The 57,671-nt window shown below is 60.2% G+C and carries 52 protein-coding genes (2 of these 52 running past the window's edge); 14 read left to right on the forward strand and 38 right to left on the reverse strand.

Translation table 11 applies throughout. The annotated features are described in order from the left end of the window. From LUN51_RS09050 to LUN51_RS09060, 3 genes are all read left to right on the forward strand, one after another. Positions 1-647 carry the 3' portion of an agmatine deiminase family protein gene (locus LUN51_RS09050; RefSeq protein ID WP_277811004.1) on the forward strand. The gene continues 451 nt to the left of window position 1, outside the view, so only the last 647 of its 1,098 coding nucleotides appear in the window; its start codon lies off the left edge, out of view; the stop codon is at positions 645-647. A gap of 4 nt (positions 648-651) precedes the next feature. Next, positions 652-1,551: a carbon-nitrogen hydrolase gene (locus LUN51_RS09055; protein ID WP_277811005.1), complete on the forward strand. Its 900-nt coding sequence runs from the start codon at positions 652-654 to the stop codon at positions 1,549-1,551. A 139-nt stretch (positions 1,552-1,690) separates the two neighbouring features. Beyond that, positions 1,691-2,551, forward strand: coding sequence for a DNA replication terminus site-binding protein (locus LUN51_RS09060; protein WP_277811006.1), 861 nt, complete (start codon positions 1,691-1,693; stop codon positions 2,549-2,551). A gap of 5 nt (positions 2,552-2,556) precedes the next feature. On the opposite strand, the gene LUN51_RS09065 is transcribed toward LUN51_RS09060, so the two are convergent. The 11 genes from LUN51_RS09065 to LUN51_RS09115 all read right to left on the reverse strand — a co-directional run bounded on the left by LUN51_RS09065 (position 2,557) and on the right by LUN51_RS09115 (position 13,547). After that, positions 2,557-2,841, reverse strand: coding sequence for a YrhK family protein (locus LUN51_RS09065; RefSeq protein WP_277811007.1), 285 nt, complete (start codon positions 2,839-2,841; stop codon positions 2,557-2,559). 122 nt (positions 2,842-2,963) lie between these two features. After that, complete coding sequence (sthA, locus tag LUN51_RS09070; protein WP_277811008.1) at positions 2,964-4,382, reverse strand: Si-specific NAD(P)(+) transhydrogenase; 1,419 nt, start codon at positions 4,380-4,382, stop codon at positions 2,964-2,966. A gap of 174 nt (positions 4,383-4,556) precedes the next feature. Beyond that, a complete protein-coding gene (gene nqrM / locus LUN51_RS09075) occupies positions 4,557-4,814 on the reverse strand; it encodes a (Na+)-NQR maturation NqrM (RefSeq protein WP_277811009.1) in 258 nt (85 codons plus the stop codon). Further along, positions 4,811-5,866: an FAD:protein FMN transferase gene (locus LUN51_RS09080; RefSeq protein WP_277811010.1), complete on the reverse strand. Its 1,056-nt coding sequence runs from the start codon at positions 5,864-5,866 to the stop codon at positions 4,811-4,813. Before LUN51_RS09080 ends, nqrM begins: the two co-directional genes overlap by 4 nt. After that, entirely contained in the window at positions 5,863-7,095 is a 1,233-nt protein-coding gene (gene nqrF / locus LUN51_RS09085) for an NADH:ubiquinone reductase (Na(+)-transporting) subunit F (RefSeq protein ID WP_040243699.1), read from the reverse strand. The genes LUN51_RS09080 and nqrF overlap by 4 nt, the downstream gene beginning before the upstream one ends. A 22-nt stretch (positions 7,096-7,117) precedes the next feature. Continuing rightward, positions 7,118-7,738 carry an NADH:ubiquinone reductase (Na(+)-transporting) subunit E gene (gene nqrE / locus LUN51_RS09090; RefSeq protein ID WP_040243701.1) on the reverse strand — a complete coding sequence of 207 codons (621 nt, stop codon included), beginning with the start codon at positions 7,736-7,738 and terminating at the stop codon, positions 7,118-7,120. After that, entirely contained in the window at positions 7,738-8,412 is a 675-nt protein-coding gene (locus tag LUN51_RS09095) for an NADH:ubiquinone reductase (Na(+)-transporting) subunit D (protein WP_040243703.1), read from the reverse strand. Before LUN51_RS09095 ends, nqrE begins: the two co-directional genes overlap by 1 nt. 2 nt (positions 8,413-8,414) lie before the next feature. Then, positions 8,415-9,191 carry a Na(+)-translocating NADH-quinone reductase subunit C gene (locus tag LUN51_RS09100; RefSeq protein ID WP_277811049.1) on the reverse strand — a complete coding sequence of 259 codons (777 nt, stop codon included), beginning with the start codon at positions 9,189-9,191 and terminating at the stop codon, positions 8,415-8,417. Further along, positions 9,188-10,423: an NADH:ubiquinone reductase (Na(+)-transporting) subunit B gene (locus LUN51_RS09105; RefSeq protein ID WP_277811011.1), complete on the reverse strand. Its 1,236-nt coding sequence runs from the start codon at positions 10,421-10,423 to the stop codon at positions 9,188-9,190. Before LUN51_RS09105 ends, LUN51_RS09100 begins: the two co-directional genes overlap by 4 nt. Before the next feature lie 2 nt (positions 10,424-10,425). After that, positions 10,426-11,775 carry a Na(+)-translocating NADH-quinone reductase subunit A gene (locus LUN51_RS09110; RefSeq protein ID WP_277811012.1) on the reverse strand — a complete coding sequence of 450 codons (1,350 nt, stop codon included), beginning with the start codon at positions 11,773-11,775 and terminating at the stop codon, positions 10,426-10,428. A 317-nt stretch (positions 11,776-12,092) separates the two neighbouring features. Continuing rightward, positions 12,093-13,547 (reverse strand): glyceraldehyde-3-phosphate dehydrogenase, encoded by a 1,455-nt coding sequence (locus LUN51_RS09115; protein ID WP_277811013.1) that lies wholly within the window; start codon positions 13,545-13,547, stop codon positions 12,093-12,095. A gap of 273 nt (positions 13,548-13,820) precedes the next feature. Here LUN51_RS09115 and mfd point away from each other — a divergent pair, with 273 nt between their 5' ends. Further along, complete coding sequence (gene mfd / locus LUN51_RS09120) at positions 13,821-17,270, forward strand: transcription-repair coupling factor (protein WP_277811014.1); 3,450 nt, start codon at positions 13,821-13,823, stop codon at positions 17,268-17,270. Positions 17,271-17,429: 159 nt separating this feature from the next. Beyond that, positions 17,430-18,551 carry a L,D-transpeptidase family protein gene (locus LUN51_RS09125; protein ID WP_277811015.1) on the forward strand — a complete coding sequence of 374 codons (1,122 nt, stop codon included), beginning with the start codon at positions 17,430-17,432 and terminating at the stop codon, positions 18,549-18,551. Here LUN51_RS09125 and LUN51_RS09130 read toward each other — a convergent pair. The 6 genes from LUN51_RS09130 to topA form a co-directional block, all read right to left on the reverse strand. After that, positions 18,521-19,162 carry a L,D-transpeptidase family protein gene (locus tag LUN51_RS09130; RefSeq protein WP_277811016.1) on the reverse strand — a complete coding sequence of 214 codons (642 nt, stop codon included), beginning with the start codon at positions 19,160-19,162 and terminating at the stop codon, positions 18,521-18,523. The two genes, LUN51_RS09125 and LUN51_RS09130, sit on opposite strands and share 31 nt — an antisense overlap. A 153-nt stretch (positions 19,163-19,315) precedes the next feature. Further along, entirely contained in the window at positions 19,316-19,579 is a 264-nt protein-coding gene (locus LUN51_RS09135; protein WP_097023233.1) for an Lpp/OprI family alanine-zipper lipoprotein, read from the reverse strand. Positions 19,580-19,958: 379 nt separating this feature from the next. Further along, positions 19,959-21,071: a cobalamin-independent methionine synthase II family protein gene (locus tag LUN51_RS09140; RefSeq protein ID WP_277811017.1), complete on the reverse strand. Its 1,113-nt coding sequence runs from the start codon at positions 21,069-21,071 to the stop codon at positions 19,959-19,961. Positions 21,072-21,260: 189 nt separating this feature from the next. Beyond that, positions 21,261-21,500 (reverse strand): hypothetical protein, encoded by a 240-nt coding sequence (locus tag LUN51_RS09145; RefSeq protein ID WP_277811018.1) that lies wholly within the window; start codon positions 21,498-21,500, stop codon positions 21,261-21,263. 98 nt (positions 21,501-21,598) lie between these two features. After that, positions 21,599-22,060: a DUF6586 family protein gene (locus LUN51_RS09150; RefSeq protein ID WP_277811019.1), complete on the reverse strand. Its 462-nt coding sequence runs from the start codon at positions 22,058-22,060 to the stop codon at positions 21,599-21,601. Beyond that, positions 22,057-24,690 carry a type I DNA topoisomerase gene (gene topA, locus LUN51_RS09155; RefSeq protein WP_277811020.1) on the reverse strand — a complete coding sequence of 878 codons (2,634 nt, stop codon included), beginning with the start codon at positions 24,688-24,690 and terminating at the stop codon, positions 22,057-22,059. The genes LUN51_RS09150 and topA overlap by 4 nt, the downstream gene beginning before the upstream one ends. A gap of 434 nt (positions 24,691-25,124) precedes the next feature. Here topA and pyk point away from each other — a divergent pair, with 434 nt between their 5' ends. Continuing rightward, a complete protein-coding gene (gene pyk / locus LUN51_RS09160) occupies positions 25,125-26,594 on the forward strand; it encodes a pyruvate kinase (protein ID WP_246939098.1) in 1,470 nt (489 codons plus the stop codon). A 160-nt stretch (positions 26,595-26,754) separates the two neighbouring features. Beyond that, positions 26,755-28,965, forward strand: a complete 2,211-nt coding sequence (locus tag LUN51_RS09165) for a DUF3141 domain-containing protein (RefSeq protein ID WP_277811021.1) — start codon at positions 26,755-26,757, stop codon at positions 28,963-28,965. A 12-nt stretch (positions 28,966-28,977) separates the two neighbouring features. Here the strand turns inward: LUN51_RS09165 and oadA are convergent, their stop codons facing one another. Together oadA and LUN51_RS09175 are read right to left on the reverse strand one after the other, a co-directional pair. After that, positions 28,978-30,792: a sodium-extruding oxaloacetate decarboxylase subunit alpha gene (gene oadA / locus LUN51_RS09170; protein ID WP_277811022.1), complete on the reverse strand. Its 1,815-nt coding sequence runs from the start codon at positions 30,790-30,792 to the stop codon at positions 28,978-28,980. A gap of 13 nt (positions 30,793-30,805) precedes the next feature. After that, positions 30,806-32,221 (reverse strand): acetyl-CoA carboxylase biotin carboxylase subunit, encoded by a 1,416-nt coding sequence (locus tag LUN51_RS09175; protein ID WP_277811023.1) that lies wholly within the window; start codon positions 32,219-32,221, stop codon positions 30,806-30,808. 176 nt (positions 32,222-32,397) lie between these two features. Between LUN51_RS09175 and LUN51_RS09180 the strand changes: the two genes are divergently transcribed. The 3 genes from LUN51_RS09180 to lipA all read left to right on the forward strand — a co-directional run bounded on the left by LUN51_RS09180 (position 32,398) and on the right by lipA (position 35,804). After that, a complete protein-coding gene (locus LUN51_RS09180; RefSeq protein ID WP_097023224.1) occupies positions 32,398-33,372 on the forward strand; it encodes a LysR family transcriptional regulator in 975 nt (324 codons plus the stop codon). Positions 33,373-33,460: 88 nt separating this feature from the next. Then, a complete protein-coding gene (locus LUN51_RS09185) occupies positions 33,461-34,483 on the forward strand; it encodes a zinc-binding alcohol dehydrogenase family protein (RefSeq protein WP_277811024.1) in 1,023 nt (340 codons plus the stop codon). Between the two features lie 268 nt (positions 34,484-34,751). Beyond that, entirely contained in the window at positions 34,752-35,804 is a 1,053-nt protein-coding gene (lipA, locus tag LUN51_RS09190) for a lipoyl synthase (protein ID WP_277811025.1), read from the forward strand. 121 nt (positions 35,805-35,925) lie between these two features. Here lipA and lipB read toward each other — a convergent pair whose 3' ends face one another. The 11 genes from lipB to LUN51_RS09245 form a co-directional block, all read right to left on the reverse strand. Then, positions 35,926-36,582, reverse strand: a complete 657-nt coding sequence (gene lipB, locus LUN51_RS09195) for a lipoyl(octanoyl) transferase LipB (RefSeq protein ID WP_277811026.1) — start codon at positions 36,580-36,582, stop codon at positions 35,926-35,928. 6 nt (positions 36,583-36,588) lie between these two features. Further along, the gene (locus tag LUN51_RS09200; RefSeq protein ID WP_040243741.1) at positions 36,589-36,885 is read right to left on the reverse strand and encodes an HP0495 family protein; all 297 of its coding nucleotides are present in this window, start codon (positions 36,883-36,885) and stop codon (positions 36,589-36,591) included. Between the two features lie 117 nt (positions 36,886-37,002). After that, on the reverse strand, positions 37,003-38,205 hold the full coding sequence (locus LUN51_RS09205; RefSeq protein WP_277811027.1) for a D-alanyl-D-alanine carboxypeptidase family protein: 1,203 nt from the start codon (positions 38,203-38,205) through the stop codon (positions 37,003-37,005). Between the two features lie 24 nt (positions 38,206-38,229). Further along, a complete protein-coding gene (locus tag LUN51_RS09210; protein ID WP_277811028.1) occupies positions 38,230-39,147 on the reverse strand; it encodes a septal ring lytic transglycosylase RlpA family protein in 918 nt (305 codons plus the stop codon). Then, positions 39,144-40,175 carry a lytic murein transglycosylase B gene (mltB, locus tag LUN51_RS09215; protein ID WP_277811029.1) on the reverse strand — a complete coding sequence of 344 codons (1,032 nt, stop codon included), beginning with the start codon at positions 40,173-40,175 and terminating at the stop codon, positions 39,144-39,146. Before mltB ends, LUN51_RS09210 begins: the two co-directional genes overlap by 4 nt. A 58-nt stretch (positions 40,176-40,233) precedes the next feature. Beyond that, the gene (gene rodA, locus LUN51_RS09220; protein ID WP_277811050.1) at positions 40,234-41,331 is read right to left on the reverse strand and encodes a rod shape-determining protein RodA; all 1,098 of its coding nucleotides are present in this window, start codon (positions 41,329-41,331) and stop codon (positions 40,234-40,236) included. A gap of 34 nt (positions 41,332-41,365) precedes the next feature. After that, positions 41,366-43,267 (reverse strand): penicillin-binding protein 2, encoded by a 1,902-nt coding sequence (mrdA, locus tag LUN51_RS09225; protein WP_277811030.1) that lies wholly within the window; start codon positions 43,265-43,267, stop codon positions 41,366-41,368. 63 nt (positions 43,268-43,330) lie between these two features. After that, the gene (gene rlmH / locus LUN51_RS09230) at positions 43,331-43,798 is read right to left on the reverse strand and encodes a 23S rRNA (pseudouridine(1915)-N(3))-methyltransferase RlmH (RefSeq protein ID WP_277811031.1); all 468 of its coding nucleotides are present in this window, start codon (positions 43,796-43,798) and stop codon (positions 43,331-43,333) included. After that, positions 43,795-44,166, reverse strand: a complete 372-nt coding sequence (rsfS, locus tag LUN51_RS09235) for a ribosome silencing factor (protein WP_277811032.1) — start codon at positions 44,164-44,166, stop codon at positions 43,795-43,797. Before rsfS ends, rlmH begins: the two co-directional genes overlap by 4 nt. 140 nt (positions 44,167-44,306) lie before the next feature. Then, the gene (nadD, locus tag LUN51_RS09240) at positions 44,307-44,963 is read right to left on the reverse strand and encodes a nicotinate-nucleotide adenylyltransferase (RefSeq protein WP_277811033.1); all 657 of its coding nucleotides are present in this window, start codon (positions 44,961-44,963) and stop codon (positions 44,307-44,309) included. Further along, positions 44,950-46,236, reverse strand: a complete 1,287-nt coding sequence (locus tag LUN51_RS09245) for a glutamate-5-semialdehyde dehydrogenase (RefSeq protein WP_347276508.1) — start codon at positions 46,234-46,236, stop codon at positions 44,950-44,952. The genes nadD and LUN51_RS09245 overlap by 14 nt, the downstream gene beginning before the upstream one ends. Positions 46,237-46,362: 126 nt before the next feature. Here LUN51_RS09245 and LUN51_RS09250 point away from each other — a divergent pair, with 126 nt between their 5' ends. From LUN51_RS09250 to LUN51_RS09260, 3 genes are read left to right on the forward strand one after another with little or no spacing between them, the layout of a single operon-like run. Continuing rightward, positions 46,363-47,232, forward strand: coding sequence for a hypothetical protein (locus LUN51_RS09250; protein WP_277811035.1), 870 nt, complete (start codon positions 46,363-46,365; stop codon positions 47,230-47,232). After that, the gene (locus LUN51_RS09255; protein WP_075367864.1) at positions 47,225-48,160 is read left to right on the forward strand and encodes a diguanylate cyclase domain-containing protein; all 936 of its coding nucleotides are present in this window, start codon (positions 47,225-47,227) and stop codon (positions 48,158-48,160) included. The genes LUN51_RS09250 and LUN51_RS09255 overlap by 8 nt, the downstream gene beginning before the upstream one ends. A 2-nt stretch (positions 48,161-48,162) precedes the next feature. Then, positions 48,163-49,566, forward strand: a complete 1,404-nt coding sequence (locus LUN51_RS09260) for a bifunctional DedA family/phosphatase PAP2 family protein (RefSeq protein WP_347276509.1) — start codon at positions 48,163-48,165, stop codon at positions 49,564-49,566. A gap of 25 nt (positions 49,567-49,591) precedes the next feature. Here LUN51_RS09260 and LUN51_RS09265 read toward each other — a convergent pair whose 3' ends face one another. The 3 genes from LUN51_RS09265 to mpl are packed head-to-tail and all read right to left on the reverse strand — an operon-like array spanning position 49,592 to position 52,198. Next, entirely contained in the window at positions 49,592-50,215 is a 624-nt protein-coding gene (locus LUN51_RS09265; RefSeq protein WP_175575824.1) for a LysE family translocator, read from the reverse strand. Continuing rightward, on the reverse strand, positions 50,212-50,838 hold the full coding sequence (locus tag LUN51_RS09270) for a flavin prenyltransferase UbiX (RefSeq protein WP_075367862.1): 627 nt from the start codon (positions 50,836-50,838) through the stop codon (positions 50,212-50,214). The genes LUN51_RS09265 and LUN51_RS09270 overlap by 4 nt, the downstream gene beginning before the upstream one ends. Further along, positions 50,828-52,198, reverse strand: coding sequence for a UDP-N-acetylmuramate:L-alanyl-gamma-D-glutamyl-meso-diaminopimelate ligase (gene mpl / locus LUN51_RS09275; protein WP_277811037.1), 1,371 nt, complete (start codon positions 52,196-52,198; stop codon positions 50,828-50,830). Before mpl ends, LUN51_RS09270 begins: the two co-directional genes overlap by 11 nt. A gap of 142 nt (positions 52,199-52,340) precedes the next feature. Between mpl and LUN51_RS09280 the strand changes: the two genes are divergently transcribed. After that, positions 52,341-53,600 (forward strand): 6-phosphofructokinase, encoded by a 1,260-nt coding sequence (locus LUN51_RS09280; RefSeq protein WP_277811038.1) that lies wholly within the window; start codon positions 52,341-52,343, stop codon positions 53,598-53,600. Positions 53,601-53,734: 134 nt separating this feature from the next. On the opposite strand, the gene LUN51_RS09285 is transcribed toward LUN51_RS09280, so the two are convergent. The 5 genes from LUN51_RS09285 to hemA form a co-directional block, all read right to left on the reverse strand. Then, on the reverse strand, positions 53,735-54,490 hold the full coding sequence (locus tag LUN51_RS09285) for a HesA/MoeB/ThiF family protein (RefSeq protein WP_277811051.1): 756 nt from the start codon (positions 54,488-54,490) through the stop codon (positions 53,735-53,737). Positions 54,491-54,547: 57 nt separating this feature from the next. Then, complete coding sequence (locus LUN51_RS09290) at positions 54,548-55,045, reverse strand: Lrp/AsnC ligand binding domain-containing protein (RefSeq protein WP_040243754.1); 498 nt, start codon at positions 55,043-55,045, stop codon at positions 54,548-54,550. Positions 55,046-55,220: 175 nt separating this feature from the next. Further along, a complete protein-coding gene (gene prmC, locus LUN51_RS09295; protein WP_277811039.1) occupies positions 55,221-56,057 on the reverse strand; it encodes a peptide chain release factor N(5)-glutamine methyltransferase in 837 nt (278 codons plus the stop codon). Then, positions 56,057-57,142 (reverse strand): peptide chain release factor 1, encoded by a 1,086-nt coding sequence (gene prfA, locus LUN51_RS09300; RefSeq protein ID WP_277811040.1) that lies wholly within the window; start codon positions 57,140-57,142, stop codon positions 56,057-56,059. The genes prmC and prfA overlap by 1 nt, the downstream gene beginning before the upstream one ends. Continuing rightward, positions 57,139-57,671, reverse strand: the 3' end of a protein-coding gene (hemA, locus tag LUN51_RS09305; protein WP_277811041.1) for a glutamyl-tRNA reductase. Its footprint extends 742 nt past the window's final position; the window shows 533 of its 1,275 coding nt (coding positions 743-1,275); its start codon lies beyond the right edge, outside the window; its stop codon occupies positions 57,139-57,141. Before hemA ends, prfA begins: the two co-directional genes overlap by 4 nt.

The raw sequence follows: 57,671 nt of genomic DNA on the forward strand, positions 1-57,671 counted from the left end.
TCGACGGCGATGGTGACGGCACGTTACTACTCACCGAAGCATGCCTGCTCAATCCCAACCGCAACCCACACCTGACGCGTGAAAACATCGAATCCGCATTGCGCGACGATATGGGCATCGAGCGTTGCCTATGGCTGACGCAGGGCTATCTCGAAGGTGACGATACCGATAGCCACATCGACACTCTGGCCCGGTTTTGCGATTCCGAGACCATCGCGTATGTGCGCTGCGAGGACCCTGACGACCCTCATTTCACCGCGTTGGCGCAGATGGAAAGCGAACTCAAGGCCTTTCAGCGCGCCGATGGCGGGCCTTACCGTCTTATTCCCCTGCCCTTGCCCCGCGCATGCTATGACCCCGATGATGGCCACCGCCTGCCCGCTACCTATGCCAACTTTCTGATCATCAACGGTGCGGTTCTCGTGCCCACCTATGCCGATGGCGCCGATGGCGTGGCCCTGACGGCACTGGCCAGCGCGTTCCCCGGACGCGATATCATTCCCATCGACTGTCGTACCGTGATCCGCCAACATGGCAGCCTCCACTGTCTGACCATGCAGCTGCCACGCGGCGCTTTCTTCACCGCGTCCACCGACAGGACCAATGACAGCAGTGCCAACGATCGCAGTGCCAATGACAAGGAGTGACGCCATGTCCTCGACGCTCAAGGTAGGACTCGTTCAGCAACAAGCCTGGCCCGACAAGGCCCGTAGCCTGCAGGAAAGCGACGCTGGCATTCGTGAACTGGCAGGGAAAGGCGCCGAGTTGATTCTGCTCCAGGAACTACATGCCACGCATTACTTCTGCCAGACGGAAGACGACCGCCTGTTCGATCTCGCCGAACCGCTAGACGGTCCTAGTTCCCAGCATCTGGCCGCTCTCGCCGCCGAACTCGATATCGTACTCGTCGGCTCGCTTTTCGAGCGCCGTGCCGCCGGGCTCTATCACAACACGGCCGTGGTCTTCGATCGTCAGCGCGGTCGTGTCGGCCACTATCGCAAGATGCATATACCCGACGACCCGGGCTTTTACGAAAAATTCTATTTCACGCCCGGCGATGCCGAAGAGGACGCCGGATTCGAGCCTATCGAGACATCTGTCGGCCGACTCGGCGTCTTGGTTTGTTGGGACCAGTGGTATCCAGAAGCTGCACGCTTGATGGCCTTGGCCGGCGCCGACCTGCTGCTCTACCCCACCGCCATCGGCTGGCACCCGCCCGACGACGATCCCGAGAAGCAACGGCAAAAGGACGCCTGGACGTTGATTCAGCGCTCGCACGGGGTGGCCAATGGTCTGCCAGTGGTGGTCGCCAATCGCGTGGGCCATGAAGCCGACCCATCGAATGTAACATCGGGCATCGACTTCTGGGGCGGTAGTTTCATTTGCGGCCCACAGGGCGAGATATTGGCCCAGGCCGGCGATGACACGACACATCTACTGGTCGAACTCGACATGACACGTAGCGAACGAGTGCGGCGGGCCTGGCCCTATCTGCGTGACCGACGCGTCGATGCTTACGCCGATCTCACCAAGCGTTACCGTGATCGTTGAGTGGCGGGCCGCACTGGCCCGCCATCCATGGACGGGCGCTGGCCATATGCCATGATCGACATCGAATGCCTGGCATACTTGCCAAGGCGCGCTAAGCTTGCCACTATGTGGTCATTAAAATTTAGATAACGGTATAATAATGGAGCGGCAATACCACCTCCTAGCCCGGCTCGAGCACGACTTCGATCATGTAGTCGAAACCTGCGAGGCGCTCATGGGCCATGTCGAACACGCGCCCCCGAAGGGCTGGGTACTGGGCGAGATTCCCTTCAATATCGCGTGGCTACGCCATGCACTGCTCGACTTCTGGTATCAAGACGGCCAAGACGGTCGTGCGACGCGCAATTACATCGGCCTGATTGCCGCTGACTCCACGTTGCTGGCGTACGTTGCCGACATCAATCACGCCAAGCAAACCTTCGCGGCGACACTCGCCGAGATTCGCCAGGACGCACCGAGCTTGCTCCCCGAGATCAAGGCCGTGCTGCCCTTTCGTCATCCCACGCTGCACGATCATCTACGTGGCCAGGGGCTGGCACGTCTGCATCTCAAGCAATGCTGGCGCCACCTTCCCGTGGCGGACGCCCCGCTTTCGCGCGTGCGTCTCGCCTGGTATACCAGCGGGCGCTCCATCAAGCGACTGAGCGTGCGTGATGCTGAACGGCGGCTTTTGGAAATGGATACGGAAAGCCCACATATTCGCATCCAGCTACGCCATTTGGCAGACATCCCCGATGGCGAGCCATTGGCACAAGTACAAACCCAGGCCCCCGTCATGCGCGCCAACCTGTTCTTTCGCGAAGCGCTCGCGGATGGGCGCATGCGCCGTGCCATGAATCTGCCATTGCCTCTATTCATTCCCAGCGAGGACGGTTGCTTGCCTTCGCACAATACCCCGAAGGCGACACCACCCAGCACTCGTACTCGCGCCCAACGCGCCGACACAAAGCTCGAGGACACGCCCTTCCTGCCCAGCCTGCGGGTCTATCGCTACCGGTAGCTGTCTCAGAATTCCTGACTGCTGGCAGGCAATTGCTTAAGTGTGATCTGGCGATGCAAACGAATCACCGGGCGAACCAGCAGTTGCAAACTGCCCAACACGAACAACCAGATACCCGCTTCCTTGATACTTCCTTGATAGAAAAAACAGACACTACCGATCGTGAACCACAGCCCCAGCAAGAGATCGTTCACGGTACTGGCCAATTCATGACGGCGGTGGATGACCAATTCCTCGCGCCCCAGTGTGAACGTCGTTTCGTCGCTATGTTGCTTGTCTTCCCGATACATAAAACCTCCTTGTGCTAATAGGTACCAACGCAATGAGCCGGCACTTGTGCCGGCTCATTGCATGCCGAACCATGCCGGCGAACGCCTAAGGCTCTCGAACTACGAGCCCATGTCGGCTCATATCAGAATATGCGATTCAGGCCGTTTTGCGCGGCAACGCGATATGCCTCGGCCATGGTCGGATAATTGAAGGTGGTATTGATGAAATATTTCAGAGTATTGGCCTCGCCCTTTTGCTGCATGATGGCTTGGCCGATATGTACAATCTCGGAGGCTTGGTCGCCGAAGCAGTGAATGCCCAGAATCTCGAGTGTCTCGCGATGAAAAAGGATCTTGAGCATCCCTACCGTGTCCCCGGTAATCTGCGCACGTGCGGTGTCCTTGAAGAACGCCTGCGCTATCTCGTAGGGCACCTTGGCTTCAGTCAACTCACGCTCGTTCTTGCCCACCGAGCTGATCTCGGGAATCGTGTAGATGCCAGTGGGTATGTCCTCGACGAAGCGGAAGTCTTCCTCCAGGAAGTCATCGCTGGCGCTACGGCCCTGGTCGTAGGCAGCGCTGGCCAGACTCGGCCAACCGATGACATCCCCAACGGCATAGATATGCGGCACCATGGTGCGATAATGCTCATCGACCTGTAGCTGACCGCGCCCATTGGGTTCGAGGCCGATGTTTTCCAGCCCCAGCTCGTCGGTGTTGCCGGTCCGCCCGTTCGCCCAGAGAAAGGCGTCGGCGCGCAACCGCTTGCCCGACTTGAGCTTGACGATCACGCCCGACTCATCGCCCTCGATGCTCTCGTAGTCCTCGTTGTGACGCACCAGCACGCCGTTCTGACGCAGATGATAGGACAACGCGTCGCTGATCTCGTCGTCGAGGAACGACAACAGCCGCTCGCGCATGTCGATCAGGTCGACCTTGACCCCCAGACCCGAGAAGATCGACGCGTACTCGGAACCGATGACCCCGGCCCCGAAGATGATCAAGGTGCGCGGCGTGTGCGACAGCCCCAGGATGGTATCCGAGCAATAGATACGCGGATGCCGGAAATTGATATCGGCCGGGCGATACGGCCGCGATCCCGTGGCGATGACGAACTGCTGGGCGCAGAGTTCCTCGACGCCATCCTGGTTGTCGCGCACGGTCAGGGTGTGCTCGTCGCGGAAGCGGGCAACGCCGAAGAACAGGTTGATGCGGTTGCGCGAATAGAACTGCGTGCGCATCTCGACCTGCTGGTCGATGGTGACCTTGGAACGCTCCAGCACGCGAGGAAAGGAAAACCAGCGCGGTTCGCCGATGTCGCGGAACATGCGGTTGGTATTGAACTGCATGATCTGCTTGACCTGGTGACGCAGCGCCTTGGAGGGAATCGTGCCCCAGTGCGTGCAATTGCCGCCGACCGCCTGCTGCTTCTCGACGATGGCCACGCGCTTGCCGTGCTTGGCCGCATTGATGGCCGCACTCTCCCCGGCGGGTCCCGAGCCAATCACCACCACATCAAAATTGTGAACTGCCATTAGGTTCGCCTGCTCCTCTTGGTGCATGAGGAACCGCTGCGATAAGTCTCAACGCAAGACCGGTCACGGCACAGGAGTCGCACGAAGCGCGGCGATGAGCGCCGCGCATCACGGACCTGTCGCATCGTCATGTCGGGACACGCCCTCAGGCGCGTGGGACTCAACCAACGATTCCACGTCAGTATTCATGAACGCGTGCGGTCAGCGCCGTACGGCGTCGTAACCGAGGTCGGCGCCACGGCTTTCGTCACTGCTGCGCTGTGCGCTCTTGCGACGCTTCTGGCTTTCTTCCTCGCAGACCTTGTCGTTGCCGCCGCAGATGTCGCAGCCATCCTTCAGCCCCAGCTGATTCAGACCGCCGCAGGAACCGGCGATGGGCTTACGGCCAAGAATGACGCCGATGGCCATGCCGGCCAGCAGCAACAGCATCAATGCAAACACCAAAAGCCATAGTGTCATTGCTTTTCCCCTTCGGACGGCTTATCCGCAAGATAGGTATGAAATGCTTCACTGAGCTCTGTTTTGAAGCCCTCATCAGTTTTGACGATGAAATACGCCGCGATATCCTCGCGGTTAGCCAACGCCATGCCTTTCTTCGGTCCCAGCACCTCAAGTGCCGTCGCCACGGCATCCGCTGTCGAGCAGCGTTCCGCCACGACCGTCACCGAAGCGAGATGATGGGTAATCGGACGACCGGTACGCGGATCGATGGTATGCGAAAAACGCTGACCGTCTTCCTCGTAATAATTACGATAATCTCCCGATGTTGCCACCGCCACGTCTTCGAGTTCGAGCACGCGCTGTACGCTACGTTCTCGAGAAACCGGTTTTTCTACGGCAATGCGCCAAGGCTCGCCATTCGGCTTCTCACCCCGCGTGCGGATCTCGCCGCCGACTTCTACGAGATAAGACGTCACGCCCAGCGCATCTAGGCGAGCCGCCACTTGGTCGACCCCGAACCCCTTGGCGATGCCCGAAAGATCGACATACACCGGCTTGGTCTTGGTCAAACGATTGCCATTCAATTTCAGCGCTTGGTAGCCGACTTTGTCCAACGCTTGAGCGATTTCGTCATCGCTGGGCACTTCGTCCGGACGCATCTCGGGACCGAAGCCCCACAAGTTGACCGCGCTACCGATGGTGACATCGAATGCACCATTCGAAAGATCGCCGATGTCGATCGATTCTTTGATCACCTTCGCCGTGGGCGAAGACAATTCGAACGGCTCATCCACCGGCGCGGCATTGAAACGCGACAACTCCGAATCGGACTTATAGGTCGACATCAGGTGGTCGACCTCGTCGAGCGACTCCTTGATCCCATTCTCCAGTGAGGCGAGCTGCTTGTCGCTGAAATCACCATAGACGGTCACATGGTAGCCCGTCCCGAAGATCGGCCCCTCAAAGCGATGCGCCTGAGGCGGTTGATCGCAACCGACCAGCAGCACCAATAATGCAAACAGGACCAGCCCTCTCCAGGCCGGTCCTGCATCGTATGTTGCCGGTCTCATCCGCCGAAGTCGTCCAGCATGATGTTTTCAGGCTCTACACCCATGTCAGTCAGCATCTTGATGACGGACGCATTCATGATGGGCGGGCCGCACATATAGTATTCGCAGTCTTCCGGCGCCGGATGATCCTTGAGGTACTTCTCGTAAAGCACGTTATGGATGAAGCCGGTGTCACCTTCCCAGTTGTCTTCCGGTAAAGGATCGGAAAGCGCGAGGTGCCACTCGAAGTTATCGAACTCCTCCGCCAGCTGGTCGTATTCTTCATTATAGAAGGTCTCACGCCAGGAGCGGGCACCGTACCAGAACGAGATTTTGCGCGTCGATTCGAGGCGTTTGAGCTGATCGAAGATATGGCTGCGCATGGGTGCCATGCCCGCACCACCCCCGATGAAGATCATTTCCGCATCGGAGTCCTTGGCAAAGAACTCACCGAAGGGCCCCATCACCGTTACCTTGTCACCCGGCTTGAGCGAGAAGGCGTACGTCGACATCAGCCCCGGTGGATGTCCGGTATTGGGTGGCGGCGTAGCGATACGGATGTTGAACTTGAGAATACCCTTTTCATCCGGGTAGTTAGCCATCGAGTACGCGCGGATGATCTCCTCATCGTTCTTGTGGGAGATATCGAAGAGACTGAACTTGTCCCAATCGCCGCGATATTCGTCTTCGATATCGAAGTCCGAGAACTTGATGTCGTAAGGTGGCGCCACCAGCTGGACATAGCCCCCGGCCCGGAAAGCTACATCCTCGCCTTCGGGCAGCTTTAAGTTGAGTTCCTTGATGAAGGTGGCGACGTTGGGATTTTCGGTAACCTCGCATTCCCACTTCTTGACGCCGAAGACCTCCTCGGGAACCTCGACCTTCATGTCCTGCTTGACCGGCACCTGACACGACAGCCGCCAGCCTTCCTTCTTCTCACGCAGGGTGAAGTGAGACTCCTCGGTGGGCAGAATCGAGCCCCCGCCGTCGACCACACGACATCTGCACTGGGCGCAAGAGCCGCCGCCACCGCATGCCGAAGAAAGAAAGATGCCATTGGCAGCCAGCGTTTGCAGCAACTTGCCACCCGCCTGGGTCGTCAAGGTGTTCTCGGGATCGCCGTTGATCTCGATGGAGACGTCGCCACTGCTGACCAGGCGACTGCGCGCCGTCAGGATCACGGCCACCAGACCGAGCACGATCACGGTGAACATGACGACGCCGATCACGATGATGGATGTATCAACCATGTCGGTTTCCTATTTCCGTTGCTTAGAGCTGGATGCCGGAGAAGGACATGAAGCCCAATGACATCAGTCCGACGGTAATGAACGTAATCCCCAGCCCTTGGAGGCTGGCCGGCACGTCACTGTACTTGAGCTTTTCACGAATCCCCGCCAATGCCGCGATCGCCAGCGCCCAGCCGAAGCCAGCCCCGGCACCGTAGATCACCGATTCGCCGAAGTTGTAGCTACGTTCGACCATGAACAGCGAAGCGCCGAGAATCGCGCAATTCACCGTGATCAACGGCAGGAAAACTCCCAACGCGTTATAGAGCGAGGGGACGAACTTATCGAGAAACATCTCAAGGATCTGAACCAGTGCCGCGATGACACCGATATAACTCAAAAGTCCCAGGAACGACAGGTCGATATTTTCGGCGCCTTCAAGGCCCGTCCAGGTCAGCGCCCCTTCCTTCAATAGATACGTCAGGATCAGGTTGTTGACCGGCACGGTGATGGTCAGCACCACCACGACCGCGATCCCCAACCCGATGGCCGAGGACACCTTCTTGGAAACGGCAAGAAATGTACACATGCCGAGGAAGAAAGCCAGTGCCATGTTCTCCACGAACACTGCCTTGACGAAGAGGCTCAGGTAATGCTCGAACATCACACGGACTCCTTAATCTTGGCCTTGCTGTTGGCCACGATCCGGTACTCGGCTTTTTCGACCTGCTCGGTACGAATGCTCCGCAGGACCCAGATGATCAAACCAATGACAAAGAATGCCGAGGGCGGCAACAGCATAAGCCCGTTGGGAACGTACCAGCCACCGTCCTGCACCGGCGTCAGCACCGTGAAGCCGAAGACGCTGCCGGAACCGAAAAGCTCACGGAAGAAGCCGACGATCAGCAGGATCACGGCATAGCCCAGGCCGTTACCGACCCCATCGAGAAAGCTCATGACGGGGCCGTTCTGCATGGCATAGGCCTCAGCACGGCCCATAACGATACAGTTAGTGATGATCAGCCCAACGAAGACCGACAACTGCTTGGACATCTCGTAGGCATACGCCTTGAGCACCTGATCGACCACGATGACCAACGAAGCAATGATGGTCATCTGCACGATGATGCGGATCGACGAGGGAATATGCTGACGAATCAATGAAACGAACAGGTTGGAACACGCCGTGACCGCGATAACGGCCAGGCCCATGACCAACGACACACTCATGGAGTTGGTCACCGCCAGTGCCGAACAAATTCCCAGCACCTGCAGTGCGATCGGATTGTTCTTGAAGACCGGCGAGAGAACAACATCTTTTACGGACTCAGCAGCCATGTTCACGCTCCTTCGGAATTGCCGTGGAAGCGGGCGAGATAGGGGCCGAAGCCACTCTCGCTCAGCCAGAAATGCAGCATGTTGGTAACGCCGCGGCTCGTCAGCGTCGCCCCCGACAAGGCATCGACTTCATACTTGCTGTCGGCGCCGCCCTTGACCAGGGAGATGTCAGGACTCATGCCATCTTCTGCATAAATCTCCTTACCTTTCCACTTCGACTTCCAGCGAGGGTTGTCGACCTCGCCGCCGAGCCCTGGTGTTTCGGAGTGAGAATAGTAGGACAACCCGATAATGGTATTGCCATCGCCTTCAATGGCGAAGAAACCACGCATCAGCCCCCACAGGCCCTGCCCGCGAATCGGCAGGATGATCTGCTCGGGGTCATCGGGATTGTCGCCCACCAGATAGACCGTCGAGTACATCTCTTCACGGCCGATGCCCGCACTATCCTCTTCACCTGACAGGGTACGTGATGTCGCAGGATCTCTGGCGGCTTCGAACTGATCGTAACTTTGCGGATCGAAACGATCACTGTACTCGCCAGTTTCCAGATTGATCACACGCGAGGTGATCAGCTCATCGAACGCATCGTCGACGTCCATCCCCGGCTCGTAGAGATTGGCCACCTGCAAGATGTTGCTCTTGCGGTCGAGTTCCTGGTTCTTCTGCTGGGTAGGTTGCAAGACCACGGCGGCGGTCGATACTACCACCGAGCACACGATGCAGAGCGCGAGTGCGACCGTCAGCGTCTTCTTGATGGAATTGTTACTGGCCATCAGGTGGTCTCCTCGGTCGGCGCGGTTGAATACGCGGCATCACGCTTCTGGCGGCGCTTGATGTTGGCCTGCACGAAGAAGTGATCGATCATCGGCGCGAACAGGTTGGCGAACAGGATCGCCAGCATGATGCCCTCCGGAAACGCAGGATTGACCACGCGAATCAAGACCGTCATCACCCCGATCAAGAGGCCGAACAGCAACTTGCCACGATCCGTCATCGACGCCGATACCGGGTCAGTGGCCATGAATACCATCCCGAAGGCGAAGCCGCCGAGCACGAAATGCCAGTACCACGGCATGCCGAACATCGGGTTGCTATCTGAACCAATGGTGGTAAACAGCATTGCAGTCAATGCCATGCCCACGAATACGCCCAGCATGATACGCCACGAGGCGATACGCGTGATCAGCAAGACCACCGCGCCGATGAGGATCGCCAATGTCGAGGTTTCCCCCACCGAGCCGGGGATGAAGCCCAGGAAAGCGTCCCACCAGCTATATGCCTGTTGTACGGCGCCCATACCATTTTGTGCCGCAGTGGAGAGCGCGGTGGCGCCGGTATAGCCGTCGGCAGGGACCCATACGCTATCGCCGGAGATCTGCGCCGGATAGGCGAAATACAAGAAGGCGCGCCCGGTCAGCGCCGGGTTCAGAAAATTCTTGCCGGTGCCGCCGAAGATTTCCTTGCCGATCACCACACCGAACGTAATGCCGAGCGCCACCTGCCACAGCGGAATGGTTGCCGGCAGGATCAATGCATAAAGTACGGAAGTGACGAAGAAGCCTTCGTTGACCTCATGACCGCGCTTGACGGCGAACAGCACTTCCCAGAACCCACCGACGACGAAGGTCACTAGGTAGATAGGCAGAAAGTATGTGGCTCCCAGCACGAAATTGGCCCAGATACTGCCGGGGTCGTGACTCCCCGCCAGCGCCATGGTGATGGCTTCACGCCATCCGCTCAGCGCACCAAAGCCGTCTCCGATCGCCATGTTTGCCTGCAGACCAGCGTTGTACATGCCGAAGAACATCGCCGGAAAGGTACATAGCCATACCGTGATCATGATGCGCTTGAGGTCGATGCCATCACGCACATGCGCCGTGCTCTTGGTCACGTCCGGGGGGGTATAGAAGATCGTATCGACCGCTTCGTATAGCGCGTAGAACTTCTCGTATTTACCACCCTGGTGAAAATGCGGCTCGAGCTTGTCGAGCGTATTACGAATTCCCATCGTCAGACCTCTTTCTCGATCATGGTGAGGTTATCACGCAGGATGGGGCCGTACTCGTACTTGCCGGGGCAAACGTAGGTACAAAGCGCGAGATCTTCTTCATCCAGCTCCAGACAGCCGAGTTCCATCGAGCTCTCGATGTCGCCCACAATCAATGAGCGCAGCAGCTGCGTCGGCATGATATCCAGCGGCATCACGCGCTCGTAGGCACCCACCGGCACCATGGCACGTTCAGAACCGTTGGTGGACGTATTCGGCGAATACCGATTGAGTCCCAGAAACTGAGAGACATAGATGCCCATCACCGAATGACGCCGCAACCCGAGTGACAGCCAGCCCAGGAAGGCACGTTTATTGCCCTCTTCGAGCAGCGAGAACTGGCGATGGAAACGCCCCAGGAAGCACCGCGAGCCTTCTGCGATCTCACCACCGAAGACCGAACCTGAAATCACACGAGTGTCCCCGGGCGATTCGATCTCGCCTTCCAGCAGTTCACTACTGCTCGCCCCGAGGCGCGTCCGCAACAAGCGCGGCTGCTTGGCGCGCGGACCGCCGACGGCCACTACGCGCTGTGTTTCAAGGCGTCCTTCGGCAAACAGCTTGCCGAAAGCAATGACATCCTGATAGCCGAGATGCCATACCTGACGCGCAAGGCTTACCGGCGAGAGATAATGGATGTGGGTGCCCACCAGTCCAGCGGGATGCCGACCTTCAAAGGTCTCGAAACGTACGCCTTCGAGCTCGCGGCCCGGCAAATCGGCGCCTTGCCCATGGCATACGAACACTTGACCCGGTGTGAGGTGCTTGAGCACCTTGAGCCCCTGCTCGAACGCAGCGGTGTCCTCGCCAATCACTACGTTGGGGTCGGCGGAAAGAGGATGCGTATCGATGGCGGTAACGAAAATATCGGCGGGGATGGCATCGGGTGCAGGCGTGCGAGAATAAGGGCGAGTCCTGAATGCGGTCCAGAGCCCCGAATCAACCAGCTGATCGACGACCGTCTGGCGCTCCAATCGATCCAGCGCGTCCGCGCCATGCGCCGTGAAAGGTACAGCCTCTTCGTGATCATCGAGCTTGATGACGACCGACAGCAGGCGTCGCTTCTCGCCCCGGTTGATCGCCACCACCTCGCCTGCACCTGGTGCCGTGAACCGTACGCCCGGGATCTTCTTGTCGGTGAACAGTAGCTGGCCCAGTTTTACCTTGTCCCCCTCTCGGACCTCCATCGTCGGCTTCATGCCCACGTAGTCGGTACCGAGAATCGCCACCTGCCGCACGGGCGGCGCATCGTATATGCGCTGCTCGGGCGACCCGGCGATGGGGAGATCCAGGCCTCGTTTGACTTCGATCATAGTCTCGCCCAGTTGTCGGATCTGATGTTTCGAAAGGAAAGGGGTCCATGAACGCTCACACGCTTGCAACGCGTCTTTGAAGCATGCTGAACAGCGCGGGCAATCTTCACGGGAGTCGGATTCTTTTCTTATCAGACGATTGCTTCTTTCGGCCCATGGCCAAGGGCCGTCCCCAAAATCGGGCACCATTATAGAGAGACAAGTCCCGAATGACTACATAACCTTAGGAAGTATGGGGCTTACGATAGCGCATGCGAGACACGACAGCGCCCCGGAATCGGGGCACTGGGGAGATGGGGAAAGGCAGGAATAAATACTCAGCGCGCCTCACGCGGCAAGTACACAAAACGCACGTTGGACATGTGCTGCAGGATACGCACGACCTGACAGCTATACCCGAATTCGTTGTCATACCACGCATAGAGCACGACCTGACGATCATCGGCGATCGTCGCCTGAGCATCGATGATCCCGGCATGGCGATTGCCCACGAAATCGGACGACACCACCTCCGGCGAGTCGACGTAATCGATCTGCTTTTGCATGCGTGAATGCAAGGCCATATCGCGCAGGTACTCGTTCAGCGCCTCGCGGTCGGTAGCCTTGTCCAGCGTAAGATTGAGAATGGCCATGGAAACATCGGGTGTGGGCACACGAATGGCATTCCCGGAGAGCTTGCCCGAAAGCTCGGGAAGCGCTTTGGCCACGGCCTTGGCGGCACCGGTTTCGGTCAACACCATGTTCAGCGCGGCACTGCGACCACGGCGGTCGCCCTTGTGATAGTTGTCGATCAGGTTTTGATCGTTGGTGTAGGCATGCACCGTTTCGACATGCCCGTGCGCGATGCCGAACTCGTCGTTGACGGCCTTGAGCACCGGCACGATGGCGTTGGTGGTGCAGGAGGCGGCGGAAATCACGCGATCCTCGTCGGTGATCTCGTCATGGTTGATGCCATGCACGATGTTCTTGACGCCGCCCTTGCCCGGTGCCGTCAGTAACACCTTGGCCACACCCTTCGACTCCAGGTGCTGGGACAGGCCTTCCTCGTCGCGCCACTTGCCGGTGTTGTCGACCACCAGGGCATTGTCGATCCCGTACGCATTGTAATCGATCTCACTGGGCGAATCGGCATGGATGACCTGGATGTAATTGCCGTTAGCGATGATCGCCTCATTCTCATGATCGACACGGATCGTGCCGGCGAACGGCCCGTGCACGCTATCACGACGCAACAGGCTGGCACGCTTCTCGAGATCATCATCGCCGCCACGCACCACGATGGCACGTAGCCGCAGCAAGTTACCGCCGCCCGCCTTCTCGATCAGGATACGCGCCAGCAAACGACCGATGCGCCCGAAGCCGTAAAGCACGACATCCTTGGGCTCGCCGCCCATACCGGTATCGGCGTGGCGACCCACGATATCGGCCAGCTCCGTTTCGAGGAAGGCACTGATGTCGTCTTCCTCAGAGCGCTTGAAGGCCACCCCCAGCTTGCCTATATCGATGTGCGCCGGCCCTAGTTCGAGCTCGGCCATGGCCTTGACCATCGGCAGTGTATCGCGCACCGAGAGCTCGGTACCTTCGACCTTCTTGACGTAGCGATGGTTCTTGAGAATCCGAATGACCGAGCGGTTGATCAACGAACGCCCGTACAAGGATGGCACCACATTGTACTTCCGGTAGAGACGTCCCAACAGCGGGATCATCTCCTCAGCCAATGCCTCGTTTTCTTGCCAATCCTGAAAATAGGTCTCGAGTTTTTCTTGACTCACGGCGGGCCTCGTCACGGCAGCAGGGAACGAAATAAAATGCATTATCCGTAGCCTTTCACTCCCTTAGCAATGCTTGCTTGGTCGCATGCGGTGTAATTCCACTACACCAATAGGCCCTTGACTACAGGGCGAAAAAAAGGCAATGAACATCGATTTATGCGACCGTTTTTGACTACAAGAATGGTAACGGACCTGGCTTTAAATCCCCGCGTATCGCCCCCAATCCTTGTTTTGCCTGCTATCATCGTCTCGACCTAAGAAATGAAGCGCACCATGTCGTATTTTTCACCGCTCGATCCGCCGCATCCTCAGGGCATGCGTGACACTGTCTACTGGCAACGTCCGCACGCCGCCGCTAGCGCCCTGGCGCTGGCACGCCTCGCCGACGACGCTCCGCTGATGGTCGTGACCCCCGATACCTCCAGCGCTCAACGGCTCGAAGGCGCGCTGCAATTCTTCGCCGATCATCCCATCTTGTCGTTCCCCGACTGGGAAACGCTGCCCTACGATAGCTTTTCGCCGCACCAGGACATCGTCTCGACACGTCTCAAAACGCTGCGTCAGCTGCAAGAAGGGACGCGCGGCATCGTCGTGGTACCCATCAATACCCTTATGCAACGGCTCCCGCCCACCGACTACATCGCCGGTCGCGTGCTGACATTGCACACCGGCATGCAACTCGATCGGGAAGGCTTCCGGGAACGCCTCTCGCGGGCTGGCTACCGTGCCGTGGAGACCGTTTATGAACCCGGCGAATATGCGCTTCGTGGGGCCTTGATCGATCTTTATCCGATGGGCAGCGATCATCCTCTGCGCATCGATCTGTTCGACGATGAAGTCGATACCTTGCGGCATTTCGATCCCGACTCTCAGCGTTCCTTGGATAAAGTCGAGCGCGTGGAGCTGCTGCCGGCACACGAATATTCGCTGTCGCGCTCGGCAATTGCCTGCTTCCGCGAGGGGTTCGAGACATTGTTCGACGTCGACCCGCGCCAATGCCCGCTGTACAACGACGCGCTCAAGGGCATTCCGTCTCCTGGGCTTGAGCAGTACCTTCCGCTTTTCTTCGAGGAGACCGCCAGCCTGTTCGAGCATCTAAATGCACATACGCGCATTGCATTGATGCCCGGCGTCCACGATGCGGCCGAGCATCACTGGAGCGCCATCGAAAGTCGTTACGACAATCTTGGCGTCGACCCCACTCGCCCCTTATTGCCGCCGGCACATGCCTTCGTGCCTGTGCCCGAGGTATTCGCCTCCATCAAGCAGCACCCGCGCGTGGCCCTGATTGACGACGAATCGCATCCTCATGCCAAGGTACCGGCCACGCATCCCCTCCCGGATGTAGCTATTCACGCCCGTGGTCATCATCCCCTCGCCAAACTGGAGGCGTTTCTCGGTGCCCCCGACGCCCCGCGCGTTCTGTTGGTTGCCGAGTCGAGTGGGCGCCGCGAAGCACTGGAAGAAACCCTCGCCCCTTTGGAGCGTCCTCTGGCCGTGGCCGATGGCTGGCAACACTTCTTGGATGGCAGTGCGCCGCTGGCGATTTGTTCGGGTGGCCTAGATGAAGGGCTATGGCTTGATAGTCCTGCGACCTGCGTCATCACCGAAACCGAACTCTACGGCGATGTTGTTCGCCAGGCACGCCGCCGCGGTCAGGTGACCGATGACAACGAACTCGCCGTACGCCACCTCGCGGAATTACGCCCCGGCTCTCCGGTGGTCCACCAGAGCCACGGCGTGGGCCGCTACCAAGGGCTTGAGACACTTGAAGCCGGCGGTCAAGCCGCAGAGTTTCTGGCACTGGAATACGCCGGCGGCGCCAAGCTCTACGTTCCAGTGGATAGCCTGCATCTTATCTCGCGTTATGCCGGCGCCACAGATGAACTGGCTCCGCTGCATAAACTCGGTTCGGAAACCTGGGACAAGGCCAAGCGCAAGGCGGCCGAGAAGGTACGTGATACCGCCGCCGAGCTGCTGGACACCTACGCCCGACGCGAGGCACGCGAGGGCTTCGCCTGCGACATTCCCGACGAGGAATACGCACGCTTCACGGCTAGCTTCCCCTTTGAGGAAACGCCCGATCAACACGCTGCCATCGATGCGGTCATCAGCGACATGACCGCGCCGCGTCCGATGGACCGCGTGGTCTGTGGCGACGTGGGCTTCGGCAAGACCGAGGTCGCCATGCGTGCGGCCTTTCTCGCCGTGCATTCCGGTCGCCAAGTGGTAGTACTCGTCCCCACTACCCTGCTGGCCCAACAGCACTACGACAATTTTCGCGATCGCTTCGCGGATACCGCGGTCCAGATCGAGCTGCTCTCGCGCTTCACTGCTGGCAAGGGACAACAAGCGTCACTGGAGCGCATCACCGAAGGCCGTGCCGATATCGTCATCGGCACTCACAAGCTGCTCTCCAAGACGATGTCGCTCCCCAACATGGGACTGTTGATCATTGACGAGGAACACCGCTTCGGCGTCTCGCAGAAGGAAAAACTCAAGAGCCTGCGGGCCGAGATCGATATTCTCACGCTCACCGCGACGCCGATTCCCCGCACCTTGAACATGGCAATGAGCGGCATCCGCGACCTCTCCATCATCGCCACGCCTCCGGCACGCCGCCTATCGGTCAAGACCTTCGTGCAGCAGCGCAACGAAGGCGTCCTGAAGGAAGCCCTGCTACGCGAAATTCTGCGCGGTGGCCAAGTCTACTTCCTCCACAACGAAGTCAAGACGATCGAAACCACTGCCGAGCGCGTGGCCGAGCTGGTGCCCGAAGCGCGCGTGGCCGTCGCCCACGGCCAGTTACCCGAGCGTGCGCTGGAACGCGTGATGTCGGACTTCTATCACAAGCGTTTCAATGTACTGGTGTGCTCGACTATCATCGAGACCGGCATCGACGTACCCAGCGCCAATACCATCATCATCGAGCGTGCCGATAAGTTCGGGCTCGCTCAGTTGCACCAGCTCCGGGGGCGTGTCGGTCGCAGCCATCATCAGGCGTATGCCTATCTCCTCACGCCACCGCCCAAGGCAATGACCAAGGATGCGTTCAAGCGCCTCGAAGCGATCAGCCAGGCGGAGGATCTCGGGGCCGGCTTCACCCTCGCCAGCCACGACATGGAAATTCGCGGCGCCGGCGAACTGCTGGGCGATGAACAAAGCGGACAGATGGAAACGGTCGGCTACAGCCTTTACATGCAAATGCTTGATCGCGCGGTCAAGGCCATCAAGAGCGGCAAGACACCCAATATCGAGTCTCCGTTGGACGATGGTGTGGAAATCAGCCTCAATTTGCCGTCATTGATTCCTAGCGATTACCTGCCCGACGTGCAGCAGCGCCTGATCATGTACAAGCGCATCGCCAACGCCGAGAATGAAGCCGAACTCAAGGAATTGCAGGTCGAAATGATCGACCGCTTCGGCCTGCTACCAGGGCCGCTCAAGACGCTTTTCCGTCAGACTCGGTTACGCCAGCGTGCCGAACGCCTGGGCATCGTGCGCCTTGAAGCCGGCGCCGAGCGTGGCCGCCTAACTTTCGGCACGCAAACCGCCGTCGACCCAATGACACTGGTCCAGATGATCCAGCAAAACCCAGCGCACTATCGGTTGGACGGCGCGGACACGCTGCGTTTCGAAGGCGATATGAGCGACGAGGACAAGCGCTTCTCCCTACTCGAAGAGTTACTCGGGCAACTCAACCGCAAGACAGAAGCAGCGTAACAGGCATCACCCGCCATGCGGGTGCCCTGCCAGGACGCTCGTACAGACGCACGGATGCGCGCCACAAGCTACTGAAGGCTTGTGTCGGCATGAAAATACGCCAGAATGCAGGTGACCGTGGCGTCCGCCACTCGCCTGAACGAAAAAGAGTCCATATCCATGCCGGTTACTTGCCGTGGCCTATCGCCTTTCTTGCTGGCCCCTTTGCTCTCTCTCTCCACGATGGCGCTTGCCGATTCCGCCCCGGGCCCCGTGATTGACCCCGAAGCGGCCAACTTGCCGCAGAGCGAGGCGACACCTCACAACCAACGCGTCACACGCTTTAAGATCGACGAGAAAAGCAATATCGTCGGCGAAGCACGCGTCATAGAAGCCGACAAGGAAGACACCCTGCTCGATATCGGTCGCCACTATGGGATCGGCTACGAGGAGATGCGCCGCGCCAACCCCGGCGTCAGTGTCTGGTATCCCGGCGAAGGTACCGAGGTCAGGGTTCCCACACGTTTCATTCTGCCCGATGTCGACCACGAAGGCGTCGTGATCAACATCCCCGAAATGCGCCTCTATTATTATCCCGAGCAAAAGGAGGGAGAACCGGCACGAGTGGAGACCTACGCCATCAGCGTCGGGCGCATGGATTGGTCGACGCCGCTGGGTGAAACACGGATTACCGCCAAGCAGAAAAACCCGCCCTGGTATCCGCCCCAGTCAATCATCAAGGAGCACGCTGAGGACGGCCGGGAACTCCCCGACGTAGTGCCGCCCGGTCCCGACAATCCGCTAGGCAAGTACAAGATGCGGCTAGGCATTCCCGGGTATTTGATCCATGGCACCAATCGTCCGCAAGGTGTCGGCATGCGCGTGACGCATGGCTGCATTCGCATGTTCCCGGAGGATGTGGAGCATCTATTCGGCAAGCTCCCAGTGGGTTCCCAGGTGAACCTGGTCAGCGAACCAACTAAGTTCGGCTGGCGCGACGAGACGCTCTACGTACAGTCTTTCCCTTTGCTTGAAGAAGACCGCCGATCACCGGTGCTCAAGCGTGTGCTCGACGCCGATGAAGCGCTCGTTGCCACCTTGGAACGCCATGATATCGACACCGACATCGATCACCGGCGCCTAGCGAACGCGGTGTTGATTCCCGATGGCGCAGCCGTGGCACTGAACGTCGAGCCAGAAGAAAAGGCACCGCGTGAACCGCTGCCCGGCAGCCTGTACGACGCCTTGCCGATGCCGCCGCATCTGCTTTATCAGTCAGTCGAGATTCTAGAATCGACCTGAGGCTTGTCATGTAAGGCCGTGATCGGCGCATCGTCGTCCCCTCGGATCACGACGCGTGTGCCGATCGAGACCAGACGCGTCAATTCTTCGATCTGAGGGTTGGTGACGGCCACGCACCCTTCCGTCCAGTTAAAACGCCGGTGAATATCGGGATCGCTGGCGCCTAAACCGTGAATGCCAATATAACCGCCCAGTACGGTATCTTGCGGTGGCGCACCATCACGATAATAGGCATCCTGGAAATCGGCGTATTCGGTCGGCGACATCAACCCGGCTTGCATCGCCTCGCGTGCAGTATCGAGCTTAGGGTAATCCAGTCCCAGGAAGATATTGAACTTGCTGTCACGGTTGATGCGGTTGATGTGAAATTCGCCGGTAGGCGTCATTCTGCTGCCTTGCTCACGCACGCGCGCCGTGCCTCCCCGCCCCAACGCTATTGGCTCATAACGTTCGATGCGCGTATCGCCGCGATAGATATCCAGCGTGGATGCATCATCGTCGATCAAGATCCAAACCTCGTCATCGGCGTTTGCCAGCGCGCATGCCCCACTCCAAACCGCCAACGACAACACACTCAAGGTCATTACCAACGCACGCGCCCATCGCCTCATGTTCCACTCCGAATGATCGTGACAAGGCGTTAGCGTACACCGAAAGCCCCGGGGGGCGTCATCCCCATCAGTTGCAAACGAAAAGGGCCCCACCAATGGCAGGGCCCTTTCCTGGACCAGACGTTGAAACGCCGGCCCTATACTGCCTACGCATTACTTGCGCATGGACTTCTCGAACATACGGTCCATCTCGGCACGGTTACGCTGGGTCGCTTCGAGAGCGGCCTGCGCGTCACGCTGAGCTTGCTCGGCAGCATTCATTGCCTGCTGAGACATGCTCTTGGCTTCAGACGCGTCAGCCTGCGCCTGATCGATATCGCTCTTCATCTGTTCCTGGCCAGAGGCACAACCTGCCAACACGGCCAGAGAGCCAGCGGCGACCAGAAGCTTGAGCGTGTTCTTGCTGTTGGACAACATCTGCGTTCTCCTTGAAAACCTTTCTGTGTGTGGTGATGAAGCCCTGATACATCAGGTCCCTCATGTACCGCCCACAGGATAATACGAATACCGCTAATATCGCCAATATCAATTGCCTGAGAAACGGTAAATTTTCCCACGCTGCCCATGATCAAAGGGTCCAGAGATTCCTATTCGTCGCCGAATGGACACACCGGCGACGCCGATAGACGTCATAATTCCCCTTATAGAAGCGATGACTTACCGTTACATGGCAGATGAGTCAGCGATTAACGCTCCATCCTCATCGTCTTCATTGACATGCAATGCGAGCCCCACCTAATAAAACGCCCCCGCATACGTGCATGCGAGGGCGAATAATAGACCAGCGCGGCAGAATTCAGTCTTGCCAGACAGCCTTGGCGATATCCACGACGTGGCGAAGTTTACCCCACTGCTGCGTTTCGCTGAGCAAATTGCCTTCCTCGGTCGAGGCAAAGCCGCACTGCGGGCTCAGACAAAGCTGGGAAAGCGGCGCGTAGCGCGACGCTTCAGCAATGCGGGCACTAACCGTATCGGCGGGCTCGAGTTCGCCGCTCTTGCTGGTGATCAGCCCCAGGACAGCCTGCTTGTGACCTTCGGGCAGGAAACGCAGCGGCTCGAAACCACCCGCCCGCTCGGTGTCGTATTCGAGGAAGTAGGCATCGACATCGACGCGTCCCAGCAGCGTCTCGGCCACCGGTTCATAGCCCCCTTCGCTGATCCACGTCGAGCGAAAGTTACCCCGGCAGACGTGCAGGCTGACATGCAGATCGTCGGGACGATCGGCCAGCGCGTGGTTGAGTACCTCAGCATAGATGTGTTGTAGACGATCGGCGTCCTCGCCACGCTCACGCGCCGCCGCAAGCTCCTTCTCGGAGCACAGATATGCCCAAACCGTGTCATCGAGCTGAAGGTAACGACAGCCCGCTGCATAGAAATGCTTGACCACGTCACGGTAGGTGTCGGCCAGGTCGGCGAAGAAAGTATCCAGGGAGGGATAGACGCTACTGTCGATATTGCGGCGACCGCCACGGAAATGGAGCACGCTGGGGCTCGGCAGCGTCATCTTCGGCGTCGCCTTGTCGACCGTGTCCGCCAGGAAGCGGAAGTGTCCCAGCATCGGGTGCTCGGGATCGAAGCCCAGCTTGTCGGTTACACGCACGCTGCGCGCCTGCGTCTGACGCCCTTGAAACTGGATCCCTTGATCCGAGCTATAGCCTTCTACGCCCTTGAGGCCTTCGAGAAAATCGAAATGCCACCAGGCGCGGCGGAACTCGCCATCGGTAACCGCCTTGAGGCCCAACGCTTCCTGCTTGGCGACGACACGTCGAATCTCGGCGTCTTCAACGGTACGTAGCGTCGAGTAGTCACTCTCCCCTGCTTGTAAACGGCGTCTCGCCTGCTTGAGCTCATCGCTACGCAACAGGCTGCCCACGGTGTCGGCACGAAATGGAGGCTGATACTGGCTCATAGCGTTTCTCGACTCTCGGCTCGAAGATTAGGGCGCTCACTTTGCCGCGCCATAGGGGCCATGACCACTGCATATCTTTCAAGTGATCATGAAGGAAAATCATGATGCCATAAATACTGACGTCCGGCGCCTTATCGGCAGCCGGACGTCATGGCGACAACACTATCATCGGCCCTCAAGCAGAGCGCATCAATGCACCGTTTCCGGAGCCTCCTGCGACTCTTCCTCATTGCCTTCCCACAGACGCGTGCGCGTGATCGCATGGTCGATCATCTGACGCGCCACCTCGAAGCGGCTCTGACGCAATAAGTCCAGGGCTTCCTCCGAGAAGCGAATGCTTACCAATGGCTCACCCTCGGCTTCGGAAGGCCGAAGCACGACTTCGCCATCGGCGAGCTCGACAATTTCCAGAATCGCGGTATCGGACACGCTATATTCTCCCGTCTGTCCCAATAAAAAACGACCAAGGCAAACGCCATGGTCGTTTCTTTTCATTGCCTGCAGGATACCACCGCATGCAGGCGGCGTCACCACTCCTCGCTGGTCTCGCGCAGTTCGTCCAGCTGAGCCTTGAACGCCGCGATACATGCGTCGAGCTCCTCGGATAAGGATATCCCCGAGGCGCTGGCGATCATGCTCGAGCCGACGACACGGCGACGCGACGCGCCCTCGACGTCATGCAAAGACTCGAGACGCGCCAGTAAACGCTCCAGCCAGCTGTCTTCTCGTCGCGCCAGCTCTCGCAACTGCACGACACCCGCTAATGCCGGGCCTTGTTCGGCCAGCAGCTCGCGCCAATCGTGCCGCGAGAGTTGCGCGTGTTCGGTCAACTCTCGCAGCGCCGCGTTAAGCGCCAACTCCAGTGTGGCCAGAGCGCCTTCTTCATGTGCCATACGCCGAGCATCGGTATGCTCGTCGTCGGCCCAGGCGGTGTCCAATAACAACTGGGCATGATAAAGCAGTTGGTTGGTACGGCCTCTTGGCGTCATTTGCGCTTATCCTCGATCCGCCACTTTCCGTCCTCGAACTCGGCCCGCCAGCCACTGGCCTTGCCGTCTCGCTCGCTCATCACGTACTGGCTCTTGGTTTTGCGTGAAAAACGAATCTGCGCGTCACGCCCCTCGGGATCTTCCCCCGGCGCATCGAGCAGGAAATGGTACTTCTCGGGTAGCTCGTCGCGGTGCGCCTTGAGTTCCTTGACCAGGGGAGGACGCGTTTCACGGTTCTTGGGAAATTGACTCGCCGCTAGAAACAAGCCACTGGCACCATCGCGCAAGACGTAATGATCCTCTACCTTCTGGCAGGCCAACTCGGGCATGGGGATCGGGTCCATCTTGGGGGGTGCGACTTCGCCGCTCTTGAGCAGCTTGCGGGTGTTCTTGCAGTTCTCGTTGGTGCAGCCGAAGTATTTGCCGAAACGCCCGGACTTGAGCTGCATCTCGCTACCGCATTTGTCGCACTCGATGACCGGACCGTCGTATCCCTTGATACGGAACTTGCCCTGCTCGATTTCATGCCCGCTGCAATCGGGACTATTGCCGCAGATATGCAGCTTGCGTGTCTCGTCGATCAGGTAACTATCCATCGCCGTACCACATTCCGGGCAGCGATGCTTGGCCCGCAAGGCTTCGGTTTCGGCCTCCTCATCGGCATCCGACGCCACGGCTTCGTCACCGGGGATAAGGTCGATGGTCGTCTTGCAACGCTCCTTGGGGGGGAGGTTGTATCCCGAGCATCCCAAGAAGACACCGGTCGATGCCGTGCGAATCTGCATCTTGCGGCCACAAGTGGGGCAGTCGATATCCGTCGGCACCGGCTGATTCGGCCGCATGCCCTCTTCGGCCTCGGCATGTTCGAGCTTGGTCTTGAACTCGGCGTAAAAGGCGTCAAGCAGCTCACGCCATTCCCGGTTGCCGGTGGCGATCTCGTCGAGATGATCTTCCATACGTGCGGTGAAGCCGTAATCCATCAGGTCGCTGAACGATTCGGCTAAACGGTCGGTGACGATATCACCCAACTTCTCGGCATAGAAACGACGGCTCTCAAGCTTGACGTAACCGCGATCCTGAATCGTGGAGATGATCGAAGCATAGGTGGAAGGCCGCCCGATCCCCCGCTTTTCGAGCTCCTTGACCAAGCTCGCCTCGGTATAACGCGCCGTCGGCTTGGTAAAATGCTGCTGAGGATCGAGGGCCTGCAGGCTCATCGATTGCCCTTTCTCGAGATCCGGAAGTGCCTGATCCTCTTCCTTCTTGCCTGCCGGCTTCATCACCCGCGTGTAACCGTCGAATTTGAGCACTCGACCACGCGCTTTGAGCTCGAACTCCTCGGCCTCGACGGTAAGCGTCGTCGCCAAGTATTCCGCCGGCACCATCTGGCAGGCCACGAACTGGCGCCAGATAAGCTCATAGAGGCGCTGGGCGTCGCGCTCCACCGCAAGCTCGTCGCCGTTTTGCGCCACCTCGGTGGGGCGAATCGCCTCGTGCGCTTCCTGCGCCCCCTCCTTGCTGGCATAACGGTTGGGCGATTCGGGCAGGTACGCTTGGCCGAAACGCTCGTCGATATAAGCCCGGGCACTCTCCACCGCGTCTTGCGACAGGTTGGTCGAGTCGGTACGCATATAGGTGATGTAACCTGCCTCATAGAGACGCTGCGCCAGGGTCATGGTCTTCTTCACCGAGAACCCGAGGCGCCCGCTGGCGGCTTGCTGCAGGGTCGAGGTAATGAACGGGGCGTTGGGCTTGGAGCGTGTCGGCTTGGTTTCGCGATCGGTGATCACCAGCGCCGCCTCGCGCAACGGCGCGATTCGCTCTAGCGTTTCTTGTTCGGAGGTGGGGCGAAACGCCTGGCCTTTATGACGTGCCACCTCGAAGCGAACTGGCGCCGCATCGCCCTTCTCAGGCACGAGATCGGCGTGAACATCCCAGAACTCCTCGGGAACGAAGGCGCGAATCTCACGCTCGCGTTCGACGATCAAGCGCACCGCCACCGATTGCACCCGGCCCGCCGACAGCCCCCGTGCGATCTTGCTCCATAGCAATGGCGACAGCATGAAACCTACGACACGATCCAGAAAGCGCCGTGCCTGTTGCGCCTCGACGCGTGACAGATCCAGTTCGCCGGGCGTCTTGAACGCCTCCTGAATGGCATTCTTGGTGATCTCATTGAAGACCACGCGACGATAGCGTGACGCATCGCCACCAATGGTTTCCTGCAGGTGCCAAGCGATGGCCTCTCCTTCGCGGTCCAAGTCGGTCGCGAGATAGACGGCATCGGCCTTCTCGGCGTGCTTTTTGAGCTCGGCGACGACCTTTTCCTTACCCGGCAGGATCTCATAGTTGGCGTCCCAGCCATGCTCGGGATCGATCCCCATGCGTCGCACCAACTGAGTCCACTGCTTATGCTTTTTATAGGTGGCTTTTTCATCAGGCGACATCTTGCGTGTCGCCGCTGCCTGGCGGGCTCGCTCCTTTGGATCGGTGGCGTTCTTGCCGCTGCCACTTGTCGGCAAGTCACGGATGTGCCCGACACTCGACTTCACTACGAAATCGTTGCCGAGATACTTGTTGATCGTCTTGGCCTTGGCCGGTGACTCCACGATGACCAGTGACTTGCCCATAACGCTCCGCTCGAATGGCCAACGCGCCCTGTCAGGGCGTCGGCAGTGATGTCGTGGCCGGGGAACTCTCCCGGCGAAAAATGCGCCTACCCTACCTTAGCGCCTCGTTGCGCGCCAGCCCGTCGCAACGCGGGCCTTCAAGCCAGGTCCATGACGATCTTTACGCCACTGGCTTGAAAAACACTAGACGCGACGCCTTGCCACCGGCAAGCAAAACCCGCATCCAAATCGGCATGCTTCCCATGGCAGTGCTACTGGAAAGCACCTCCAGAGTCATCCAACCTTGGGACATGCCCAGCATGCAAAAAGTGATAATCTAATGTTCACGACTTGGGGTCATCGCACCTGTCGAGACGATGAGGCACAATGTAGTAAAATAACGACATGGCTCGCACAGAGCCGCTACTACCTTTCATGAGGCCAAGGAGAATTCCATGCAGAATGCGTTTCACGGTCCGATTCGCCGCACCAAGATCGTCGCGACCCTGGGCCCGGCCAGCGACCGCGACGGGGTCCTCGAAGACATGATCTCCGCGGGCGTCGACGTGGTACGACTCAACTTCTCCCACGGCTCCGCGGACGATCATCGGCGGCGGCTAAAGGCGGTACGCGATGCTGCCGCACGCGTCGGACGCACTGTCGCCGCGCTGGGCGACTTACAAGGCCCCAAGATCCGCATCGCACGCTTCAAGGACGAAGCGGTCACGCTCGAGAAAGGCCAGACCTTCGTCATCGACGTTTCCCTTGATCGTGATGCCGGCGATGCCCAGCGGGTAGGCTGCGATTATCAGGACCTGGCCGACGATGTTGCCCCGGGCGATGTCCTGCTGCTTGACGATGGTCGACTGGAACTGCAGGTCGAGCGCGTTGACGCCCCGGCTATTCACACCACGGTCAAGGTGGGTGGCAAGCTCTCCAATAACAAGGGCATCAACAAGCAAGGCGGCGGCCTGTCTGCGGCCGCACTGACCGACAAGGATCGCGAGGATCTCAAGACCGCTATTGATATCGGTGTCGACTACCTGGCTGTGTCCTTCCCACGCCATGGCGACGACATGCGCCTGGCCCGCGACCTGCTCGGCGAAGCGGGTAGCGAGATCGGCCTGGTCGCCAAGGTCGAGCGCGCCGAGGCAGTCGCCGACAACGACACTCTAGATGACATCATCCGCGCCAGCGAAGCGGTCATGGTCGCGCGTGGCGACCTTGGCGTGGAAATCGGCGACGCCCAACTGATCGGCGTGCAAAAGCGCATCATCCAGCATGCACGTAGTCTTAATAAAGTGGTGATCACCGCAACGCAGATGATGGAGTCGATGATCGACTCGCCGCTACCGACCCGCGCCGAGGTCTTCGACGTCGCCAATGCAGTGCTCGATGGCACCGACGCCGTCATGCTCTCCGCCGAGACCGCCGCCGGCGATTATCCCGTGGAGACCATCAAGGCCATGGAGCGCCTCTGTCTGGGCGCCGAACGTGAGCGTGCCGCACAGCAATCGCAGCATCGTATTCATGAAGGCTTTACCCGGGTCGATGAAACCGTGGCGCTGTCGGCCATGTACGCCGCCAACCATCTCGACGGGGTCTCCGCCATCGTCTGCATGACCGCCACCGGTTATACGCCATTGATCGCCTCGCGCATTCGTTCCGGCCTGCCGATCGTGGCCTTGGCGCATACCGAAATCGCGCAGCGCCGCATGGCATTGTATCGCGGGGTCGTCTCGCTGCCCTTCGACACACAAAGCCTCAAACCCACTGAGTTCAATAACCACGCCGTCGATAACCTCGTCTCGCTAGGCATCGTCAAACAGGGCGATCACGTTATCCTGACACGCGGCGATCATATGAATGCGCATGGCGGCACCAACACCATGAAGATCATTCAAGTTGGCGACGATATTGATTGATCAGCACCTTTTGCCGGCAAGCTGCCCATAGCTTGCTACTTTGAAGCACCGCGACGCATGCCTAGTCTTGGCGGCATGCGTCGATTTCACATGCCAGATACGCGTTTTCGGGTTACGCTTAATATTGCAGTGCAGCAATTCGTGACCAGGAGCGCCCTTCATGTTTCCCATGCACGCCGCTTGGCTGGAAGCCGCCAGCCCCATTCTCGATCCCTTCGGCCTGATTCGCGCCACCCAGGACTACTGGCAGGATACCTTCGAACGCAGCGTGCTCTACTGGGACGTCATGCGTCAGCGTGGCAACCAGTATCTTGAGCACATGGCGCAGACTAAACCCAACGTGCTAGGGTTCGAGGCCGAAGTGCTCATGGATGGCCGCGACCTGCCGCGCCCGGTCAACTACGAATTGATGCGCATCCTGCCCCCGCCCGGTATAACGATCGACCCGTTCCAGCGCCCTTTCGTCATCGTCGATCCGCGAGCCGGCCATGGGCCCGGCATTGGTGGCTTCAAGCCCGATAGCGAGATCGGCGTCGCCATGCGCGCCGGTCATCCATGTTACTTCATCGGCTTTCTGCCGTTTCCGGTGCCGGGACAGCATGTCGAAGATGTCGTCGATGCTGAAATTGCCTTTATACGCGAGGTCGGCGCTCGTCATGGCGAGGCCAATGAAAAACCCGTGGTGATCGGCAACTGCCAGGCAGGCTGGCAGTTGATGATGGCTGCCGCCCTTGAACCGGATGCCTTCGGACCGATTCTCGTCGCTGGCGCACCGCTGTCCTATTGGGCCGGCGAGCGTGGCCGCTACCCCATGCGCTATAGCGGGGGCCTGCTCGGCGGTAGCTGGTTGACCGCTTTTGCCGGTGACCTGGGTGCAGGGCTCTTCGACGGGGCCTGGTTGGTGCAGAACTTCGAACGCCTCAACCCCGCCAATACGCTGTGGAGCAAGCAATATCGGCTTTACGCCGACGTCGATCACGAAAGCGAGCGTTATCTCCAATTCGAGCGCTGGTGGGGTGGGCACATCGTGCTCAATGCCGAGGAAATACAGTACATCGTCGACAACCTCTTCATCGGCAATCGTTTGAGCACTGCCCAACTGATCACCCGCGACGGACGGCGCATCGACCTACGCAACGTCCGCTCGCCTATCGTGGTGTTCTGCTCGCAAGGCGACAACATCACGCCACCGCCCCAAGCGTTCGGCTGGGTGTCCGATCTCTACGATGGCGTGGACGACATCATCGCCAACGAGCAGACCATCGTGTATTGCGTACACGACTCGACCGGGCATCTGGGAATTTTCGTCTCGGGCAGCATCTCGCGCCGCGAACATGCCGAATTTACCGCCAACATGGACTATATCGACGTCCTGCCCCCCGGCTTGTACGAAACCGCCATCACGCCACGCGATGCGACCGGGGATGCCACCGATGGTGACTATCTGCTCGAATTTCGCCCGCGTGGCGTCGACGACCTGCAACCGCTAGTGCAACGACGCGATGACGACGAGCGCCGCTTCGCCACTGTAGCGCGTCTGTCTGAAAGCGGACTAGCGCTGTATCAACAATACACGCAGCCGTGGATACAAGCCGTCATGACCCCCGAAGCAGGGCGCTGGCTACGCCGACTGCACCCCATTCGGCTGGGCTACAAGCTACTCTCCGACCGCAATCCATTGATGTCTACCGTGCCGGTGCTGGCCGAGCGTATTCGTCACCAGCGCCAACCGCTTTCGCCGGACAATCCTCTGACGCAATGGGAGCGCAGCATAGCCACCCGTATCGAAGAAAACCTCGAGGCCTATGGCGAATGGCGTGACCGCATCAGTGAGGCGCTGTTCCTGAACGTCTATGGCCAACCCTGGCTACAATCGCTCGCCGGCATCGGCCCGGACATGGCGCGTGTTCGCCCCCACCCCGGGCGTGCACCGGAGCATCAACACTTCCTGCGTACGCGACGAGCCGCCTTGCGGGAACGCATCGCCAGTGGTGGAGCACGCGAAGCGGTGGTGCGGGCCTTGATCTACATCCTGGGCGGGGCGCCGACGACCGATGAGCGCAATTTCCAGCGCCTCAAGGCCACGCGCGAGGAACTCGGCAAGAGCCTGGACCTTCAACACTTCAAGATGCTGGTCCGTGAGCAGTTCTTCATTCTCAAGCTCGACGTGCGCGAGGCACTCAAGGCGCTTCCCACACTCATCGCACGCGACGACGCCACGCAGGTCGATGATCACTTGGCACACATCACCCACATCCTCGACGCCAGCGGGCCGCAAAGCGAGCATGTGCAGGAGCGCCTGGAACGCGTTCGCGTCTTGTTCGAACAAGCCCGGCCCGCAGCACCGAATCCCGAGGCGCCACGGGCATGAGCAACGTTCCGATCAGGTGATCTCGATCAGCACCTCGCCCGGCGTCACGCGGTCGCCCTTGACGACGTGGACCGCTTCGACGGTGCCCGAGGCCCGTGCCTGGACCTCGGTTTCCATCTTCATCGCCTCGGTGATCAAGACTGCCTGGCCTTCTTCGACACGATCGCCCTTGGCGACCAAGACATCGACGATATTGCCGGGCATGGATGTCGTGACATGACCAGGCTGCGAGGCGCGCGCACGGCCCGAGGTCTCGCCGCCGACGAAAGCATCCTTGGCTTCGAACACGACCTCTTCCGGCATGCCATCGAGCGTCAGATAAACCTGGCGCTTGCCACCACTATTACCGCCCACGCCGGTGATTTGCACTTCGTAGGATTCGCCGTGCACGTCGATGACGAACTCGGTGGGCACACCTTCGGTCACCGGCCGGCTGGCGTCTCCCGCATCGGGAGCGGGAATCGGCTCCGAGACCAACGATCCATCTCGTCGTCCCTGCAGGTAATCGCGCCCCAGCTCGGAGAACATCGCATAGGTCAGGACGTCTTCCTCACCCTCGGCCAATTCGCCGATGTCCTTCGTCAAACGCGCCATCTCGGGATTCAGCCGATCGGCGGGGCGCCCTTCTTCCACTGGGGAATTACCGATGGCCTGACGACGAACGTCGTCATCCACCGGTGCTGGCGGATGACCATAGCCACCCTGAAGATAGCGCTTCACCTCGTTGGTGATGGTCTTGTAGCGCTCGCCGGTAAGCACGTTCATCACGGCCTGGGTCCCAACGATCTGCGAGGTCGGCGTCACCAGGGGCGGGTACCCGAGATCGGCGCGCACACGCGGAATTTCGTTGAACACGTCGCGGATCTTGGACAGTGCGTTCTGTTCCTTGAGCTGATTGGCGAGGTTGGACATCATGCCGCCCGGGACCTGATTGATCTGTACCGAGACGTCCTCGCGGGTGAACTCGCTTTCAAAGGCGGCGTATTTCTGGCGTACGCCGCGGAAATAGTCGCCGATCTCCTTGAGCGCTTCGAGATCCAGGCCACTGTCGTAGTCCGTACCTTGAAAGGCAGCCACCATGGCTTCCGTCGACGGATGGCTGGTACCGCCGGCGAATGCCGAAATGCAGGTGTCGATATGCCGGCACCCCGCTTCCACGGCCTTGAGATGACACATCGGCGCCAGCCCCGAGGTGGCGTGGGCATGCAGATGGACCGGCACGTCCACGGCCTCGACCAATGCCGCCACCAGCTCGCCCGTGGCATACGGCGTTAAAAGCCCCGCCATGTCTTTGATGGCGATCGAGTCGGCACCCATGTCGACTAGCCGCTTGGCCTGGTCCACGTACATCGCCAGGGTATGCACCGGGCTCACCGTATAGCAGATCGTGCCCTGAGCGTGCTTGCCACTGGCCTTGACCGCGCGCATGGCGGTTTCCAGGTTGCGCAGATCGTTGAGCGCATCGAAGACGCGGAACACATCGACGCCGTTATCCGCCGACTTGGCGACGAAGCGCTCGACGACATCGTCGGCATAATGGCGATATCCCAGTAAGTTCTGGCCACGCAACAGCATCTGCAGCGGCGTGTTGGGCATGGCATCCTTGAAAGCGCGCAGGCGCTCCCATGGGTCTTCCTTCAAAAAGCGCACGCAGGCATCGAAGGTTGCCCCGCCCCATACCTCGAGCGAGTGATAGCCGATGGCGTCCAGCTTGGCACAGGCGGGCAACATGTCCTCGGTGCGCAGGCGCGTGGCGATCAGCGATTGATGGCCGTCACGCAACACGACGTCGGTGATATTGACTTGGGAAGATGATACGGCATTCATGATGGGTATCTCCTTATAGACCGGCGTGGGCGGCGATGGCGGCGGCAATCGCTAGAGCGACTTCCTCGGGATTGCGCTTGACCGAATAATTGAGCAGTTCGGGATGGCTGGGCACGAAGCCGGTATCGAAGTGCCCGCTGCGGAAATCGGGGTGGCGCAGAATTTCCTGATAGTAAGGCGCGGTCGTCTTGACCCCCTGCAGACGCATGTCGTTGAGGGCGCGAATTCCACGATCGAGGGTTTCTTCCCAACTCATGCCCCACACGATCAACTTCAGGCACATGGAGTCGAAATACGGCGGAATCGTATAGCCGGTGTAGATCGCGGTATCGGTGCGTACCCCTGGCCCCCCGGGGGCGTAATAACGCGTGATGCGTCCGAACGACGGCAGGAAATCGTTCTTGGGATCCTCGGCATTGATGCGAAACTGGATGGCGTAGCCGTGGTGGCGTATATCCTCCTGGCGGTAGGCGAGCTTTAGCCCTGCAGCGATACGCAATTGCTCGCGCACGATATCCACGCCGGTGATCGCTTCGGAAATAGTGTGCTCGACTTGCACGCGGGTATTCATTTCCATGAAGTAGACCTCGTTGCCCTTGACGAGGAACTCCACGGTACCGGCGTTTTCGTAGCCCACCGCACTGGCCGCACGGACCGCCATTTCGCCGACGTAGGCCCGTTGTTCAGGTGTCAGTTGGGGGCTGGGCGCGATTTCGATGAGCTTCTGATTGCGACGCTGGATCGAACAGTCCCGCTCGAAGAGATGGATCACGTTGCCAATGCTGTCGGCGAGGATCTGCACCTCGATGTGATGCGGCTCGACGACGCATTTCTCCATGAACACATCGGCACTGCCGAACGCCTTGGTTGCCTCGGAGATCACGCGCTCCCAGGCCTGCTCGAGCTGCGCCGGCGTGTCGCAACGGCGAATCCCGCGCCCACCGCCCCCGGAAGTGGCCTTGAGCATGACCGGATAGCCGATGGTATCGGCCAGCGACAAGGCCTCGTCGCAAGTCTCGAGATTGTCCTCCGAGCCCGGCGTCACCGGCACGCCGGCGTCACGCATGGCCGCGCGCGCCGCCGTCTTGTCGCCCATCCGCGCGATCACCTCGGCGTCCGGACCTACAAAGGCCAACCCGGCGTCCTCGCAGATGCGCGCGAAGTCTGCGTTTTCCGAGAGGAAGCCGTAGCCGGGGTGAATCGCGTCACAGCCGGTCTCGCGCGCCAGGTCAACGATACGCCGCGGATCGAGATAGCCCGCCAGCGGATCTTCGCCGACGAAATGCGCCTCATCGGCGCGCTTGACGTGCAGTGCAAAGCGATCGGGCTCGGTGTAGATCGCCACCGAGCGGATGCCCATCTCAGCGCAGGCGCGTACAATGCGTACAGCAATTTCGCCACGATTGGCGATGAGAAGTTTCTTGAACACCGTCTGCCCTCCGGTTATGGACGTCGCGTTGACACAGCGTGTCATCGTGGCGCCCTCTGGGTCGCTGAGTGCTTGTCTTTATCGTACTCTCACGCTACCCACCGAAGGATCAATAGAAAAATTGATATTTTTTTGCCAAGCTATAAGTAATAGCTTATGACTACGCCGGGGGCGTCATGTCACGACCCAATCTGCTCAATCGTCTGACCTTTCGCCAATTGCAGGTTTTCCAGGCCGTGCACCGGCAGCAGTCCTATTCGCGGGCGGCCGAACAGCTCGGCCTCACACAGCCCGCCGTCAGCGCTCAGATCCGCCAGCTTGAGCAGGCGCTCGAGCAGCCGCTGTTCAAGTATGCGGGCAAGACGCTGCATGTTCTGCCCGCCGCGGATGCACTGGCCGCCTCGGTACAGTCGATCTTCGGTCAGGTCTCGAGCCTACAGATGGAGCTTTCCGAGCTGGCAGGCACCATCCGAGGCGAACTCAATCTCGCCGCCGTCAGCACTGCGCAGTATGTCGTGCCCCATATCCTGGCCCGCTTTCGTGCCCGTTACCCGGAGGTGCAGGTGCGCCTGCGCGTCTGCAATCGCGGCCAGGCGCTGGAGCGTCTCGCCGAGCGCCGCGACGACCTCGTGATCATGGGCATGGTCCCCGAGGACGCCAATCTCGCCTTTATGCCGATTCTCGACAATGAAATGATTCCCGTGGTGTGGCCCGGGCATCCGCTGTTGACGGCAGACTCGCCCACGCTCGAGGATTTCACACGCTATTACGTGCTGATGCGCGAGCCCGGTTCAGGGACACGCACGGCGTTCGAGGATTTCGTCGCTCGCGAGCGGGTATCGCTACGCCATACCCTGGAGCTTGGCACCAACGAGGCGATCAAGCAGGGCGTCATGGCGCATCTCGGGGTCGCTGTGCTGCCACGCCTGGCGGTCCAGCTCGAGCTTGCTTCGGGGCTGCTGGCGTCACCGACACTGCCCGGCTTTCCGCTACGCCGCTCCTGGTGCACCGTGCATCCAAAGGATCGTTACCCAACGCCCGTGACCGAACTTTTCCTGCGCTTCGTCCGCGAGCTGTTGCCTGAGCTGAACGATCACTTCAAAGCGCCGCTGGTGCCCGCACCCGGCCCCAGCTTCGCCTGTACGCCATGAATCAGCCACGCTTGACTTGACTCCGACCTGGAAGGCCCTCATCTAAGGGGCATTATCATCACGTTCCACTTTTTACAGGGAGTCAGTCATGCAAGTAGTCGCCACCACCGGCCAGCCTCAGGCAGCGCCCCTGGACGCTTTCGAGCTCCATGAACGCGAGATGCCGAGCCCCGGAGAATGGGACCTTCTCGTGCGCATCGACGCGGTGTCGGTCAATCCGGTCGATACCAAGATTCGCCAGGGCGCCTTCCTTCCCAGCGACCAGCACAACGTCCTTGGCTGGGATGCCGTGGGCCGGGTGGAGCACGTCGGCGCCAACGTCGAGCATTTCGCCCCGGGAGATCGCGTGTACTATGCCGGCGAGGTCGAGCGCCCCGGCTGCAACGCCGAATATCAACTCGTCGATGCGCGCCTGGCCGCCAAGGCACCGAGCAAAGTGAGCGCCGAGGAAGCGGCCGCCATGCCGTTGACTTCCCTGACCGCCTGGGAGGCCCTGTTCGACAAGCTCAAGCTGTCACAGGGCAAAGACACCCATCGCGAGCAGACCCTGCTGATCATCAACGGCGCTGGCGGTGTCGGCTCGATCGCGACGCAAATGGCCTCCCAACTCACCGGCATCAAGGTCATCGCCACCGCGTCGCGCGATACGTCCGTAGAATGGTGCCGGCGCATGGGCGCGCATGAGGTCGTCGACCACCACGACCTCGTGTCGAACATGCAGCAGGCCGGCCACGAGCAGGTCGACTACATCTTCAATTGCCATGATATTGGCGACCACTGGGAGAACATGACCACGCTCATTCGGCCCTTGGGCCACATCGTGGCCATCGCCGAGACCCAGAAGACCGTCGATCTCAATGCTCTGCAAGGCAAGGCGGTGACGTTCAGTTGGGAATTCATGTTCGCGCGGCCGTTGCACGGCGCCGACATCGCTCACCAGGGCAAGATCCTGGCCACGCTGGCCGAGCATTTCGACGCCGGTCATCTGCGCAGCACGCTCAGCGATATCGTCGGCCCATTGACCCCAGCCAATCTCGGGGAAGCCCATCGTCGCCTCGAAACCGGACATACCACGGGCAAGCTGGTGTTGAGTGCCATGCCCGAGGCATGACATTCCCATAACCGACACAGCCCTGTGCAAGACGACATGCCCGGCACCAGCCGGGCATGGTATCGCGTGCAGCCAGGCTGCTCTCCTTGACACTGAAGCGCCATTGCCAACCTGTCCAGCACTACGCCTTTTGTGGTATGTTGGATGTATCAATTCACGCATCATCAGACGTGCCAGGCCCCCCGGAAACGTCGACCGACGCCCTTCCCCTCTTTCTGTGGTAGCGTCGCTTCGGCGCCGTCGGCCGGCTTGCAGAGAGGCTCACGCTATGAGCGACACTCCTACCCAACGCGTCACCAGCGGCAAGAAATACCGCAACGACCAGGGCATCGCCGCCATCAAGGATGGCATGAAGTCACGCGAGCAATCCGCAGGCGATGGCGTCGGCGGCCGCAAGCCCTCATGGTTACGCGTCCAGATGCCCGGCGGTGAACGCTTCGAGGCGGTCAAGCGCAACGTGAAGGAGCATCGGCTCAGCACCGTTTGTGCCGAGTCCCACTGTCCGAACATGGGAGAGTGCTGGAGCAACGGTACTGCCACCATCATGTTGATGGGGTCGGTATGCACCCGGGCCTGTCGCTTCTGCGCCGTCGACACCGGTAACCCGCGTGGCTGGCTGGACCCCGAGGAACCGGCGAACACCGCCGAATCGGTGGAGCTGATGGGGTTGCGCTATGTGGTACTGACCTCGGTGGACCGCGACGATCTACCCGACGCTGGCGCTGGCCACTACGCCGACTGCATTCGCGCGATCAAAGCGCGCACACCTCAGGTGGCGGTGGAAGCACTGACGCCGGACTTCGACGGCATATCCAGTGCCGTCGAGCGAGTCGTCGATTCCGGCCTGGAAGTGTTCGCCCAGAACGTCGAGACCGTGGAACGTTTGACGCAGCGCGTGCGCGATCCACGTGCCGGTTATCGTAAGACCCTCGACGTGCTGGCGCATGCCAAGCGTCACCGCCCCGAGGTGATCACCAAGACCAGCATCATGCTGGGGCTCGGCGAAACCGAAGAAGAGATCCTCGAGACCTTCGATGACCTTCGCGCCATTGGCGTCGATATCGTGACACTGGGCCAGTACCTGCAACCGACCCGCAACCACCTGCCGGTGGAACGCTGGGTGACGCCCGACGAATTCGAGCACTACCGCCAGCAGGGCTTGGCAAAAGGCTTCATGGAAGTGCCGTCGGGGCCGTTGGTGCGCTCCAGCTATCGCGCCGACCGAGTGTTCGAGAAGAATAACCTAGGACTGGCAGAGCCCGCTGAGGTGCCTGGTCAATCGCCCGATCCCGACCGCATTGCGGTCGTCAACGTCGGCTGAAGACCGCACTTTTCAAGCCTTAGTGATGCAATGAAACCGGCCCGCCGTAGACTTAGTCCACGGCGGGCCGGTTTCATTGGGACGCGCCGCTCGATGTAGAAGGACGCTGAACGACGGTGCGTCAGGCGCCGACGGTGGCAACTGGCACGAGCGTTCGCTCTAGCGTTCGCGCCAGACGCTCGGCCAGCTCGACGGCGACCGTATCGCTATCCGGACAATCGTCGACCAGATCGGCAAGCCGTGTCATGGCCATGCCGGCATAGCCGCAGGGATTGATGCGCTGGAAAGGAGATAAGTCACCATCGACATTGAGCGCGACGCCATGGAAGCTGGCGCCGCGTCGAATACGCAAGCCGAGCGAGGCAATCTTGGCCTCGCCGACATAAACACCCGGCGCGTCAGGGCGCGCATGCGCCTCCACACCATACTCGGCCAGCAACGCAATCACCGTGTTCTCGAGCGCCGATACGAGCTCCCGTACGCCCAGCTTGGCACGACGTACGTCGATCAACGGGTAAAGCACGACCTGACCCGGCCCATGATACGTCACCTGCCCACCACGATCGGTGGCGACGACCGGAATATCGCCAGGCATGAGCAGATGCTCGGGCTTACCGGCCTGCCCCTGCGTAAACACCGGCTCATGCTCCACCAACCAGAATTGATCGGGCGTCGTAGCATCACGCTCACCGGTGAGCTTGCGCATGGCCTGCCACACCGGCTCATAGGTGCGACGCCCTAGGCGATGCAACTGCACCGGTGGGCGCTCTTCGCTCATCGCCACCTACAGCACCATGTGCACACGCCCCGTCGCTTTCAGCGAATGGAACAGTGCATTGAGCTGGTCTTGCCCGGTGGCGTGAATCACTACGCGCACGGATTGAAAGCGGCCATTGCGGCTATCGACCATGCGCACGCTGCGACGATCGAAGCCAGGCGAGTGTTGCTCGACGATATCGACCACGGTGACCTTGAAGTCCGGTGCCGCGTCACCGACGATCTTGATAGGATACTGACAGGGAAACTCGATCTTGGGCGCTTCTGGCGATGCACCCTGCTCGGTTGGTGAAGTCTGTTGCATGAAGAACGGCCTCACATGGGCTCGACATGATATTTCCGAGTATTTTACTCAACCTTATCGTATCGACCAAGGGCAAAGCTTTCGAAACGCTTCGCCCTTGAGCCGAACCACAGTGAATCAGTCGAAAAACCCATTCACGAACTGCAGGACACTGTCCCAAAGGCGCTTGAAGAAGCCACCTTCGGAGATCGACTCCAGCGCTACCAGGGGACGCTCGTCGAGCACTTCACCATCTAGCTTGATTTTCAATGTGCCAAGCTGTTCTCCCTTCTCGACCGGCGCATCGATGGTTTTCTTGATGTCGAGCTGAGCGTTCAACTCATCACTGTGTCCACGCGGCACAGTCAAGTACACGTCATCCGCCACGCCCAGACGCAGCTCGTCCTTCTCGCCACCCCAGACACGCGGCTTGTTGAGCACGGCACCAGCTTCGTAGAGACGCTGTGTCTCGAAGAAGCGGAACCCATAGCTCAACAGTTTCTGAGTTTCTTGGGCTCGTGCCTCGTCAGAATCGGTCCCCATCACCACGGCCACTAGGCGTATATCGTCCTTCTTGGCGGATGCCACCAGGCAGTAGCCTGCCGCCTCGGTATGCCCTGTCTTCAAGCCATCGACGTTTGGATCGCGCCACAACAGGCGATTACGGTTGGGCTGACGGATATCATTCCAGGTGAAGTACTTCTCCGAATACACTTCGTAGTGCTCGGGGTAGTCCTTGATGATGTGTTGTGCGATGACCGCCAGGTCGTGAGCCGATGAGTAGTGGTCATCGTGCGGCAGCCCGGTGGGGTTCATGAAATGCGTATGCTGGAGGTTCATACGCGAGGCCTGCTGATTCATGAGATCGGCAAAGGCGTCCTCACTGCCAGCGATATGCTCCGACAATGCGACGCTGGCATCGTTGCCCGACTGAATCACGACCCCTCTGAGCAAATTGTCGACGCTTACCTTGCTCCCCGGGTTGAGGAACATCCGCGAACCACCGGTACGCCAAGCATTCTCGCTAATCGTGACCTTGTCGTCGGCATCGATATTCTCGGCGTCGATTTCACGCTCGACGATATAGGCGGTCATCATCTTGGTCAGACTGGCCGGCGGCAACTCCTTATCGGCATTGTGCTCGACCAGGATCTTGCCGCTATCGGCGTCCATCAGCACCCAGGAAGACGCCGCCAGGCTCGGTGCCGATGGTACCATCGACGACGGCACTGGCGAGGGCGCAGGGGGATCCTCGGCTTGCGCCACAGGGGTGAGACCACCGACACCTAACGTGACCAATAAAACAATGCGTAACAATGACGATCGGGCGAACACTCTCATGACAACTTTTCTCGCTAAGCGGGGTTACTCGGTAGCGGAAACGACAAACGACTGATCAAAGCCCGCCGTTTGTAATTCCGCTTTGATGGAATTAAGATGCGACGCATCATGCACAGGCCCTACCTGAACACGATACACGGACGCCTCTTCCCTTACGCGTACCGGACGCGATACCTGTCCTTGCAAGCGCTTTTCCAGCGCCTTGGCCCTGGCCGCGGAGCTCAGTGCCGCGACCTGAACATATTGTCCCGTGCCGTCCTGACCCTCGGTGGCACGATCTTGCTGGGACACCCCGGCGGTCGATGCTTCATCCGCGGCCCCCTGTGCCGATTCTCGAGCCGGTATGCCCGAGGACGCCTTGGCCACATCCCCATTGGAGGCTGGCTCGGTGGAAGGCTCATGCTGCTCGGCCCATTGCTTGGGGTCAATGGCTTCCACACGCACATGTCCCGTTCCGTCTCCCAAGATGTCCAAGCGTGCCGCGGCGGCGTAAGACAAGTCGATCAAACGATCGCCATGAAATGGGCCACGATCATTGACGCGCACGATGACACTGCGCCGATTATCGAGGTTGGTCACGCGGACATAAGTCGGCAACGGTAGCGTGCGGTGCGCCGCCGACATCTTGTACATGTCATAGATTTCCCCGCTCGCAGTGTCGTAACCCTGGAACTTGGTGCCATACCAGGACGCATCGCCTTCTTCCACATAGCCGCTGGGGTCGGACAGCACATGATAGGTCTCGCCCCACACCTCATAGGTGGAGCGATTGCCGCTCTTGGCCAGCGGCTCGTCCTTGGGTACCGCATCGGGAACATTCGCCACATCGGGCGGCGCGTCCGGATAAGCATCGTCTTGCTGCGCATAACGACCGCCGCCATCACTGGCGCACCCTGCCACCAACAGCATTAATACACACACAAGTACGCCGCCGATTCTCATGCATCATCCTTGTCGAGCGATGCCTGGATACCTGCTGCGAGTTCGGTGACAGCCATTGCGTATAGATAACTGTGGTTATAACGCGTGATCACATAAAAATTTTCATGCCCCAACGCGTAGCGATAATCCCTCGACTCGAGCGCCAGGGACAGCGGAATGACACGCGACGCGTCGAGTTCACCGCGTGGGTGGATACCGGCATCGGCAAGCGCCGCCAATCGCACGTAAGGCTCACGCGTGCGGTTGAAGTCGATCGCTTGCGGAGGCGTATCGGGACCATCGGCGGGCGTCACCACCGGCGCCCCTCGACGCCATCCATGTTCGGCGAAGTAATTGCCCACGCTGCCGATCGCATCCACGGGATCGTCCCACAGATCACGCCGCCCATCGTCATCGAAATCGACGGCATAAGCGCGGTAGCTGGTCGGGATGAATTGCGGGTAACCCATGGCGCCGGCATAGGAGCCTTTGGGGGCTTCCGGCGAAATCCCTTGATCTAGGGTGATTTCAAGAAACGCCGCCAATTCGCCACGGAAGAACTCGCCACGCGAGGGGTGATGAAAAGCAAGCGTAGCGAGCGAATCGAGCACACGATGACGCCCCTTGTGCTGACCATAACGCGTCTCGACACCGATAATCGCAGCAATGTAGGCGGGCGGCACGCCGTATTCTCGTTCGGCGCGCGCAAGGGCATCACGGTGCTCACGAATGAACGCTACGCCTTCTTGAATGCGCTTGGGCTGCACGAAGATGTCGCGGTATTCATGCCAACTCAAGCGACGCTCGGCCGCTCCCTGCATGGCGTCCAGCACGTCCTGGCGAAACCGGGCGTGGCGCAATGCCTGGGTCACGTCATCGCGAGAAATGCCGCTCCCTGATACGTCATCGACCCACTCGCGGATATCAGCGTGCGAGGCAGGATCGAACTCCTCGGCCGCATGCGCCGAGGGAAACAGGGCTACCCCGCATAGCAATGCCGCCGCCGGGGCAAACCCTCGCCAATGGGACCGCACATTATTCCACTTCATCAGGCTCTGACTCCTTGGCCCTGGGCTGTCGTTGCCTCCTTTCAGCGTCGCGCCCTGCCTAGCGCGGCAACAACCGTCGGTGGGTATGAACGGACATGAGGATACCGAAACCGATCAGCAAGGTCACGCTGGACGTACCGCCGAAACTGACCAGCGGCAACGGCACACCAACGACAGGCAAAATGCCGCTGACCATGCCCATATTGACGAAGACATAGATGAAGAATGTCAGCACGATGCTGCCGCCGACCAGGCGCCCATAGGTGTCCTGGGCGGTATTGGCGAGAAACAGGCCACGCCCCACGATGAGCACGTAGAGGGCCAGGAAGACCAGCATCCCGATCAACCCCCACTCCTCTCCCAGCACAGCGCCAATGAAGTCGGTATGACGCTCGGGAAGAAACTCCAACTGAGATTGAGTTCCCAAGCCCCAACCCTTGCCGAAGACGCCACCACTGCCGATGGCCGTTTTCGACTGGATGATATTCCAACCGGCCCCCAGTGGGTCACTTTCGGGATTGAGGAAGGTCAATACGCGTTGGCGTTGGTATTCATGCATATTGAACCAGAGTAGGGGCAAGGCGGATGCAAGGAGCACCGCCAACAAGCCGATTACCCGCCATGACAGGCCCGCCAGGAAGATGACGAACACTGCCGCGCAGGCCACCAGCAATGACGTCCCCAGGTCAGGCTGACGCATGATTAGCATCACCGGCATACCGATGATCAAGGCACAGACCAGCAGGTCGCGCATGCTCGGCGGCAGCGGTCTCTTATAGAGATACGTCGCCACCATCATGGGCACCGCCAGTTTCATCAACTCGGATGGCTGAAAACGGATTATTCCGGGGATTTCCAGCCAGCGCTGCGCCCCCATCCCCATGTCGCCCATCACTTCCACCGCCACGAGCATGGCTACCCCTATGAAGTAGCCGAGGGGGGTCCAACGGCATAACGTACCTGGCGAAAATTGGGCAATCACGAACATGGCCAGCAAGGCCACACCGAAACGCGACGTCTGTCCTAGCGTAACGGCAAGACTCATGCCACTGGCGCTGTACAAGACTACCAGCCCCGCCCCCATTAGGCTCAGCAGCAGCAAAAGCAGCCAAGGGTCGAGATGAAGGCGCGACCAGAGGGAGCGCTTGCGCCCCATGCCATCCGACGGTGACCGACTGAAGTGACGCCATTCAAGTCCCTTCAACTTCGACGTCCTCCTTGATGAGTTCTTCGGCTTGATGGGTGTTCTCGTCATCGGGCAGGAGCCACTCGTCTGCCAGGGCGCGAGCCAGGCCCGCAGCATGTGAACTACCGCCCCCGGCGTTTTCGACGATCACGGCGATGGCTATCTGCGGATCGTCCACAGGCGCGAACGCCGTGAACAAGGCGTGATCACGCAAACGTTCCTTGAGCTCGTCGGCATCGTATTTTTGGTTTTGCCCCAAAGAAAACACCTGGGCCGTGCCCGACTTGCCCGCCATGTCGTATTTCAGTCCTTTACCGATATGGCGTGCAGTGCCCTCTCTGCCACTAACGACTTTTTCCATGCCGTTGAACACGTCATCCCACCAGACCTCCTTGTCGAGCGTCACGTCAGGCTTGGTGTTCTTGAAAGGCGGTTCGATCGAGGTCTCACCGACGCGTTTGGCCAAATGTGGACGCACCCAATCCCCACGGTTGGCCAGCGTTGCCTCCGCCGTTGCGAGCTGCAATGGTGTGACCATCCAGTAGCCTTGCCCGATACCCGCCGAGAGCGTTTCCCCGGGATACCACACTTGTCCGTATTTCTCGCGTTTCCACTCACGGGAAGGCACGGTCCCCGATGAAGCCCCTTGCACATCCAACGAGGTGACCTCCCCAAACCCGAACTTGTACATGAAGTTGGATAAAGCATCGATGCCCAAGCGATGCGCCATGGTGTAGAAGTAGGTGTTGTTGGAAACGGCAAGGGCGCGCTCCAGATCGACACGGCCATGCCCCCAGCGCAACCAGTTCCGATAGTGGCGCGAATCGTTGGGCAGCTTGTAATATCCTGGGTCATAGATGACTTCTTGGGGCGTCACGACACCATTTTGAAGCGCGGCCAAGGCCTCGAAAGGCTTGATGGTCGACCCGATCGGATACTGGCCGCGCACGGCCCGGTTGAACAGCGGCAGATCAAGATTCTCTTGCAGCGACTGATAGTCCTTGTAGGAAATACCGGTCACGAACTCGTTGGAATTGAATCCCGGGGCAGAGACCATCGCTAAAATATCACCGGTCTGAGGTTGAATCGCGACGATGGAACCGCGCCGCCCATCCAGCAGATCGTAAGCCATCTGTTGAAGTCGCGTGTCGATGGTCAGCGTCAAGTCCTTGCCCGGTTCTGGCGGTGTACGCTCAAGCTCGCGTAGCACACGACCTCGGGCGTTGGTTTCCACCTTACGCAGGCCAGCCTGCCCATGCAGCGCGTTTTCGTACTGCTTCTCGATACCGGTCTTACCGATATAATGCGTGCCCGCATAGTTGCCGCTATCCAACGAGGCCAGTTCTTGCTCGTTGATTCGCCCGACATAGCCAAGCACATGCGACATGATCTTGGGATTGGGATAATGACGTAGCCACTGTGCTTCGACCTCGACTCCTGGGAGCCGGTAACGATTGACGGCTAACCGTGCGATTTGTCGTTCGTTGAGACCGCTCATCAACAATGCCGGTTGATAGGGTCTTTGACGTTGGCGCGACCGTTTGCGAAACGCCTCGACCTGCGTTTCGTCCAGCCCCAGGATGTCGACCAGTCGGTCGAGAGTGGCATCAATATCCTTGACCCGCTCCCGTACGATAGTCAGGTTATAGGTTGGGCGGTTCTCAGCGACCAATTGGCCTTGGCGATCGTAGATGAGCCCACGCGTCGGTGGCAACGGTTCGACACGCACACGATTCTTCTCGGAACGCGTGGTGAACACATCATGCTCGACAACCTGGAGATAGAAAAGACGAGCGCCCAACCCCCCGGCCATCAATAATACGAGTAATGCCGCCAGTAGCGAGCGAGACCGAAATACACGGACTTCTCGAGCGGTATCCTTGATTGGGTCGCGTCGTTTACGCATGGGTCCCCGATAACAGGCGGGAAGGTGGAAGGTAGCTGCTGAACAGGTATCTAGCCCCGTTAATCATCGGTGATAGGGATGGCCAGCCAACAAGGTCCAGGCGCGATATAGCTGCTCAGCCAGCAAAATACGTACCAGTGGATGAGGCAACGTCAATGCCGAGAGCGACCAACGTTGCTCGGCTCGCGCCAATAGACGTGAATCGAGCCCGTCCGGCCCACCCACCAGGCACGCCACGTCGCGACCCTCCTGGCGCCATTGTTCGGCGTTGGCGGCCAATCGCTCGGTGCTCCAACTTCGACCCTCGACATCCAATGCGATTACACGCTCCTGATCGCGCAGCTTCGCCAGCATGGCGTCGCCTTCGCCCTGAACCGCACGGGCCACATCGGCGTTCTTGCCCCGCTTGCCGGGCGCAATCTCGACGATGTCCACGCTGAAATCACGCGGCAGTCGCTTGAGGTATTCATCGACACCCTGCGTGACCCAACCGGGCATGCGAGTCCCCACGGCGAGCACGCGAAGCTTCATCCACGCACCTCGCCAAGCGCCCCCTCAACGGATACCCCATCGCTGGGTAGATCCGACCACAAGCGCTCAAGATCGTATAGCTGACGGGTCTCGGGCAGCATGACGTGGATTACGAGATCGCCCAAATCGACCAGGACCCAATCGCTCCCTTGGTGACCCTCGATACCCAAGGGACGGCATCCCGCTTCCTTGACTTTCTCCACCACACTTTCGGCCAGGGCGCCGATGTGTCGGCTCGATGTACCACTGGCGACGATCATGGTGTCGGTGACGCTGGTCAACGAGGCGACATCGAGTTCGGCAACGTCACGTGCCTTGAGTTCCTCGAGCGTGTCCATTACCAGCGTTTTGAGTGCTTCAGTCTGCATAGCTCCTCGTTCATGTGTCATACCCCTTCGGGCAAGGCCCGCATTCTACCGCGCTGACACCAAACCGCCAGGGGCAAGGTTAAAAAGCCTTTGGGTAGCGCCACCACACGCCAGGCCCCTTTCATTGATTGATGACGACATCATCGATAAAGACGATGCGCCAGGAGATAGCGTTCCACAGCATCGGGTAGCAAATAACGCACGCTTTTACCGCGCTGCAATCGCTCCCGAATCGCCGTGGCCGAAATCGCCATGCGCGTGGGCAGGCTTAAATGCAGCAGCCCCCCCGCAGGCGACTGCATCAGCGTATCGGCACTCTCCACTTCACGGCCTTCGATCAGCGTGTCGAGCGCCGTCGGAAGCGGCTGTTGGTGATCGGGACGATCGATGACGACGACATGCGCGAGCTCGAACAGACGCGCCGGCTCGTGCCATTCGGCCAAGTGCAGATAGGCGTCGTGCCCCAGCGCCATGACCAGGCGCGCCTGCGTACCCAGCTCTTCGCGCAAGGACGCCAGGGTCGCGGTGGAATAGGAAGGCCCCTCGCGGCGGATCTCGCGATCATCTACGTAAAGCCCCGGTGTATCAGCGATGCCCAGCGCCAACATGGTCGCGCGCTGCTCGGCATCGACGCCTGGGGTAGCTCGATGCGGTGGCACCCGCGCCGGGACCATGTGCACGCTATCGAGCGCCAGCGCCTCGCGCAGCTCGAGCGCGCTACGCAGATGCCCCACGTGCACGGGATCGAAGGTACCGCCCAGCATCGCGACGCGCGGCGGGACCTCAGCTGCGCACATGGCCATCGCCGTATACGATGTATTTCTCGCTGGTGAGGCCTTCCAGGCCAACGGGACCTCGCGCATGCAGCTTATCGGTGGAAATGCCGATCTCCGCCCCTAACCCATATTCAAAACCATCGGCGAAACGCGTCGAGGCATTGACCATGACAGAGCTGGAGTCGACTTCAGTCAGAAAGCGCCGCGCGTCGGTGAGGTTCTCGGTAACAATGGCATCGGTATGGTGCGAGCCATAAGTATTGATGTGCGTGATCGCTTCTTCCAAGTTATCGACTATGCGAATGGCCACGATCGGTGCGAGGTATTCGCTATACCAATCGTCCTCAGTCACGGCAACGGCGTCCGCCACCCAGGCCCGCGTCCGTTCGCATGCACGCATTTCGACACCCTTGCGGCGATAGATATCGACCAACTCAGGGAGCACCCGGGGCGCTGCCTCGGCATGCATCAGCAGTGTTTCCATGGCATTGCAAGGCGAGTAGCGCTGGGTCTTGGCGTTGTCGGCGATGGCCACCGCCTTGGCCGGATCGGCGGCCCGGTCGACATATACATGGCAGATGCCATCAAGATGCTTGATTACCGGCACGCGCGCGTCTCTTGAGATGCGCTCGATCAACCCCTTCCCACCGCGCGGCACGATGACATCGACGAACTCCGGCATGGCGATCAATGCGCCGACCGCCGCACGGTCGGTCGTCGCCACGACTTGCACGCAGGCCTCGTCGAGTTCTGCTGCCCTGAGTCCCTGCCGGATACATTCCGCAATGGCTCGGTTGGAGTGGATCGCCTCGGAGCCACCGCGCAAGATCGTTGCATTGCCTGATTTCAAGCAAAGGCTGGCGGCGTCCACGGTGACGTTGGGGCGCGATTCGTAGACGATACCCACCACGCCCAGCGCGACGCGCATCTTGCCCACCTGAAGCCCTGAGGGTAGATAGCGCATGTCACGAATCTCGCCAATCGGGTCGGACAAGGCAGCCACTTGACGCAAGCCCTCGATCATCGTGTCGATACGTGCCGGAGTCAGCGCCAGACGATCCAGCAGCGCCTCGTCAAGGCCGTTATTGCGCCCCGCCTCGAGATCGCGGTGGTTGGCGGTTTCCAATGCATCACGCGCCTCATCCAGGGCACTCGCCATGGCGAGTAACGCACGGTTCTTTTGCGCAGTGGTGGCGCGGGCCAGCACGCGTGACGCACCACGCGCCCGTACGCCCATCGCATGCATGTAAGCATCGACGTCGGCGATCTCGGAATCGGAAATTTCAAGGGCCATGCGGGCAATTTTCTCCTGGGTATCCGCCGGGAAGCATATGATAATCGGTGCTTTCCGAAGCATGACGGCAGAGGCACAACGGCTATACTGCCGGCACCGCTGGGAAAGGAATCACTATACGGCACCATGCAGAGCAAATACAAAACACCTTTAACCGGGCTTTTCCTACTAGGCGCGGGACTAGTGACCATTACCGCCTGGCAGGAAAACGACCCGATCACGCAAGGTCTCCTCATCGCCGCCCTTATCGTATTGGCGACGCTTGCGTGGCGTCATTTATCGCGCCGCGCCTGGACATTGACGATCCCATTGTGTGCCTTGCTTTTACTTGCGCTACTCTGGCATGCGCCTATGACGTACGCCATCAGCGTATGGCTATGGCCAATCCTACTGCTCGCACCACAACCCCGGCCCATGCGCTACGCACTCCTGGTGGCCGCCGCACTCGGCTGGTGGCACGTTCAAGCGCCTCTGGGTGTGGCGCAAGCCGCTTTAAGCGGTGCATTACTGACCGCTCTCATGGCATTAGGGCTTGCCAAAGCCACCGAGCACAGCCGGTTACGGCAAGAGCTGGAACGTCGCCATCGCCTCACGCCGGAGGACTCGTTCTGGTCACTCAATCGTCTGCGTCAGGACTTGACCGTCGAATGGTCGCGGCGTCAGCGCGAGAACGTCTACGCCGAACTGTTCGTAATGCGGCCCTATCAACGCGGCCACAAGGTTCGCCGGCGTCTCAAGGAGCGCCTGGCCGCTCTTATCCACGCCTTCGAGGGTTGTTACCGCGTGGATGCACAGACTTTCGCAGTACTGCTGATTTCAAAGGACGAGCAACACGCCGCCTTACGTCGTGACGCGATCACGACCGAGCTGCAAGAGCACTGCCGTATACGCATCGCGGCCGTCGTCCCTAACCTCGACCCCATTACGCTGGGCCATGAGCTCTCGGTGCAAGCCAGCGGCCTGCACTGCCGACAAGAGACAATCGACCATGCCTGAGCGTCTCTCGTCGTCACGCCTGCACGCCATGGCGTATGCCTGCGGGGCGCTGGTGCTCGCCAGCCTCACGGCCTGGCACTACCTGATGGGCCATTACTCGCGCATCCTGCCGATCGCCATCCTGGCGATCATGATGTCTACCGCCGCCCTAATGGCAGAAAATGCTTATGCGCGTCGACTGCCTGCCTACCTGGTGTTAATCAGTGGTTATCTGGCGATTGCCGTGGAAGCGCCTTACCTCGAGGCGTCCGGTGCACTTTGGATGGGGGTCCCTCCAATACTCGCTACGCTGCTATTGCCACCTGGTGCCGCGCTACTCCTCAACGTGCTGCTCGCGCCCATGTGGCTATTCCTGATCAACTCTGTACTATCGACGCCCGCGGGCGGTCTGCAGTACTTCACGCTAGTCATCATCTCGATATTGCCTCTCGGGTGGTACATGCAACAGACCCGCCTGCTCAAGACCACCGACCAGTTCGATATGCAAAGCGGTATGCTATCGCGGGATGCTCTCAGCGAACGACTTATCGCCGAGGTCGCTCGCGCCCGCGTATTGAACCAATCGCTGAGTGCGCTAGTCATTCATTTACCTCAACTCGATATGGCCAACGAGCAGTTCGGACAAACGGCACAAGACACACTATTGACGACTTTCTGTCAGGTGGTACAACGCAACTCTCGACGTGGCGATGCCATGGGTCGGCATCGCCATAGCGTCTTTTGGCTGTTGCTTGCCGACGCAGGGGAAGCCGGCGCCCTCATCGTCCGTGAGCGCTTGACGCATGCGCTCGAGGAAACTCCGCTCCCCGAAATCGGTGCCATCGAGGCCCAGGCTCGTATCTGTCACCTGTCGGATGACGAGTGCGCCGAACGTTTCGAGCAACGGCTGATCAGGCGTGGATTCAACTTGCTGGAACCCGATACTTGAACGTGACCGAGTGGCTATACCAATTTTCTCCCTCACCGACATTACTGATCTTGATCGTGCTGTTGGTGGCGCTGCTCGAGTCGCTCGCCGTGGTTGGCCTGCTGGTGCCCGGCATCGTGCTACTGACCGCAGCCGCGTCACTGGCCGGGCATCAGCACCTCCCCCTGCCGTTATTGCTGGCGGCGGCCTTTGCGGGAGCAACTCTCGGTGATGGCCTAAGCTTCTGGCTGGGCTATTCGCAGCGCGAACGCGTGCATCGACTGTGGCCGTTCACCCGCCACCCTGAATGGTTGGCGCGCGGCATCGATTTCTTCAAGCGCTATGGCGATTTCTCCATCCTCATCGGTCGCTTCGTGGGGCCGGTACGTCCCATCGTGCCAATGGTCGCTGGCATGCTGCACATGCCGACATGGCGCTTTGCCGCCGTCAATATCGCTTCCGCCTTGCTTTGGGCCCCCGCCTATCTATTACCCGGCTATCTACTCGGCCATTCATGGGACAAACTCCTCGCCTTGCCTGCAAGCAGCGAACGATGGCTCGTTACCCTGGGACTCATGCTGATAACGCTGGGGATAGGGTTTTCCTGGCTTCGTCACCAGCTCGGGCGCGGCGGCTGGGTTTACATGCGCCTGGCCCGCTTTTCCCGCGCGACGCCGCGCCGACGACGCCTATGGCTCGCCCTGGGTGCCGCTCACCCGCGCAACGAAATACCGCTGGCATCGCTCGCTCTTCTCGTGGCCAGCCTAGTCGCTTTGTGCGGTTGGACGCTCTGGGTGCTCGAGCACCCCACACCTGCGTTGCCTATGGACCGACAGATTCAGGCCTTACTGGCACCCCTATCGGGCAGTTGGCTAGGAGAGTTCAGCACTTTCATGGCTCTGAGTGGCGATCTCTTGGGCATCATTGCACTGACCATGCCATGGCTAGTGTGGCTGCTTTTTTCGCGGCGTATTGCAGCCTTCCTGCATATCAGCAGCGCATTGGTGGGCGTCGGATTCGCCAACTTGGTCTTCAAACATCTCGCCGGTCGTGCTCGCCCCGATACGCCGGACTATCTCATGGGCTCATTTTCCTACCCCAGCGCTCATACCTCGACGAGTATTGTGTTGATTGGCCTGGCGGCAGCGTTCATGGCCGAGACACTGCCCGCAAAACGGAGAATGTGGGTATATTGGGGAGCGACGCTGGTATGCCTGCCAATGGCCCTGTCACGCCTTGTCCTTGGTGTGCATTGGGTCAGCGATCTGATTGGCGGCGCGCTTCTCGGCCTGGTGGTGTGCGCCATTACGCGCCTCAGCTATCAGCGCTTCGTACACGTCCCCCTTACGCCCTGCCCATGGCCACCTCTGGTCGTTGCGTCCTTGCTGTTGCTAGTGGCACGCATTGTCTGGCTACCCTACGTCTAGGCCTAGCATCCGCAGCGAACAATGCTCAGCCCAGCGCCAGCCAGACGCCTACTCCAACCATCAAGCTGCCGGCAATGCGGTTCAGCAACTGAACATTGCCGCTGCGGCGCAGGAAGCGGCTGGCCGTGCGCCCGCCGCCGGCATAGATTAGCAGACAGGTCAGCTCCAGGGTCAGGATCACACCGACCAGCGCGACTAGCTGGGGGGCCAGCGGACGGCCGGATTCCAGAAAAGGCGGCAGCAAGGCGATGAAGAATGCCCAGCCCTTGGGGTTGGCGACTGCCGTCACGAACCCCTGGACGATCAACTGGACCCGCGACACATCGGGCACCGCGTCACTCGCTTCGGGGATCGCCAGTCGCCCTTTGGAGCGCCACATCATGACACCGAGATAGATCAGATAGGCACCGCCGACCCACTTGAACACGGCGAACACTTCCGGGTAGCGCAGCATCAAGGTGGCGACCCCGACCACCGCCGAGACCGCCACCAGGCCAACGCCCACCAGCTCGCCGAGCATCATCCACAAGGCGCGCCGCACCCCGATCGTCATGCCCAGCGTCATGGAAAGCGTCATGCACATGCCCGGGGTCAACGACACCATGAAAAACGTCGGCACGAAGACCGAAAGCAACGACAGACTGATCATGTGGCTTCCCCCCAGCGCGGCATCAGAGCATGCGCAATGCCCAGTTGATTGAGAATGCGCGCCACGATGAAGTCGATCATGTCGTCGAGCGTCTGTGGGCGGTGGTAGAACCCGGGGGCCGCAGGGAGTATCACCGCGCCCATCCGGGTCAACGTCAGCATGTGCTCGAGATGAATGGCCGAGAACGGCGTCTCGCGCGGGACGAGGATGAGCTGACGCCGTTCCTTGAGCGCCACGTCCGCGGCGCGCTCGATCAGGTTGTTGCTCGCGCCGGTGGCGACCGCCGAGAGCGTTCCCGTCGAACAGGGACAGATCACCATGGCACTGGGCGCACCCGACCCAGAGGCCACGGGCGCCATCCAGTCCTCGCGACCGAAGCAGCGAATCTGCCCCGGCGCGGCACCGCTTCGCTCTCTCAACGCCTCACTCAGACGCTCGGGGTTCGACGGCAAGCTCACGTCGGTTTCGGTGGCGATCACCATCTGCGCAGCCTTGGAAATCAGCACCAGCACCTGATGCCGCGCCGCCACCAGGCAGTCGATGAGACGAAGCCCGTACTGTGCCCCGGAAGCTCCCGTCAACGCCACGGTGACAGGCGCTTCGAACATCGCTTCATCCGCCATGCCGTACCTCCAGAGCCGCGAGCAATTTCTCGTGGATGCCCTCGAAGGCACCGTTCGACATCACCACGATACGGTCACCCGAGCGTGCCTCGGTCACGATGGCCTCGACCAGGGCCAACATATCGTCGCTCACCGTCGCGGGCACCGGACAGGACGCTGCCAGTGCATCCAGCGACCATGTCACCTCCAGCGGCTGATACCACCAGACGCGATCCGCCGCCGCCACGCTTTCCGGCAAGCGCTCGCGCATGCTGCCCAGACGCATCGTATTGGAACGCGGCTCGATTACCGCCAGCAGCCGCCCCGCGTCGGTCGCCGCCCCCAGGCCCTCGAGCGTGGCGGCGATAGCCGTGGGATGGTGGGCGAAATCATCGATCACCTGAATACCGCCGATCTCACCGCGCACTTCCTGACGTCGGCGAGGCGATTCGAAGCGTGCCAACGCCGCCGCACCTTCCTCGAGCGTAACACCGCAGGCCGACGCCGCGGCCAGGGCCGCCACCGCGTTGGCGACGTTGTGACGCCCGCTCAGCGACCAGTCGACGCGAACGAAACTCTCGCCATGACGCACCTCGAAGCGTCGGCCATCGGCGCTTTCCAGCCGCCACTTCCATTGCGCGCCGTCAGTATCACCAAAACGCACAACGGGACTCCAGCAACCTTGCGCCAGCACCCGCTCGAGCGCCGGTTCTTCGTCCGCCACGATCAACCGGCCATTGCCGGGAACGGTGCGCACCAGATGATGAAACTGACGCTCAATGGCAGCCAGATCGGGAAAGATATCCGCGTGATCGAACTCGAGATTGCCCAGCACCGCGATATCTGGACGGTAGTGGACGAACTTGGAACGCTTGTCGAAGAAGGCCGTGTCGTATTCATCGGCTTCGACCACGAAGGGCGCGCCGGCATCGCCCAAGCGCGAGGACACCCCAAGATTGCGGGGCACCCCGCCGATCAAGAAGCCTGGGGTGTGGCCGCTCGCTTCCAGGATCCACGTCAACAAACTGGCGGTCGTGGTTTTGCCGTGAGTACCCGCCACCGCCAGCACGCGCCGGCCCGGCAACACCTGCTCGGCCAGCCATTGCGGCCCCGAGACATAGGGCAACTTGGCGTTGAGGACCGCCTCCACCTCGGGGTTGCCGCGCGATAGCGCATTGCCAATGATCACGAGGTCGGGACGTGGCGCCAGGTTATCGGCGGCATAGCCCTCGCAAAGGGCGATGCCCGCCTCTTCGAGCTGAGTGCTCATCGGGGGATAGACGTTGGCATCCGAACCGCTGACATGATGTCCGAGCGCCTTGGCCAACCGCGCCAGACTTCCCATGAACGTACCGCAAACCCCTAGAATATGGACGTGCATCTGAGCCTCCTGCCATGATGCGGCGAGCCTAGCATGGCGCCGCGCGGCCCACCAGCCGAGCGCCGCGGCATAGGCATCGACGGTCAATGTCGGCTATCATTCGCTCATTCATGCGCCCAGACCCAGGAGCACCATAAGTCCCATGGCCCAGCACAATGCCTTTTACGCCCAGTCCGGTGGCGTCACCGCCGTCATCAACGCCAGCGCCTGCGGCGTCATCGAAACCTGTCGTCGCCACTCGGACAAGATCGGCAAGGTCTACGCCGGCCACAACGGCATCATCGGCGCCTTGACCGAGGATCTGATCGACGTTTCCCAGGAAAGCGACGAGGCGATTGCCGCACTGCGCCATACGCCGGGCGGCGCGTTCGGTTCCTGCCGCTATAAGCTCAAGGACATCGAGACGCACCGCGCGCAATACGAGCGCCTCATCGAGGTATTCAAGGCGCATGATATTCGTTACTTCTTCTACAATGGTGGTGGGGATAGCGCCGACACCTGCCTCAAGGTGTCGCAGCTCTCCGAGAAAATGGGATACCCGCTGACCGCGATTCATGTTCCCAAGACCGTCGACAACGACCTGCCGATCACCGACAACTCTCCCGGTTTCGGTAGCGTGGCCAAGTACATCGCTACTTCGACCCAGGAAACGGCGCTGGATATCGCCTCCATGTGCGCCACTTCCACCAAAGTCTTCGTACTTGAGGTCATGGGACGCCATGCCGGCTGGATCGCCGCGGCCGGCGCGCTGGCAGGCAATGGTGAAGGCGAGCCGCCCCATTTGGTCATCTTCCCCGAGCTGCCCTTTCAGCGTGCCCAGGTCATGCAGCGCGTCGACGAGGCCGTCAAGAAATACGGCTACTGTGTCATCGTCGTCTCCGAGGGCGCCCGCTACGAAGACGGCACCTTCCTCGCCGATGCCGGCAATACCGATGCTTTCGGACATCGTCAATTGGGAGGCGTGGCACCGACGCTCGCCGGTATGGTCAAGCAGGACCTGGGCTACAAGTATCACTGGGCAGTCGCCGACTACCTGCAGCGCGCGGCGCGTCACCTGGCTTCCAAGACCGATGTCGAGCAAGCCTATGCCGTGGGCCAGAAGGCCGTCGAGCTAGCCCTGGATGGCAAGAACGCCATGATGCCGACCATCAAGCGCGTCAGCGAAACACCTTACGAATGGCGTATCGAAGCAACGCCGCTGGCGGAAGTAGCCAACAAGGAAAAGTTCATGCCTCGCGAGTACATTCGCGAGGACGGCTTTGGCATCACGGAGGCTGGACGTCGTTATCTCTCGCCGCTGATTCAAGGCGAAGACTTCCCACCATTCGAAAACGGCCTACCCAAGGTGGCCAAGCTCACCAAGGCCAAGGTGCCGCGCAAGCTGCCCACCTTCGAGCTCTGACGCGTTTTATCGGTAGCCGACACATCACGCCCCAGCTCAATGAACTGGGGCGTTTGTATGGACTCGGTCATTTACACCCGCTCGAGACGCGGCCTATTCGGCAAACAATCGCAGTGACGTGAAAAGCCCCAACATCAGGCGGGATTAGCCGCGCTGCAAACGGGGCATGCAGGATCGCGTCCCACCTTGAAGCGCCGCCATTCGCCGCTCAGCGCGTCGAAAGTCGCCAGCCCGCGATGAGGATGCCCAACACCGGCAAGCAACTTGAGTGCCTCGAGCGCCTGAAAGGTACCGATGATTCCCACCAGAGGGGCAATCACACCGTTTTCGGCGCAGCGTAGCGCTTCATCGTCGCTGTCCTCGCCGTAAAGACAAGCGTAACAGGGCGAGGCCGCATCACGCGTATCGAAGACCGCCAGCTGTCCCGAGAAGCGAATCGCCGCGCCGGACACCAAGGGCGTCTGCGTGGCGACACAGGCACGATTGATGGCATAGCGACTGGAAAAGCGATCCGTACAGTCGAGCACCACATCTGCCGCCGCTATCGCGCGCTCGAGCGCTTCCCCTTCAAGACGCGAGGCGATGACCTCTACCTCGCAGCCGGAATTCAAGCGCCGTGCCGCCGCCGCCGCCGATTCCGCCTTGGCATGCCCTATGTCGCTCTCACCATGCGCGATCTGGCGCTGAAGATTGGAAAGCTCGACGACATCGTCGTCAGCGATCGACAACCGACCCACCCCCGCAGCAGCCAGATACAGCGCCGCCGGCGACCCCAGGCCGCCGGCACCGACAATCAGCGCATGGCCTTCGAGCAAGCGCTGCTGACCGTCCACATCGAGTTGTTCGAGCATGATCTGGCGGCTATAGCGCAGTAGCGCAGTATCGTCCATTTCCTTCATGTGAGTCCATCGCCTCCCGCGTGAAGAACGCCTCCCGGCATGCGCGCGTCAGGTGTCCAACTGCTCGGTATCGGGCACATGCAACGAGACATCTTCTTTGACCTCTTCCATGACCACGTAACTCTTGGATTCCTTGACCCCCGGCAGCGTCAACACGACATCGCCAAGCAGTTGACGATAAGCGGACATCTCCGGAATCCGGCACTTGAGAATGTAATCGAACTGCCCGGAGACCAGATGACATTCCTGAATCTGCGGTAGCTTGGCCACGGCCCGGCGAAATTCATCGAATACCGCTGGCGACTGGGTCTCTAGGCTGATCTCGACGAACACCAGCAAGTTGGCCTTGAGCGCCTTGGGGTCGAGCAACGCCTTGTAACCGCGGATGATGCCGGCCTTCTCCAGGCGCTTGACGCGCTCCAGGCATGGCGTAGTGGATAAGCCGACCTGGGACGCCAGGTCGACATAGGAAATGCGCGCGTTGTCCTGCAGGCAACGCAAGATATTGAGATCGATGCGATCGAGTGATCGAGTCTTGGCTTTCATTATATTGTTGTTCCGAGACAATGAATGACAGGAGAAACCGCAACCAGGCCCTATGACAGGTAATGCTTATCCTGGGGCAACCGTCGATGCGAGACGTATTACTACCACAACCACAGCCCGCGTCTCCAGACAGCCGGCGGTGTCGTTTACAGCAATCAATGCCGGGCACCCGCCATCATGGCGCTCGCCCTAGCGTGAGGCGTTCACGTGCCCCGAGGTCGGTCTCGCTGAACACATCCTCATACCCGGCCTGCGCGAGCGCCTCACGAACCCGTGATGCCTGCTCCCAGCCATGTTCCAGCGCCAGCCAGCCTCCCGCCACGAGATGCCCACGCGCCGTCATCGCCAAATAATGCAAATCGGCCAGCCCGGCATCCCTCGCCACCAGCGCCGAACGCGGCTCGAAGCGCACATCGCCCTGTGTGAGATGTGGATCATCCTCGGCGATATAGGGTGGATTGGCGGCAATCACGTCGAAGGTCGCATTCTCCAGCGCGCCAAACCAGTCGCTGACGAGGAAGGTCGCGTTGGCGATCCCCAGATGCTGGGCGTTATCCTTGGCTATAATCACAGCGGCCTCTTCCCGGTCGACACCAGTGACATGCCATGTTGGCCGCTCGGAGGCCAGCGCCAGGGCAATGGCACCGGTCCCCGTGCCTAGGTCCAGCGCTTTCCCTGGTCCATACGGCATCTTCGCCAACAGTGCCTCGACCAGGCACTCGGTGTCGGGTCGTGGGATCAGGGTCGCCTCATCGACACGCAGCCGTAGCCCCCAGAACTCGCGTTCGCCGATGAGATACGCCACGGGATGGCCCAGCGCTCGTGCCGCCACCAGCGCCTCGAAACGCGCCCGGGACACACCTGTGAGTTCGCGGTCACCCCAGGTATATAGCCATGCACGGGTCACCGAGGCCGCATGCATCATCAGCACTTCGGCATCCAAGCGCGGTGAGGCACTGTCCGCTGCCTGCAAACGCCGCGCCGCGCGCGTCAGCAAGGTATCGTAGGTCATCAATCCGTCTGCAGCGCCGAGAGCTGCTCGGCCTGGTACTCATGAATCAGGGGATTGATCACTTCATCGAGCTCCCCCGTCATCACGTCGCCCAGCTTATAGAGCGTCAGGTTGATGCGATGATCGGTGAGTCGCCCCTGGGGAAAATTGTAGGTCCGGATACGTTCGCTACGATCGCCCGAGCCGACCAGCGAACGGCGCGTATCGGCCTGCTCCTGGCGCTGCGTTTCCACGGCGGACTGCTTGAGGCGCGCCGCCAGAAACGCCATCGCCTTGGCGCGGTTCTTATGCTGACTACGCTCTTCCTGGCACTCCACCACCACGCCGGTCGGCAAGTGCGTGATACGAATCGCCGAGTCCGTGGTATTGACGTGCTGTCCACCGGCGCCACTGGAGCGGAATGTATCCACACGCAGGTCGTTACTATTGATCTCCACATCACCGACGGCAGACGCTTCGGGCATGACCGCCACGGTACACGCCGAGGTATGGATACGCCCCTGGGATTCCGTTGCAGGCACCCGCTGCACGCGATGCGCACCGGACTCGAACTTAAGCCGCGCGTAGACGTTGTCGCCACGTATCCGAGCGATCATTTCCTTGTAGCCGCCTTTCTCGCCATGGCTGACATTGATCACCTCGATTCGCCAGCCCTGGCGTTCTGCATAACGCGAATACATGCGGAACAAGTCGCCAGCGAATAGCGCCGCCTCGTCGCCGCCGGTACCGGCACGAACCTCGAGAAACACGTTGCTGCCATCGTCAGGGTCCTTGGGCACCAAGAGCTGCTTGACGTCCGCATCCAGTTCCTCGAGTCGCGCCTGCGATAGGCGCGACTCCTCCTCCGCCAATTCGCGCATTTCGGGGTCGCTATCCTCGCGCATCTGCTCGGCCGCCTCGATATCGCCCTCGGTACGCCGATAGACCCGCCAGGTTTCGATCAAAGGCTCGAGCTCGGCATATTCGCGTGAGTAATCGCGAAAGCGGGCCTGATCGGCGATCACGTCCGGCTCGGCCAACAAGGCGGCGAGTTCTTCGAAGCGTTCCTGAAAGGCATCGAGACGTGTGCGCAGAGTCGCTTTCATGCAGGGTCCTGTGTCGATGCGGCCGGGTCGATCAGCAACGTATCAGCCGCCTGGAGGATATCGTGCCGCTCCTCACCTGACGCTTCGCGTAAGCGTAGCGTCGGGCCGTGCAGCAATTTATTGGTCAGCTGACGCGACAGCCGTTGCAGAACTTTTTGGGGGTCCTCGCCGCGAGCGAGTTGCGCCAGCGCTTGGCGCTCGGCTTCTTCACGCAGCGCCTCTCCCTGCTCACGGTAACGGCGAATCAAGTCACCGGCACCACGCACGCGGCGCTCACGCTGCCAATGCTGGATGCCATGCTCGATCAGGGACTCGGCCTGGGCGGCGGCCACGGCACGCTGCTTGCGGTTTTCCTCAATCACTTCCTGCAAGTCGTCGACGCTATACAAGAAGACATCATCCAGCTCGCCCACCTGGGACTCGATATCGCGAGGGACGGCGATATCGACCATGAACATGGGGCGATGGCGGCGCTTCTTCAGCGCGCTCTCGACCATTCCCTTGCCGAGAATAGGCAACGGGCTCGCCG

It is taken from the genome of Chromohalobacter canadensis, from assembly GCF_029544075.1.
GTDB lineage: Bacteria > Pseudomonadota > Gammaproteobacteria > Pseudomonadales > Halomonadaceae > Chromohalobacter > Chromohalobacter canadensis_A.

Excerpts from the sequence above, each read along its gene's own strand:
- nqrM (WP_277811009.1), bottom strand. The coding sequence starts at position 4,814 with ATGACACTATGGCTTTTGGTGTTTGCATTGATGCTGTTGCTGCTGGCC.
- nadD (WP_277811033.1), bottom strand. The coding sequence starts at position 44,963 with ATGTGCGCAGCTGAGGTCCCGCCGCGCGTCGCGATGCTGGGCGGTACC.
- mfd (WP_277811014.1), top strand. The coding sequence starts at position 13,821 with ATGTCGTATTTTTCACCGCTCGATCCGCCGCATCCTCAGGGCATGCGT.
- LUN51_RS09165 (WP_277811021.1), top strand. The coding sequence starts at position 26,755 with ATGTTTCCCATGCACGCCGCTTGGCTGGAAGCCGCCAGCCCCATTCTC.
- LUN51_RS09110 (WP_277811012.1), bottom strand. The coding sequence starts at position 11,775 with ATGATCGAAGTCAAACGAGGCCTGGATCTCCCCATCGCCGGGTCGCCC.
- rsfS (WP_277811032.1), bottom strand. The coding sequence starts at position 44,166 with ATGCAGACTGAAGCACTCAAAACGCTGGTAATGGACACGCTCGAGGAA.
- LUN51_RS09200 (WP_040243741.1), bottom strand. The coding sequence starts at position 36,885 with ATGCAACAGACTTCACCAACCGAGCAGGGTGCATCGCCAGAAGCGCCC.
- LUN51_RS09255 (WP_075367864.1), top strand. The coding sequence starts at position 47,225 with ATGCCTGAGCGTCTCTCGTCGTCACGCCTGCACGCCATGGCGTATGCC.
- LUN51_RS09250 (WP_277811035.1), top strand. The coding sequence starts at position 46,363 with ATGCAGAGCAAATACAAAACACCTTTAACCGGGCTTTTCCTACTAGGC.
- mpl (WP_277811037.1), bottom strand. The coding sequence starts at position 52,198 with ATGCACGTCCATATTCTAGGGGTTTGCGGTACGTTCATGGGAAGTCTG.
- LUN51_RS09140 (WP_277811017.1), bottom strand. The coding sequence starts at position 21,071 with ATGAGCCAGTATCAGCCTCCATTTCGTGCCGACACCGTGGGCAGCCTG.
- LUN51_RS09290 (WP_040243754.1), bottom strand. The coding sequence starts at position 55,045 with ATGAAAGCCAAGACTCGATCACTCGATCGCATCGATCTCAATATCTTG.
- pyk (WP_246939098.1), top strand. The coding sequence starts at position 25,125 with ATGCAGAATGCGTTTCACGGTCCGATTCGCCGCACCAAGATCGTCGCG.
- mltB (WP_277811029.1), bottom strand. The coding sequence starts at position 40,175 with ATGAAGTGGAATAATGTGCGGTCCCATTGGCGAGGGTTTGCCCCGGCG.
- rlmH (WP_277811031.1), bottom strand. The coding sequence starts at position 43,798 with ATGAAGCTTCGCGTGCTCGCCGTGGGGACTCGCATGCCCGGTTGGGTC.
- oadA (WP_277811022.1), bottom strand. The coding sequence starts at position 30,792 with ATGAATGCCGTATCATCTTCCCAAGTCAATATCACCGACGTCGTGTTG.
- LUN51_RS09125 (WP_277811015.1), top strand. The coding sequence starts at position 17,430 with ATGCCGGTTACTTGCCGTGGCCTATCGCCTTTCTTGCTGGCCCCTTTG.
- LUN51_RS09060 (WP_277811006.1), top strand. The coding sequence starts at position 1,691 with ATGGAGCGGCAATACCACCTCCTAGCCCGGCTCGAGCACGACTTCGAT.
- lipB (WP_277811026.1), bottom strand. The coding sequence starts at position 36,582 with ATGAGCGAAGAGCGCCCACCGGTGCAGTTGCATCGCCTAGGGCGTCGC.
- LUN51_RS09205 (WP_277811027.1), bottom strand. The coding sequence starts at position 38,205 with ATGAGAGTGTTCGCCCGATCGTCATTGTTACGCATTGTTTTATTGGTC.
- prfA (WP_277811040.1), bottom strand. The coding sequence starts at position 57,142 with ATGAAAGCGACTCTGCGCACACGTCTCGATGCCTTTCAGGAACGCTTC.
- nqrF (WP_040243699.1), bottom strand. The coding sequence starts at position 7,095 with ATGGTTGATACATCCATCATCGTGATCGGCGTCGTCATGTTCACCGTG.
- LUN51_RS09130 (WP_277811016.1), bottom strand. The coding sequence starts at position 19,162 with ATGAGGCGATGGGCGCGTGCGTTGGTAATGACCTTGAGTGTGTTGTCG.
- LUN51_RS09135 (WP_097023233.1), bottom strand. The coding sequence starts at position 19,579 with ATGTTGTCCAACAGCAAGAACACGCTCAAGCTTCTGGTCGCCGCTGGC.
- LUN51_RS09210 (WP_277811028.1), bottom strand. The coding sequence starts at position 39,147 with ATGAGAATCGGCGGCGTACTTGTGTGTGTATTAATGCTGTTGGTGGCA.
- sthA (WP_277811008.1), bottom strand. The coding sequence starts at position 4,382 with ATGCACCAAGAGGAGCAGGCGAACCTAATGGCAGTTCACAATTTTGAT.
- rodA (WP_277811050.1), bottom strand. The coding sequence starts at position 41,331 with ATGGGGCGCAAGCGCTCCCTCTGGTCGCGCCTTCATCTCGACCCTTGG.
- LUN51_RS09270 (WP_075367862.1), bottom strand. The coding sequence starts at position 50,838 with ATGGCGGATGAAGCGATGTTCGAAGCGCCTGTCACCGTGGCGTTGACG.
- LUN51_RS09180 (WP_097023224.1), top strand. The coding sequence starts at position 32,398 with ATGTCACGACCCAATCTGCTCAATCGTCTGACCTTTCGCCAATTGCAG.
- prmC (WP_277811039.1), bottom strand. The coding sequence starts at position 56,057 with ATGACCTACGATACCTTGCTGACGCGCGCGGCGCGGCGTTTGCAGGCA.
- LUN51_RS09245 (WP_347276508.1), bottom strand. The coding sequence starts at position 46,236 with ATGGCCCTTGAAATTTCCGATTCCGAGATCGCCGACGTCGATGCTTAC.
- LUN51_RS09055 (WP_277811005.1), top strand. The coding sequence starts at position 652 with ATGTCCTCGACGCTCAAGGTAGGACTCGTTCAGCAACAAGCCTGGCCC.
- LUN51_RS09095 (WP_040243703.1), bottom strand. The coding sequence starts at position 8,412 with ATGGCTGCTGAGTCCGTAAAAGATGTTGTTCTCTCGCCGGTCTTCAAG.
- LUN51_RS09185 (WP_277811024.1), top strand. The coding sequence starts at position 33,461 with ATGCAAGTAGTCGCCACCACCGGCCAGCCTCAGGCAGCGCCCCTGGAC.
- nqrE (WP_040243701.1), bottom strand. The coding sequence starts at position 7,738 with ATGTTCGAGCATTACCTGAGCCTCTTCGTCAAGGCAGTGTTCGTGGAG.
- lipA (WP_277811025.1), top strand. The coding sequence starts at position 34,752 with ATGAGCGACACTCCTACCCAACGCGTCACCAGCGGCAAGAAATACCGC.
- LUN51_RS09150 (WP_277811019.1), bottom strand. The coding sequence starts at position 22,060 with ATGACGCCAAGAGGCCGTACCAACCAACTGCTTTATCATGCCCAGTTG.
- mrdA (WP_277811030.1), bottom strand. The coding sequence starts at position 43,267 with ATGCGTAAACGACGCGACCCAATCAAGGATACCGCTCGAGAAGTCCGT.
- LUN51_RS09065 (WP_277811007.1), bottom strand. The coding sequence starts at position 2,841 with ATGTATCGGGAAGACAAGCAACATAGCGACGAAACGACGTTCACACTG.
- LUN51_RS09080 (WP_277811010.1), bottom strand. The coding sequence starts at position 5,866 with ATGAGACCGGCAACATACGATGCAGGACCGGCCTGGAGAGGGCTGGTC.
- topA (WP_277811020.1), bottom strand. The coding sequence starts at position 24,690 with ATGGGCAAGTCACTGGTCATCGTGGAGTCACCGGCCAAGGCCAAGACG.
- LUN51_RS09265 (WP_175575824.1), bottom strand. The coding sequence starts at position 50,215 with ATGATCAGTCTGTCGTTGCTTTCGGTCTTCGTGCCGACGTTTTTCATG.
- LUN51_RS09285 (WP_277811051.1), bottom strand. The coding sequence starts at position 54,490 with ATGGACGATACTGCGCTACTGCGCTATAGCCGCCAGATCATGCTCGAA.
- LUN51_RS09280 (WP_277811038.1), top strand. The coding sequence starts at position 52,341 with ATGGCCCAGCACAATGCCTTTTACGCCCAGTCCGGTGGCGTCACCGCC.
- LUN51_RS09105 (WP_277811011.1), bottom strand. The coding sequence starts at position 10,423 with ATGGGAATTCGTAATACGCTCGACAAGCTCGAGCCGCATTTTCACCAG.